Below are 47,307 nucleotides of genomic sequence, written 5' to 3' on the forward strand. Positions count from 1 at the left end.
GTCAATGGATCAGGAATAAGAGGAATACCATGCCTGCCATCAATGCGTATTTGGAACACCTGAACCCGCTCTCATCAAAGACGGTCTCTCAACGGGCGAAAGCAAACCCTGCGATCCTCAATCTCAGTATGGGAGAACCCGATTTTGGTCCGCCCGCCGCGTTGGTTGACGTGATCTGCCGAGAGGACCTCAACAAAGAACGGTTTCTGGATGCGGTCAAGCGCTATGAACACTCACGCGGCTCGCTGTCGCTGCGCAGAGCGATAGCGGCGTGGTATCGGCGTCGTTACGCTATCGATATCGATCCCGAAAGCGAAATCATGGTGACTCATGGGGGGATTGAAGCACTCAATCTGGCGTTGCAGGCGTTGACCAATCCTGGCGACGGCATCCTGCTGGCGGCACCGGCCTACACCCTTTATCAACGTGCCATTCACTTGTTGAACCGTAAAAGCCATCCGCTGCCCCGCCCTGAAGGCGAAAACGAATATGCGGCGGCGCTGGCGGCAAATACCCACGCTTCGGCGCGTGCCGTGCTGATCAACTCCCCGGAGAACCCTACCGGCTACGTCATGAGTGACGCGGATTGGCAAGCGCTCGCCGATGACTCTCACAAAGGCGATCGCTGGATCATCCATGATGAAGTCTACGACACCCTGGCTTTCACCCGCCCTCACCTTAACGCCTGGTGCATTCCGGCCCTTCGCGAACGTAGCGTGCTGATTAACAGTTGCTCAAAAAAGTTTGGCATTCCCGGCTTGCGCACAGGTTGGCTGATTGGGCCGGCCAAGGTGATTGAAGCCGCCAGCAGGGTCCACGAAAGCCTGTGTCTGGGCGTGAGTATTCTTGGCGAACCTATCGCCGAACGGCTGCTGAGCACCCCCGAGGTAGACGACTGGATGCAACAACAGCAGGACATTCTGGCGGCCCGCAACCGTTACGCGCTTTCGGCGTTGGGCGAGACGCAGGGCTTCCGTTGGTCACGCCGCCCCATGGGGGGAATGTTCCTGTTCCCTGACGTTTCCGCACTCTATCCGGCCTTACCCACCCGCTGGCGCGATTTTTCGCCTGATGCCGGCAGCGCAGTCGCGGAATATCTTCTGGTGGAACGGCAAGTCGCCACGGTGCCGGGAATCGTTTACGGCGTTGAAAGCCGACAACACTTGCGATTGACCAATTGCGCCAGCGAGCAGGTTTTCAATCAGGCCATCGCGCGTCTTTCATCATTGGAACTGGGAGGTAAGGGTGATTAAAAATACGCTTGATCAACAGGTTATGGACTTCTACTCCTCGCAGGGCAGCGCCGAGTCCGCTGACGCCTTTTCCCAGGCATTGCTCAAGGTACACCCCGGCGACTGGCGCGCCACCTTTCCGCCTGCGGTGTTCCCGCCCGGCCATCTGACAAGCATCGGTGCCGACGCCGCGCGGCTGCTGGCCATCGTTTTCAGCCTGCCGGAGCGCCTGTTCGGCGGGGATTATTCGCGCTTTCTGGCCGCGCAGTGCCTCACGCCGCAACAGCATGAAGACATACTGGCCTTCTGCACGCCGCACGTATTAGCGCGCGCACGGCTGTTTGCCAGGCCGGACGCACTGCTGACCCACGAAGGCTTCAAACTGGTTGAAATGAACGTGACGCCTTCACTCGGCGGGCTGGGCATCTGCGATCGTTATGTCACGACCTTGCAGGACCATGCGCTCAGCCATCGGCTGCAGGCAGCGGGAATTACCCTCCATGCGCCGGACATGGGGCGCCTCTGGGCCGAAACATTGCACCGCCACCGCACGCCGCTGGCGGACGAACGCACCCCGGTTATGTTGGAATTGCTGGACGATCCGGACGAGATCCCGGAGGACAATTTTGGCTGGCCCGACTTTGGCCATATCGCCCGCCGCGGCGGTTTTCGACTCTTGACCGGCAAACCGGCGGACGTCCGTTTCACCCCAACGGGCGTCTATGCTTTCGGCGTAAAAATCGACATCGTTTTTACCGATTTGGTGTACGCCGAACAGCTGCAATACAACATCGACAACGCGTTTATTGCAGCGCTGGTCGCGGCGGAAAATCAGGGCCAGATAGACCTGTTCAGCGTACCGGCCAGCTGTGCGGTTTACGACAACAAAGCAAACCTGGCCCTTCTCACCGATCCCGATTATGCCCACCTGTTCACTGAGCAAGAGCGCGCACTGATCGATGCCCACATTCCCCCCACCTTTATTTTAACGCCGGGCAATTTGGCCAGAGCGATACGCGAACAGAGCAATCTGGTTTTAAAACCGGGGCTGGGCCTGTGCGGTTACCAGGTGATGTTTGGCAGACAGATGTCGGCTCCGCAATGGCGTGCGCAGTTGGAACGGCAACTGACGGAAGGCGGTTCTTTTGTCCTGCAGGACATTGTTGACGACATATGGACGTACACCCTGCCGCATCAACAGAACAATCCAAGAATGGTATGCATTGGCCCGATCGTCATCGATGGTCGTTACACCGGCACCTTCTCGCGCGATGAGGCTTATCACGGTAAAGCGATCGTTGTTAACCATGCGCAAGGCGCAAGCTGGTCAACCGGTCTGGAACGCGCCGAGTAACCCCCGGCCTGCCACCCGGCGGCTGTTTTACACAAGGAGATTGAAAATGCGTCTTGCATGTTTAATGGCAGGTTCCAGCAGCAGACTACTGCCACTGACCACATCCCGGCATAAAGCCAGCCTGATGCTTGGAAAACGACGAATGGTGGATTACCAACTCGAATCCTTCGACCGCGCCGGCATCGGGCATAAAACCTTTGTTCTGGGGCACGGTGCCACGGAGGTCGCGCAGATTCTGTTTGAATCATTGGGGGGCAGCCATTTTATTGTCTCGCACAATCCACAGTTCAAATCCCGCAATCTGGACTGGAGCGCCTGGCTGGCCCTCAGTCAACACCCTGGGCCGGTGATTTACTATGAAGGCGACCTGCTTATCCCGCCATCGTTGCTCAAGCAGGTAATAGACAACCCGGCCGAAATTTGCATTGCGGTGGATTCCGACAGCAAAAATCCCAGTATCGATACGCTGGTTATCGCCCCCAATGGCAAGGTTGAACATTTGTTGTTTATTGAGCATGGGACGGCAAAAAGCCAACCGGGTGATGGTGCCATCGGCGAATTTATCTGCTTCGTCAAATTGGGCGAAGCGGCACGGCAGTTTATCGTCGATGCGCTGAGTACCTTGCCGTTTGAAGGGGAAATGCAGCTTTACAAAATTTTCGAACAGGCATTCTCCCGTTTTCCGACGGCCTACGTCGACGCCGGCGGCCGCCCCTGGATTGAAGTGGACAATCACAACGACCTGCAACGGGCTACCCATCTGGCCGAGGAGATCTTAACCTCATGAAAGAGCCTAACGCATTGGATCAAGTGAAACCGGCGCTGCTGAACAGCACGTTGTCCGACATCGGGGTTTACGTATCAAAAGCCATCTCGCAGGCCGCTCGTGACAATCCGGATATCATGAACATGAGCATCGGTGAACCGGCATTTGGCCCACCCGCGCATTTGCTGGCAGAGATTGCCCAGACTGATCTGACCCAGGAGGCGTTTCTTTCCTCGGCGAAACGTTATGGGCACTCGTTGGGATCCCTGGCGCTGCGTCAGGCGATCGCTGACTGGTATCTGCGCCGTTATAACCTCAAGATTAATCCTGAAACCGAGGTTTTAATCACCCACGGAGGCGTTGAAGCCGTCGCACTGGCGATTCTGTGCTGCTCGAATCCTGGGGATACGCTGGCGATCACCGATCCTTCCTATATGCTGTATGAACGCGCCCTGCTGGCTCTCGGCCGCCAGCCTCGGCGCTTTTCGCGCCCGGTCGGCGATGCCGAATTCACCGATTTGATCGACAGCGACCCGTCATTCCGAAGCCAACTCGGCGGGGCAAAAGCGGTGATTGTCAATTCCCCGGAAAACCCATCGGGGTATGTGCTGTCGGCCGAGGAATGGCAACAGCTCATGCGCTGCGCAGAACGCAGCGGCGCCTGGATTATTCACGATGAAGTCTATGACAGCATGGCATTTAACCGCCCGCATTACCCTGCACGCAGCTTTGATCCCTTGGCGAGCAGGACGGTTCTGGCCAACAGTTTTTCCAAAAAATTCGGCATTCCCGGCCTGCGCATTGGCTGGTTGGTCGGAAGCGCCGAATTTATCGCCACGGCCAGCAAAACCCACGACTACCTGGTGCTTGGCGTTAACCGCCAATATGAACAGATTGCCCTGCGCATACTCCAGGACGCACAGACCGACGATTGGCTGGCGGACCAGCAAAAAATGCTTCACTCGCGAATACGCCTGGCAAAACAGCGGTTAACGCCAACGCTGGGGTTCAGTTGGCCACGTTCGCCGATGGGGGGAATGTTTTTGTTTCCCTGCGTCAGAGGGCTCTATCAACGTTTGCCACCGGCACAACGGCAACGCTTCGCCACCGTGGGCGAGAGCGTCGCGGATTACTTATTGCAGGTTGCACGCGTCGCCACGGTCCCCGGCATTATTTACGGGCAAAGCTGCGCCGACCATATCAGGATCGTCTTGTGCTGTGATGAACCGACGTTCCACACCGCGCTTGAGCGATTGGCTAATTGCCACCACGCCACGCTCGCTCAAAAACTGGAACTGCCATGATGTCAAAACGACGCTACTGGCTGATGCCCGGTAAATATATAGATGGCGCGAATCTGGTAACCGCGATCAATGTTCTTGCGGGGATCGTAGCGCTGATGCTGGTTTTAGCCCACCGCGCGGAGTGGGCGATCCTGTTGGTGTTTATCGCTATTTTGCTCGATCATCTTGATGGATATCTGGCCCGGCGTTTTTATGCTCATCAGCAAGAGAAGCGGGCATTTGGCAAACAGTTCGATACATTGGCCGATATGCTGAATTTCAATGTGGTTACCGCCGTATTGCTGTTCCAGCAGTTTGCCTATACCCCCCTTCTGACCGGCGTTATTTCGGCCTCTATCGTCCTGTTTGGCTGCGTGCGCCTGTCGCACTTCACCCTGCAGACAGGATCGGGGGATGAGAGCGCTTATGGCCTGCAAACGCCTTATGCCGCTTTTATTATCATCAATATGCTGTTGCTGAACACGGCCGGTTATTTGCCCGGCGGCCTGGTGCTGCTCATTACGGCCATCATTTCCATTTTGCAAATAACCTGCGTTCCCATTCGTATGCCCAACGCCACTTTCTGCGTCACGGCTCTCAGCGTGCTGTTCTTTATCAATCTGTTGCTCTGTGGTTTCCCAAATTAGTTGCTATTTTATTCCAAGGAGAAATGCTTATGGCTCACGTTATCTTTATCGACAGCACCCCGACCGGTCTGAACGCCTTTCGCAGCGCTCAGCGGCTCGGCCACCAGGTCACCTTTATTCATCCGACCAAGTCTTCGAGTTTCGTCAGCATCATGTCGAAAGACCCGGCGAAACTGGCTAACCAGTTAGGCCATGTCGATCGTTATATCGAGGTAGATACATTGGAAAACGAGCATCTTTTCCCCGTACTCGAGGCCTTGGTGAAAGAGAATCCGTTCGACACGGTAATCAGCTCGGCCGAGACCGGCATCATGGCGGCCGCCTGTGCGGCTGAAAAATGGGGAACGCGCTATCCCAGCCCGCAAGATCTGGGCAATGCGATATTTAAAAATCGCTTGCGCACCACCCTTAAGAGCAACGGTATCCGCTCACCGGATTTTGAGGTGTTAAATGAAGAGGAACTGCTGCAAGGGCCAAAAAAAATCAAGCTGCCGTTTGTGGTAAAACCCATTCGCGGCTTTGCCAAACAATTTTCCGCTATTTGCCACACGCAGAGCGATTTCGATAATTATATCGATAACCTGAAGATCGATCGGGCCAACAGCGCCTTGATTGACAGTGTGGTGTCGCATGAATATATCATCGAAGAATACGTCACCGGCACCCTGCACTCCGCTGAGGTGATCGTGCGTGAAGGCGAGGTCATGTTTTACGCCACCACCACCCGTTACCGCGCGCATTATTACGATCTGCTGGAACTGGCGGCGGTCATGCCCTCCGGTTTACCGAAACAAACGCGTGACGAGATGAAAACCTATCTGCAAGCGGTGTTTACCGCCCTGAACATTCAGATTGGCCTGTATCACGTAGAATTGCTGTTAACCGACAGCGGCCCGGTGCTGGTGGAAATCAATGCCCGAATGATGGGCAGCGTGTCTCCGATCATGTATCAGATTCAGACAGGCCACGATCCTTTCGAGTATTTGATCCGTCTGCATCTGGGGGAGCCGGTCACTGTCAGCGACGATGAGTTTACCAATGCGGGGATTACTCTCGCGGTGGCGGCCAGACATGGAGGCACCATCTCCTCATCCTTCCGACCGGAACAACTCGATGAACTGCTGGCTCGCTACGAGATCCCGCACAATACGCTGAATATCTTTGCCGGTAAGGAGATTGGGCGCTACGGGGGCAATTTCAGCATTATGGGGCACGTCATTATTCTGGCCGAAACCCCGCAGGAAGTGGCTGAAAAAGGGCATCGCTTCCTGAACGAAATAGATGCGCTGATTGGATTGGAAACGGCAAAATACTTTGCGTAAGGTTTACTGCATGCACACTGGCGAGCTAAGGAAGCAGTTCAAATGACAACACGGGATTCGATTTTTCATTATCCGGCCTTCGTACGATTCTGTATGGGAGATATTGCCACTCAGCTCGGCACGGCGATAGTGATTATCGTTATCCCGCTCATCGCCATAACCTTTCTTGATGCGACACCCTTTGAGATAGGCCTTCTCGCCGCCAGCGAACGTTTGCCCTTTATCATCTTCAGCCTGATCGCCGGCGTGTCCGCTGATAAGTGGGAGCGTCGGTCGATTCTGTTTTGCGCCAATTTTCTGCGTGTCGTTTTGTTGCTGATAATCATGTTTATCGTTTGGACCGGCGCATTGTCGGTGATGACTCTGGCGGCGATGGTCTTTATCGTCGGCGCCGCCAATGTCTATTTTGAAGTGGCTTACTGGACTTATATCCCTGCGCTGGTTCCCGGACGGCTGATTGCCAAAGGCAACGGCGCTCTGGCGGCCATTGCCGGTGCGGCAGAGTTGGTCGGGCCTGCCGTGGGCGGCATGCTGTTAAAAATTGCCGGCATTCCAGGGGCCTTGTTATTGAACAGCCTGCTGTTTCTGATGGGCAGCAGCATGATCCTGACCGTGCCCAAGAATAAGCCTGCGCCTCCCGAGGGCGCCCGTCCGTCAAGCCTCAGTCAAATCAAGCTGGGCATTCACACCCTTTTCCATTCACCACCGTTACGCCGCCTGGTGATTATCGGCGCGGTGTGGAACATCTTCGCCTGTGCGGCGACCCCGCAAATCATGGTTTATCTCACCCGCACGCTGGGCCTTGCCACCACGCAAGTCGGCTTGATTCTGGGGCTGCAGGGGCTGGGGGGATTGATCGGCGCGCTCTGCGCCGGCAAGGCCAGCGAACGGCTGGGGCACGGGCGCAGCATCATGGTGGGCGGAGTGATCTACAGCCTTTTCACTTTGGCTATTTGCACCGTGACGCAAGCAGCATCGCAAGATCAGCTGCTACTCGGCGTCTTCCTGTTTTGCGCAGGCTGGGGGTCGTCCATTGGAGTGGTCAATATTATCAGCCTCCGGCAGTTGGTTAGCCCCGAATACCTTCTGGGTCGGATCAACGCCAGCTTTCGCTTCATCACCTGGGGGATCATGCCGCCGGCTGCCTTGTTGGGGGGTGCGCTTTCGCAGTTGATCAACAGCCGGTTTGTCATTGTTTCCGCTTGTCTGCTCGGGCTCGCCTTTATCTTGTGCTCATACCGTAAAAGCACGGCCATACTCGGCATAGACGCACCGCCCGAGCGCCTTAGTGAAAACGGCTAACCTGTAGGCCCGCGCCGATGCCGACAAGCCCGCCTGAGGAAAAACCGGCGGGCTTTTTCTCTTCAAAAACTTCTTCTGGCCACCAAAAAAGCACCCACAACCAACAAAACGGCGCCGAACAGCGCAGGCAGATTGTCGCGCAGCGCAGCAGGCCCGGCCTTGTAAATATCCACCCCCAACCCCGCCACCAGTTGGCTGGCGATCAGCACCGAAATGGTGGTCGCTGCCCCCAGCTTTTGGTAACCCAAAATGCCGGAAAAGACGAAGAACGAGCCCAGCAAGCCGGGCAACAGCATCCAGCCCCTGAAATTGCCGGTCACCTCCGCCAGGGCGCTGGCGCCGTTTTTGGCGAACAGCAGCGCCATCAACAGCAGCAGGCCGACGCTGGAGTTGATCACCAGAGCGATCAGGATCGTCGATGCGCTTTCGCTGATGCGCACCATCAGCAGGTTCTGGGCAACCAGGCTGACACCCGCCGCCACCAGCAGCAATAGCATGATATTCATAGGATTAGCGGACCGGCGGCGATTTTTCGTGATCAAGCTGCAACTGCAAAAAGGTCAAATCCAGCCATTTGCCGAATTTGGCGCCCACTTCGCTCATCCGCCCCACGTTCTGGAACCCCAGATTAAGGTGCAGCTGTATCGACGCGGTATTGCCGGATTCGATGCCCGCCACCATCACATGTTTACCTATCGCCCTCGCCTGTTCGATCAGGGCTGTCAGCAGGGTTTTCCCCACCCCGCCGCCGCGGCTGTCGCGCCGCACATACACCGAGTGCTCCACGGTGTGACGATAGCCGTCCCACGCCCGCCAGTCGCCGAACGAGGCATAGCCAATCACCTCGCCCGCCTCGTTGCTGGCCACCAGCACCGGATACCCCACCGCCTGGCGTTCCGCCATCCATGCCGCACGGTTCGCCGCATCGACGGTGAGTTCATTCCAGATCGCCGTGGTGTTAAGCACGGCGTCGTTATAGATAGCGGCAATGCCTTCGCTATCGGTTATAGTCGCGTTACGGATAAGCATGTTGACCCCCTGGTTGACTGTCCACTATCATACTACGATATGAACAATAAATTAGACAACCTAAATCAGCGCATCGGCGCACGCATCCGCATCGAACGCGAAGCCCGCCATTGGTCCTTGTCCGATCTGGCCGAGCGGGCCGGCGTTTCGCGGGCCATGGTGCATAAAATTGAACGCGGCGACAGCAGCCCCACCGCCATGCTGCTGGCCAGGCTCTCCGGCGCCTTCGGCCTGAGCATGTCCAAACTGATCGCGCGTGCGGAAACGCAGGAAGGCCGGCTGCTGCGCCGGGAGGATCAACCGGTCTGGGTCGATCCCGAGAGCGGTTACGTCCGCCGTCATGTGTCCCCGCGCTCAGACATTCCGCTCGATCTGGTGCGCGTTGAGCTGCCCGCCGGGGCGGAGATCCCGATGCCGGCCTCCGTCTACGCGTTCAAACGCCAATTAATCTGGTTACTGTCCGGCGAGCTGGTGTTCCTGGAAGGGGAAAATCGCCATGAAATGGCCGCAGGGGATTGCCTTGAACTTGGCCCACCGGCGGACTGCGTGTTCAAAAACGAGAGCGACGAGCCCTGCATTTATCTGGTTGTGGTGATGAGCAAGGCTTGAAGAAAGCAAAAAGCCCGCAAAGTTATCCTCTGCGGGCTTTTTCACGTCAGGCGAAACGATTACAGGGTGAAGTTCAGCCCTTCGACCACCGTCTGCTCCAGCGGCAACCGCCCTGAAGGGATCTCCTTTTGCTGCAGGAACTCCGGCAACTGGGATTTATCACCCGCTTTGCCGATCGCCACCATGCCGTGCACCACATAGTTATCCGGCAGGTTCAGCGCCGCCTTGATTTTGTCGTGGTGGACGCCGCCCATGCAGTGGGTCAGCCAGCCTTTCAAGTGCGCCTGCAACGCCAGGTTCGCCCAGGCGGCGCCGGCATCAAACGCATGGCTTGGGTTAGCGACTTCCTTATCGCCATTCAGGCTGGTGGTTTTGGAGATGACCACCACCAGCGCCGAGGCGTGTTGCGCCCAACCGCGGTTGAACTCAATCAGGAAATCCAGGTAGCTGTCCCAACTGGCCGAGCCGTGCTTGCTGTAAGCAAAACGCCAGGGCTGGATGTTATAGGCCGAAGGTGACCAGCGCGCCGCTTCAAAGAAGCTCAACAGGGTTTCGTCGTCGATAGGATCATTGGCCAGCGCACGCGGCGACCAGCGTTCAATAAACTGTGCATCAATCGGGTAATCAGAAGTTCTTGGCTGGCTCATGGACATCTCTCTCATGGGAATGGAATACCGAATTTACCCAATATTCCCATGCTCCACATCAGAAAAGTTTTTATTTTGTGCTGTATTCAATACCGCAATTCCTGCTGCAACCAGCCCAGAAACGCCCGCACCGGCGGGTGTCGTTCGCGCCCAGGCACGCAAAGCGCGGTATAAGCGGCGCCCGGTACGCCAATTTCCGGTCGGTAAGCCACCAGCAGGCCGTTACGCACCAGATCGGACACCATCACTGAACTGGCCAGCACCAGCCCCTGCCCGGCCACCGCCGCCTGCAAGGCATAATGCTCCTCATCGTAGGCACGCAGCGACCTGTGCCGCTGCCACCAGTCGACCTCGGCAGCCAGGCACCAGTCGCGCCAGCCGTTTTCATACAGCGTTGAATCGCGCCAGCGAACGGTGATCAGCGCAGGCGTTTGCAACTGTGTGGCAGACAGCCCCGGCGCGCCGTAAACGCCAAAACGTTCTTCCAACCGTGCGGCCTGATGCAATCGAGGATAATTGGCGCTGCTGTAGCGTATGGCAATGTCCACGCTGGCGTCCTGCTGCAGGTCGATCACCTCAGCGCAAGCCTCCAGACGAACCAGATAGTGCGGATAAGCCTGATAAAAACGCCCCAGGCGCGGCACCAGCCACAGGGCAGCGAAAGAATGGGTCACGGAAACGCACAGCGCGCCGGCGCTGGGCACCGGCCGCAGCGCATCCAGCGTATTTGCCACATCGAGCAGCGCGGTATGTACCCCTGCGAACAAACGCTCCCCTTTCTCCGTCAGCCGCACGCCGCGCGGCACCCTGTCGAACAGGGCAAAACCCAGTTGCCGCTCCAGCGCCTTGATCTGGTGCGAAACTGCGGTCGGCGTAACCGCCAGCTCCAGCGCAGCCTGTTTAAAACTGCGCAGGCGGGCGGCGGATTCAAAGGTGCGCAGTGCGGTAACCGGAAGCGTGGCGAACATAGTGGACAATCCATAGGGATGAATTGAATTCATCCTGGCAGAGAAAGCGTCATTTGTCGCCTGTTCCTTGTTCCCCATAGAGTGGCAATGACAATTTCACGCTCGGCAAACGGAGAATCACATGAATTCAACTCATCAACCCAAACGCCTTATCGTGCTGGTCGGCAGCCCGCGCCGCGACGGCAACAGCGCCGCTTTGGCGCAAGCCGTCATGGCGGGTGCCGCCGAGGCGGGAACCGGGGCCAGCCTGCATTTTCTGGATGATTATATCAGCGGATTTCTGACGGATGAGCGCCACAGCCCACCGCCGACCGACCGCTATGGCGAGCTGTTCCTGGAACATTTTCTGCCGGCCGATGCGGCGGTGTTTTGCACCCCCATTTACTGGTACGGCATGTCGGCGCAGACCAAAGCCTTTTTCGACCGCGCTTTCAGCTATTACGCCGACGCCTATCCGGATGCGAAGCAGGTGCATCAGCGCATGAGCGGCAAACGCATCGGGCTGGCGGTCGCCTCGGAAGAAACCTACCCCGGCGCGGCAATGGGCATCGCGCATCAAATCCAGGAGTTCAGCCGCTACTCGCACTCCGAGTTTGTCGGGGTAGTGCATGGCGCAGGCAACAGCCGGGGCGAAATCGGCCGCGATCCGCGTAACCCGCTGTTGGCCGCCCGCGATCTGGGGCGCGAGATCTTCACGCGGCCCTATTCGGATTACCGGATGGATACGCCGCGCAGTTCGCAGGTTTGGCCAAATTGATGCAACACAGGGGCAGCCCGCTGCCCTTTATTAAGGTTACGCAAACATATGTAGCAATATATTGCCGCCCATTGGCCCGTTGAGGTAAACATCATATGATGCACCTGTCCGAGCGGCGCGCCAATCAACTCAAAGTGAATCAAGATGTCGAAACAGTGGAAAATAACGGCGGCCAACGCTGGCCTGCAACTTTACACCCGGCTGGGAGGGCATTTCAAAGACAAGGCCACTTTTAAGCCGGACCTGGTTTTCGACAGTATCGTTATTTTTTCCACCACCGCCCTTGGCGATCTGATGTTCAATACGCCGGCCATTCGCGCGCTGCGCGAACGTTATCCGGCGGCCGGCATCACTCTCGTTTCCAGCCACAAAAACAAGCAACTGGTCGCGACCAGCCGTTACTTTGACCATGTCATCTATTGGGATCATAAAGCGAAAGACATGCTTGGCGTAATTTGCCAACTGCGAAAACGCCGGCCCCAGTTGGCCATCATCCTGCACTCAAAATCCCCTTATGACGTGATCACCGCGATTACCGCCGGCTGCCACTATGTGTTCAAAGACGCCTACGGCAATAAAGCCACCGGCATGGAGCGCTGGCTGAGTGGCGTAAGCCGCAGCACCGGCGGGCATTTAATTCAGCGCAAGCTGGATCTGGTGGCCCAATTGGGTTGCGAGACTCAAAACACCGAGATGTTTATTCCCATCGCCTTCCCGCCGAGAGACAAGGCCGTGGGGAAAACCGTTATCGGCTTTCAGATGGGCGCGTCTGAACCGTTGCGCTGCTGGCCCGTCGGCCAGTTTATCCGTCTGGCAAAGCTCTTGCTGGCGCAGTCGGCGCATAACCAAATTGAATTAATCGGCGCCCCTAAAGAGCGGGATATCGAGCAGGCGTTTATGGCGGGATTGACGGCAGCCGAACGGCAACGGGTGGTCAGCCATATCGGCAAAACCACGCTGCCGCAGTTGCTGGCGGTCATGGAAAACATGCAGGTTCTGGTGACCGGCGACACCGGCCCGTTACACCTGGCCATCGCCCTGAAAACGCCGACCGTCAGCCTGTTTGTCACGGCAAATCCGCAGCACACCGGCCCCTATCAAAATAGCGAACTGCATCAGGTGATGTACGTGCCGATCGATGCCGAAAAACTTAGCCTAGCGCAACGCCGCCAACCGCTAAGCATCATCACCGAGAACCAGGTGTTTGAAAAAGTGGCGAATGCCTTGGCACTATCCCCCCTTCACGGCTGATCAATTTTCGGCAGGCGGCGGCGACGTCAATACCATCGCCACCGGGAACCAGAACAGGTACCAAAACTCGGCCGGGTTGGCGATGACAAACATGCCCTGCGAGCAATAGAAGATCAGCATAAACAGGTATAAGGCGGCCTCCAGGCGGCGGCCGGCCCTGAGATGGCTCAGCGCAAGCCGTGCTCCAAACCCCAGCAACGCGGCGAATAAACAGAACCCGACCAATCCTCCCTTGAGCAACGCGCCCAGATACAGGCTGTGGGTCGTATGAATAAACTCACCGGTATAGTTGGTAAAGGTCAGTTCTTTATCAAAGCCATAGCCAAAAAACGGCGCCTGACCTATCAGCGACAGGCTGTGTCGCCAAATGCTCATGCGCACAAAACTCTGTTGGTACAGCTCTTCAAAGCGCGTAATCAGCATCTCGCCAATGTCAGAAAACAAAACGACGACGACGGCAAGTATCATCGTGGCCGCAATGCCCATAGCCGTTTTTTTATTGAGCGTAACGAATGAGGTCGTCAATGCCAGCGCTGCCAATAACGCAATCAACGGGCCACGGCTTTGCGTCAGCACCATAAAGGCAAACAGCGGCGGGATCGCCAGCAGCACTTTCTTTTGCCGGGTATCGCGCAATACCATCAAGCTTAAAATAATGCCCACGGCGGCATAGCCGGCGAGATCGATCACATTACGCGGGCCCGGATTGAGGACCGAGGTCTCCCTGAGGGTATAAATGGCCTGATAATCGCTTATAGCCAGATACGCGCACAGCAGCACAATGCCGGCAATCACCGCGCAGAGTAAGAAATTACGCCTGGGCCCAGCCAACAAGGTGACCAGCAGGGCAAGGTAGATCAGAATATAAGCGCTGTGGGTAAAGGCCGACCCCGTATCGTCCGGCGTTCCCCCCCAAAGATTGCTGGCGGAGTAATAGGCCAAAAAACACGCCGCCAACGCCAGCCCCTGTAGCGCCTTGCGCTGCTTTAGCCATGCCGAACGGAGCTCCGGGCGGGTGACCAATGCGATAAGGTAAAAAAAAGCGGCAATATGGAATAAATTATTGACCCGGGTATACCCGCAAAACACGGCGCTGAAAAATGAAAAGGCAAGGAATGGGTAAACATAGAAAGCCGTAGTGACATCAGCCTTTTTTGAAAAAATCATTATAATCAACCTTTTCAAAAATATTACTGTCAATGGCGCTGCTCAACGAAAAATTCTTGATGGCAATACTGTTGTTTTTCATTCTTTCACCGGCGTGGCTAAAGGCAGGCATGATGATATCGTCAATTTTTTCAGGTAAAAAAGTGGGCAGTTTATTTTCCTTCGTTTCATAAAAGCGCGGCAAATGGAAATTATTCATATCCAATCCGGCAATAAACAGCTGTTTGAACCCCAGAAATGAAATGATCTGGAAAGCCCAATAAACCACCGTGCCGGCATCGAAAATCCCGCGCCGAATATCGTGGGTGAAGGCAATGGTTTTATTGGCCGATGAAAAAGAGACGCTGTGGTCGTTTCGGTAATGCTCCCACAGCTCTGAGGGGGTTATTTTGGGGCTGTAGATTTTAAATGCCGCATCTTCTACCACGGCAAACCGGCACTTCACGCCCGCCAGCGTAAAGCGGTCGATTATTTTGGCAATGCCGTGCACCGTGGTAAAAAGAATTAAATCCGGCTTCAGGATAATGTTTTCTATAATATCCGGCCGTTGATCAATAAACCCCATGTCGACGATAACGTAAAAGTGAAAATCGACCCGCGGGTGCAGCGAATAAGCGCCATTAACCCCCATTGTCGGCATGGCGGGAATATGGTTAAAACAAATGTCGTTAACCGAAGGCCCGGTTGCGGTAAGCAGCAGCGGCCCCTGGCAACTGTCTTTCAACGCGGACAGCGCTACCAGTGGAACCGGCTTTTTTTTATAATGCAATACGGCAATTTCGCCGCTTTGGGCCCGCTCAATCCTCACATAGGGCCAGAGATTTTCATTGTGCCGATAAGGGCGAGAATGAGAATACCGATATACCTGCTTAAAAAAACTGCCCATCTGGCCCATTTCCCCTGGTAAATGCACTGGCATCTGAGCTGATTGCTCTTATTTTAATTACGCCAACTCAAAACCCGAGTATCTGAGCATTTATTACGGCGGGCAATTTTATCAATTTGAATTATTCGTCACGATATAGATAAGAGATGTGTACGTTTGTAACCCACGTTAAAAAAATGCAGGGAAACGTAATTATTCTCTTTTTGAAAGATAAAACTGCGGCAGAAAACGCTGCCGCAGAATGAGATTGGGTGCTTAACCCTGAGGGAGTTGGGGTATTGCGCACGCGGCCATCACGCCGCCTTGATCCTCAGGCTGGCCGTTTGTCGCCGCCGATGGTTTCCCCGAACGGGCCGGTATTCACCGTGCGCGCCGTCGGGTTCAACGGCTGCGCCAGCGGCAGCAGCGGCATCACCAGTTCGGCGAAGCGATGGGCCTCTTCGAGGTGCGGGTAGCCGGAAAGGATAAAGTTGTCGATGCCAAGCTGCCGATACTCGAGAATGCGCTCCGCCACCTGCTGCGGATTACCCACCAGCGCGGTGCCGGCGCCGCCGCGCACCAGGCCGACGCCGGCCCACAGGTTAGGGCCGATGCGCAGATCGTCCCGCGAGCCGCCGTGCAGTGCGCTCATGCGTTTTTGCCCGGTGGAATCCATGCGCGCAAAAATTTTCTGCGCGGCGGCAATGGTGCCTTCGTCCAGATGGCTTATCAACCGATCGGCGGCGGCCCAGGCCTCCTCTTCCGTCTCGCGCACGATGACGTGCAGGCGAATGCCGTAGTTGAGCTTGCGCCCCTGTTGTTCGGCGCGTTGGCGCACCACCGCCAGTTTCTCCGCCACCTGCTCCAGCGGCTCGCCCCAGGTGAGATAGGTGTCTATCTGGTTGGCGGCGATGCCGATAGCCTCTTCGGAGGAACCGCCGAAATAGAGCGGCGGGCCGTTTTCCTGCACCGGCGGGAACAACAGTTCCGCGCCTTCGACACGAATGTGCCTACCTGCAAAATCAACCTTTTCGCCCTTCATTAAGCGCTGGTAGACCTCGAGAAACTCCTGCGTCACCTCATAGCGCTCAGCGTGGTTAAGGAAAATGCCGTCTCCCTTGTTCTCTACCGGGTCGCCGCCGGTCACCACGTTGATCAACAGCCGCCCCTCGGACAGCCGGTCCAGCGTCGCCGCCATGCGCGCAGCCAGGCTCGGCGGCTGCAAACCCGGCCTTACCGCCACCAGATAGCGCAGACGGCGGGTGATCGGCGCCAGTGCCGCCGCCACCAGCCAGGAATCTTCACAGCTCTTGCCGGTGGGGATCAGCACGCCGTAATACCCCAGATTGTCGGCGGCCAGCGCCACTTGTTGCAGGTAGGGTAAATCCACCGGCCGCCCGCCTTGAGCGGTGCCGAGGTAACGGCCGTCGCCGTGGGTCGGCAGGAACCAGAAAACGTTAATATTCTCTTTCACGGACTCAGTCATTATGCCTTTCCCATATAACCATTCCTGGTTTTTATCGATAGAAAATTACCCTTTGGTTATAAATCTGTTAGCAGGATGCATGCCAGCGTCGTGGAATTTTTTAGTTGTTTAAAATCATCCGGTTGTAGATTTACAGCGCGGGCAAAACTGCTGCATTGGCAACAACCGTTGCTGATGAACTGCTGCTTTTGCAGCACCTCGCACTTTTGCTCCCCTCGCCGTTGGCGCCCTGCTGGGATAAGATTTTTTCTCCGTTAGCCTCGCCAAGCCTGGAGCCGCCCAATGCATAACCCACAACCCTATGCGCCAGACAAACCGGTGCTGATCGACCCGGCGTCGATCGCCTTTCAAAGCGTGCTGGACCGGCTGGCGCCGACCGAAGCCACCGTGCTGATCGTCGGTGAAACCGGCACAGGCAAGGAGGTGGTGGCGCGCTATCTGCACCACAACAGCCTGCGCCGTCATCAGCCGTTTTTGGCGGTGAACTGCGGCGCGCTGACCGAAAGCCTCGCCGAGGCCGAGCTGTTCGGCCATGAGAAAGGCGCCTTTACCGGTGCCACCAGCACCCATCAGGGGTGGTTCGAGGCGGCGGAAGGCGGCACCCTGCTGCTGGATGAAATAGGCGAGCTGAGCCTGCCATTACAGGTAAAGCTGTTGCGGGTATTGCAGGAACGGGAGATCACCCGCGTCGGTTCGCGCAAGGCGTTGAAGGTGAATGTCCGGGTGATTGCCGCCACCCATGTGGATTTGGCCAACGCGATCCGCGAGCGCTTGTTTCGCGAAGACCTCTATTATCGGCTCAACGTAGCCGCAGTTACGCTGCCGCCGCTGCGCCAACGGCCGGACGACATTCCGGTGTTGGCCCAGCATTTTCTTATGCTGTACGGCCACCGGTTGGGGCGGCCACGACTGCGGTTGGCACCGGAAACCCTGCAGGCGCTGCTGGATTACCACTGGCCGGGCAACGTGCGTGAACTGGAAAATACCCTGCACAACGCCGTACTGCTGAGCAAAGATGCGCTGATCGCCCCCCACCAGTTGCGGCTGAATCAAAACCTGCAAGATGCCGGCATCGCCGGTGATGACGCAATCGGGCACTTTATGCGCCGCCAGTTGCAAGGGGACACCACGCAGCTCTATCAACGGGTGCTGAACTCGCTGGTGCGCAGCGCCTTCGAGGCCAGCGACGGCAACCAGTTGCAAACCGCCATGCTGCTTGGCATCAGCCGCAACACGCTGCGCACCCACCTGGCGCATCTCGGGTTGATCAAGCCACGCCGCCGCGCCACCTCTACTGCCGTTTCGCCTGCCGCCACCTGGCCGCAGCAGGAACAACAGTTGCGTATCGGCTATCAGAAATTCGGCAATCTCGGGGTGCTCAAAGCGCGGCAAAGTCTGGAGCAGCGCTTCGCCGACCGGCACATCAGCATCCTGTGGAGCGAGTTCCCCGCCGGGCCGCAGCTGTTGCATGCGCTGAACAACGATGAGATCGATTTCGGCACCACCGGCGAGGTGCCGCCGATTTTCGCCCAGGCTCAAGGGCATGGCATGGTCTATGTGGCCTATGAACCGCCGGCGCCGCAAAGCGTGGCGATGGTAGTCCCGAACGACAGCCCGATCCGCAGCGCCGCCGATCTGCGCGGCAAGCGCATCGCGGTCAACAAAGGCTCCAACGTCCACTATTTACTGGTGCAGATGCTCGACGAGCAAGGGCTGGCGCTAAGCGACGTGCGCATAGTCTACGCACCGCCGAAGTATCCGCTGTCGGCGACCGACTATCAGGCGGTAGACGCCTGGATGATGTGGGATCCGTTGCTCAGCGACGCGCAGCGTTCGGGGGAATTGCGGGTGATCGCCGACGGCACGCAGCGGGTGCTGAATCAGCAGTTCTATCTGGCGAGACGTCGCTTTGCCGAGCAGTCGGGCGATCTGCTCCAGCAGGTGATGCTGGCGCTGCAAAATACCGGCCGCTACATTGCCGAGCAGCCGGTTGAAGCGGCGCGTTATCTCTCCAGCGAACTGGGATTGCCACCGGCCTCGCTCGAGCTGGCGTTGTCGCGCCGCAGCCATGAAACCCGCGCCATGAATGTCCAGGTTATCCGCGAACAACAAAGCATTGCCGACCGGTTTTACGCCCTGGGCCTGCTGCCCAGAGCGATCACCGTGCGCGATGCGGTGTGGCCGATGTAAAGCGACCGTCCGCCTTAGTCGTCGAAGGGTTCGCCGAGGGTTAGCATCAGCCGGTTAGCCCAGGCAAAGAACGCCGTTGATTGCACCAGATCCAACAGCGCCAGTTCGTCCAGCCCCTGCTCGCGCAGCGCTGCCAGATGCCGGGCGTCAGCCTGCGGCGGCGTGGCGGACAGCGCGGCGGCAAAATCAATCTGCGCCCGCCAGCGATCCCCTTGCCCCTCACTCAGTACGCCGCCCGGCGCTACGTCCAGCAGACGCTGCACCTCTTCCGTTTGTTTCGACAGTTGCGCCGCCTTGCGCGCATGTACCGAAGCGCAATAGATGCAACCGTTGACCTTGCTGGCCACCGTCGCCGCCAGTTCGCGATCTTTACGCTCCAGCCCGCCAGGGGTGTAGAAAATCGCCCTGTCCGCCAGCGTGCGCTGTTCCAGCACCGGATGATTGCGCGCCAGCAGGCGGAAGTAATCCGAATCGCTATGGCCGAAACGCGTCAACAACGCCTGGCCCGGCTCATCGAACTCCGCCAGCGGCTTGGCGGCGATCCAGGGTTCCCACCCCAGTTCCTGGCGAGTAAACACCGGCGGCGCATGGCGGCCGCTCAACGTGACGGGGTCGGTACGCCAACCGCCTGCCCTGACCGGGGTGCCGGTCACCTCAACCGGTTTGCCGCCCAGCAACCGGTAACCGGTCAGCAGGCGGCTTTGGAAGCTGACAAACGCGATCAGTTGCGACAGCGTGACGATGTCGTCCAGCGACCAACCGGCCTGTTGCAACCCCTGCAAATGCTGCGCGTCGGCGCTGGCGGGCTTGAACGCCAGCCGTTCGGCATGATCCAGCGCCGCCTGCCAACGCGGGCCGGCCGGTGCGCCGCCCTGCTGTTCCAGCAACGCCGCGTAGTGTGCGGCCAATGGCTGGTCGGCCTGCCATTCGCTGATGCGCTGCGCGATCAGCAGCCGCTGCACCGGCGGGAAATCCCCGGCGTCGGCGGGAGCAAACAGCGCCTGATAGCTGGCCTGAATGGCGTCTGTCGCCGCCTGACGCGTCGCTCTGGCCTGCGCCAATGCCGAACCGGGCGCGATCTCCGCCAGCGTCGCCAGCAGATCCTCAGTGTTCAATGTGGTTGTCATACCTTTTCCTCAGCGGGATGTTCGTGGGAGACGGAAGCGGGATTGCGGCGTTGCCAGCCCAGCTCCGGAGCAACATGGCGGGCGATCAGCTCGATCGAACGCAGCACATGGGCGTGCGGCGGGTCGATCGAATGCACCTGAAACGCCAGATCGGTCACCCGTGCCAGCGCGCTGTCTTTTTGCAGCGAGGCAATAACCTGATCCGGCGTGCCCAGATGCACGTCAAAGGCGCGAATCAATCCGTCGAGCGATTCATCGGACGGCCGGTGGCCGCTGGCGCGCAGGCGTTCCAGCCCCCGCACAAGCCCCTGCGTGGCGAAGTCCCGCGCCAGTTGGCTATGGTCGGTGACAAACGCCGTGCGTGAGCCCATGATGCGCGGCGCTATGCCGGGCGGCAGCGCCGCCAGATAGGCATCGATAATCGGGTTTTGCAACGCGTCCAGCGGCAAATCCGGCGCATCCGCCGGGCGGGGTTGAGTGCGCGACAGCATCAGGCCATCACCGGCCCGCCCTGCGCGCTCGCCGCCTTCCACCGAGAAAGTGGCTTGCCAGACGCGCTGCGCCAACTGCGGCGCTGCCGGATACAAGCGGTTATCCTCGCCGCCCAACGCCTCGCCGCGCCAGGCCCGCAGCAGGGTATCGAAGTTCTCGGCAAACACCGCATTGCGCTGTTGGGCATCGAACCCGAAGGCGCTGAACGAGGACGGGGTGCCGCCGGCGGCAATGCCAACCTCCAGCCGGCCGTCGGACAGCAGATCCAGCACCGCAGTGTCTTCCGCCACGCGAATTGCCGATTCCATCGGCAGCGTGATTACCCCGGTGCCCAACCGAATATGGCGGGTACGCGCCGCCACCTGCGCCAGAAACACCAGCGGCGAAGGCAGGCCGCCTTCATCCTCATGGAAATGGTGCTGCGCCACCCAGGCGGTATCAAACCCGGCCCGTTCGGCATGCACAATCTGTTCGGTCGCCAGCCGGTAACGCTGTTGCGCGCTGCCCTGATCCAACAACCGGGTGAAAAAACCAAGTCTCTTACTGCTCATGGAACGCGTCCTCACTCTTTGGCTGTGCGGCATACCCTTGGCGGCCGGGAATGGCCTCAATCAGCTGACGGGTGTAATCGCTGCCCGGCATGGCGAACAGGTCGCGGGTCGCGCCACCGTCCACCTGCTGCCCACGGTGCAACACCGATACGCTGTGCGAAATCTGCCGCACCGTCGCCAGGTCATGCGAGATAAACAAATAGGTCAGCCCCAACGCTTGCTGCAAATCCTGCAGCAAGCGCAGGATCTGCGCCTGCACCGTCACGTCCAGCGCCGAAGTGGCTTCGTCCAGCACCAGGACCCTTGGCTGCAACACCAGTGCGCGGGCGATAGCCACCCGCTGGCGTTGGCCGCCGGACAACTCGCGCGGCTTGCGGCCAAGCAGATCGTCCGGCAGCGCCACCCGTTCAAACAGCTCGCGCACCCGGCGATAGCGCTCGGCTTTGCCCAAGGGTTCGAAGTTCAGCAACGGCTCTTCGATGACCTGATACAGCGTCTGCGAAGGATCGAGCGAACCGAAGGGGTTTTGGTACACCAACTGAATGCGGCGGCGGAACTGGCGCAGCGCTTCCCCCTTCAGCCGGGTGAAATCGGTGCCGTCGATAATGATTTGCCCGGCGTCCGGCCGCTGAAAACCGAGCAGGCAGCGCGCCAGCGTGGTCTTGCCGGAGCCGGATTCCCCCACCAACGCATGAGTAGTGCCGCTCTGCACGCTGAAAAAAACCCGATCCAGCGCGCGGTAGCTTTTACCGCCGGAGCCCGCCAGACGAAAATCTTTCACCAACCCGTTAACCTGGATCGCCGGCTCCTGCGTGCCAAGGTTTAGCTGCGGCGCGGCGCCGCCGGCCAACGAAGGCACATCGGCAAACAGCCGGCGGGTATAGTCGCTGGCGGGAGCACGCAGCACCTCGGCGGTTACGCCCTGCTCCTGCACCCGGCCGTGGCGGAACACCAGCAGCCTATCGGCGCGCTCCGCCGCCACCGCCAGATCGTGGGTCACCAGTAATACCGCGGTGCCGAATTCCTGCCGCAGTTCGTCGATCAGATCAAGAATGCGTTTCTGCACCGTGACGTCCAGCGCGCTGGTGGGTTCATCGGCGATGATCAGCGCCGGCTGCAACGCAATGGCGATAGCGATCAATACCCGCTGTTTCATGCCGCCGGAAAGCTCGTGCGGATACTGTCGCACCCGCAGCTCCGGGTGCGTCAGGCCAACCCGGGTCAACAGTTCCACCACCCGCTGCTGCACCTGCTTGCGCGGCAAGCGGCGGTGAATGTTGACGATCTCCGCCACCTGCTCGCCGATGGTTTTTACCGGGTTAAGCGAGCTGGAAGGGTCCTGCGGGATCAGGCTGATTTGCGCGCCGCGCACCGCATCCAGTCGGCGTGACGACCAGTGGGCAATGTCGGTGCCGTTGAGGCGGATTGCCCCCTGCTCCAGACGGCCGTTTTCCGTCAGCAAGCCAATGATCGCCTGCGCGGTGGTGGTTTTGCCCGAACCGGACTCGCCGACCAGCGCCACCACTTCACCCGGTTGGATCGAGAAAGAGACGTCGTGCACTACCCGGCGGCTGCCGGCCGCCTCTTGATAGGCGATGGAAACCTTGTCCAGCTCCAGCACCGGCGTGGCGGCGGCCCGTTGCAATGCGGTTTGAATGCTCATCAATGCGTCCTCGCCAGCGCGCGGCTGATGCGGTTAGCCGCCAGCACCACCGCCACCACCGCCAAACCGGGGAAAGTGGTCAGCCACCAGGCGGTGGAAATGTAGTTGCGCCCTTCGGCGATCAACAGTCCCCATTCCGGCGTTGGCGGCGGCGTGCCGTAACCGAGGAAGCTCAGGGTGGCGATCGCCAGAATGGCGCTGCCGAATTGCAGCGCCGAGAAGGCAATCACCGAGGTCAGCGAGTTCGGCAGAATGTGCCGCCACAGCACCGCCCAAAAGGTGCCGCCACTGCCATAGGCCGCCTCGACGTAATCGCTGTGCCGCACCCGCACCACTTCCGCACGCGCCAGGCGGGCGAAATTGGCGACCGAGGTGATGCCGACGGCGATGGCGGCGTTCACCGTGCCAAACCCCAGCAGGATAATGATGCTTAGCGACAGCAGCAGGCCGGGAATCGACAGCAGCACATCGACCAGGCGCATGACCGCATCGTCCGCCACGCCGCCCACCGCACCGGCAATCAGCCCGAGCGCGGTGCCCAGCAGCAAGCCCAGCGCCACCGCCACCAGCGCGGCGGACAGCGTTTGCGAAGCGCCATAAACAATGCGCGCGTAAAGATCGCGCCCCAGTTGATCGGTGCCCAGCCAGTGCGCCCCGCCCGGCGCCAGCCGCTGCGCGCCGGCAATGCCCTCGGTGCCGCTGTAGGCGGTAAACAGCTGCGGAGCCAACGCCCACAGCACCGCAATGGCGATCACCGCCCAGGCCAGCAGCAGCGTCACCGGCACGCGCCTGCGGCGGCGCGGGCGGCTGGCCGGCAAGGTGCCTTCGCTTTCCAGCCCGGCCAGATCGCGTTCCGGCACGGTCGCTTTTTCAAAGGAGATACTGCTCATACGGCGGCTCCTGTTTGCGTTTTCAATCGGGGATCCAGCAGCGGGAACAGCAGATCCACCAGCAGGTTGATGGTGACGAAGGCGGCGGCGGAAATCACCACAATCGCCTGCAACACCGCCACGTCTTGATTAAGCACCGCCTGCAGGGTCAGTTGCCCCAGCCCGCTGCGGCCAAACACGGTTTCGGTGATCAGCGCCCCGGCGATCAGCTCGCCGAACAAAATGCCGGCGATGGTCAGCGCGGGCAGCATGGCGTTGCGCGCCACATGCCGCCACAACACCCCGCTGCGACTGGCGCCTTTGGCGCGCGCCACGGCGACAAACGGCTGCGTCTGGACCTGATCGATGCTGCGGATCAATATCTGCGCCAGCGGGGCGGAGATGGGTACCGCCAGCGTCACGATCGGCAGAATCAACCCTTCCCACTCGCCCGGGTTGATCACCGGGATCAACTTGAGCTGGAATGAAAAGACCTGGATCAGCACGATGCCCAGCCAGAAGGTAGGCACCGAGACAAACAACGAGGGCAGCGATTGCAACGCCGATCTCAGCCCGCCGAAACCGCTCAAATTGGAGAGAAAGGCCATCGCCAGCGCCAGGATCAACGCCAGCGAGAAGCCCAGTACCGCCAGTTGCAGCGTGGCGGGCAGGTTGGTGGCCAGCAGATCGGTGACCGGCACGCCGGCCTGCATCGAGTAACCCAGATCGCCACGCAGCACGTTGCCCAGCGTGTGCAAATACTGCTGCCACAGCGAGACGTTGGCCCCATAAGCGGCGCGCATATCAGCGATTTGCGCCGGGCTTAGCCCCATGTCCGGGTTCTGGAACTTGATCAGAATCGCATCGCCGGGCAGCACCTGCAGCAGGATAAACGACAGGGTGAAGGTCGCCCACAGCACCAGCGCCGCCTGCCCAATGCGCCTCGCCAGATATCGGGTCATCGTGGCCTCCTTAATGTTTCTCTAACCAGGCGCCATAGAAACTCGGGCGGCCGACAGCTTCAAAACTGACGCCCTTCAGATAAGGCGCGCCGGCAAACACCTGCGGCTCCTCAAAGAACGGGATCACATAGGCCTGATCGAGCAGGTAGTTTTGCGCCTCGCCGGCGATTTGCAGGCGTTTTTGCGCATCGACTTCGGAAGCGATGCCCAGCAGCAGCGCGTTCAGCTTGTCATCGCTGAATTGGCTGTTCTTGCCGCTGCCGCCTTTTTGCAACAACGCATCGCGGTTGGTCGGGTAAAACTGGCTTTTAATCACGTCGGGATCGGCACGGCCCACTTCCACCACCGTCGCCGGGGTTTTCTGCGGATCGAGGTTATCCGCCACCCGGCTGCCGGCGTCGCCGGCCAGGATGTTCAGCCGCGCCCCCACCTTGCCCCACTGCTGCGAAACCAGCTGTAACACCGCCTTGTTCTGTGGCTGCGGCAGGGATTCATACACATTCAGCAGCAGTTTTTTACCCTCTTTCTCGCGCAGGCCGTCGCTGCCCTTTTTCCAGCCGGCTTCATCCAGCAGGCGGTTGGCCAACTGCGGATCGAACTTCAGCTTGTCGGACAGATCGACAAAACCGGCGGCGGACGAGGCGATGACCGATTTGGCCTGCGGATAATTGGCGGAGAACAGCGTCTCGACGATTTGCTTGCTGTCGGTGGCATGCAGCAGCGCCTGGCGCACCCGCAGGTCGCTCACCAGCGGGTTGTCCGGCCGGAAGGCGACGCTGTCGTTAACGCCACGCGTCGGAGCGGCGTAAATCGTGAACCCCTGATCCTGCGTCTGCTTCTCGTCATAAGCCTGGATTTGGCGAATAAAGTCCGCCTGGCCGGCCTGCAACGCGCCAATGCGCACGCTGTCTTCGCCGGTGACGATCACCTTGATGCCATCGAGATTGGCGCGCCCCTGCTGCGCCAGTTTGGCCGGCCCCCAGGCGTAATCCTTGCGTACGCCGAGATCCACTTCGCGCCCCAGCGTTTCGCCGCTGACCACGAACGGGCCGGAGCCGATGATATGGCGTGCGTCGCCGAGTTCGTCGTAACTGCGGTTCAGGGTGCTGAGGGACACCAGCCCCGAACCTATGGTGGCGGTGCCCTGCAGGAAGCCCGGCGATGAACGTTTGAAGTAAAATTTGACGGTCAGCGGGTCGATCACTTCGCTGCGGTCATAGTTGTTGATCACCTCCGACACCGGCAGGCGTTTGTCTTTATTGCCCAGGCCGTAGGTATCAAAATTCTTCGCCACCGCGTTGGCATCCAGCGGCGTGCCATCGGAGAAGGTGACGCCCGGGCGCAGCTTGAAGGTGTATTCGGTTTTATCGGCGTTGCTGCTCCAGGATTCGGCGATCCACGGCTCAATCTCCAGCGTTTTCGGGTTCTGATAGGTCAGTTTGTCGGTGATCTGGTTGAGGATGCCGCCGTTGGGGTAGAAACCACCGGAAGGCGGGTAGAGGTTGGTGTGCGCCTGCTGTTCCAGGTAGACCAGCGTGCCGCCCTGCACCGCCGCCAGCGCCGGATGAACGCTCGCCGCAAGGCCCAATGCCACTGTTATCCCGCCGGTTAATGTGTTGAAAGAGAACTTAAACATAGATTTGCCACGCCTTCTTTATTTCGGAACGTTATGGGTGAGATAACAAACCAAATCGGCGGGGAGTTGAACGAACTAATTTCGCTAACCAAGGGTGGAAAACGCACAAGGCGCTCTGGCTTGGCAGAATCGAGGTAATGTTATAGTGTATCAAAAACCAAAATCAGGAGAGCCAGGATGAAAATTCAACTCTCGCTGCTGTTCCTTGGCCTGCTGGCCGGGCGGGCTGCCGCGTTTCAGTCGAAGGTGCCGGAACCACAGCCAGAACAGGCGCGTGCGGCGGAAACTACCCTCGAGACTATGTTCTATGGTTTTCACGCGATGGATGCGCAGGCGGTCAACATCGGCACCTGCGCAGCATTGCCGCAGGCCGGATGCCAGTGCGCTTTCTGCACCCAGTTGCGACAGGCCGGGCCGGCGAAATGACCGCCCGGCCTGACCTTATCGGCAGGCCGCGGCGTCAGGCGCGCCAATCCGCGGCGCCGGGTTGGAGAAACGGGTCAGCGCCGTCAGCGCCACCGCGATTATCAGCGACGTGCCCATAAAGACGTAAGACGCCTGCGGCCCCTGCGTAATGCCATTGAGATAGCCGACAATCCAGGCGCCAACAAATGATCCCAATGCGCCGAAACTGACGATGAATGCCATCGCCCCCGCCATCACGTTCCGCGGCAGCAACTCCGGGATCGCCGCAAAGAACGGGCCATACGGCGTATACATCGCGCCGCCGGCTATCACCAGCAGCACATAAGACAGCCAGAAATGATGGGCACCGAGCGTGAAGGAGGCGCAAAAACATACCGCGCCCAATCCCAGGAACAACAGCACTACCGGTTTGCGTTGCTGATATTTATCAGAGAAGTAGGATGCACTGAGCATGAGCGGCACCGCCAGCAGATAGGGCGCGGCGGACAACCAGCCGGTAGCGACGATGCCCATGCCGGAGGCCGTTTTCAACATCGACGGCAGCCACATGATGAAACCGTACATGCCGATATTCCAGAAGAAATGAATAAACGACAGCGCCAAAACCTTGCGGGAACGGAATGCCTCACCGTAATTTTTAATCGGTTGCATGCCAGTCTGTTCAGCGACCAGCGCAGCCTCGAGGTCGGCTTTCTCCTGCTTGCTGAGCCAAGTGGCATCTTTTGGCCGATCGACAAATATTACCCACCAGATTGCCGCCCAGATAATCGCCGGCACCCCTTCAATGATGAACATGCCGCGCCAGCCGAAGGCATCGACCAAATAACCGGACAGGATCGACATCCACAGCACGGTGATTGGATTCCCCAGGAACAGGAAGGTATTGGCTTTCGACCTCTCCTGCTTGGTGAACCAATGGCTGAGGAATACCAACATCGCCGGCATCACGACACTCTCCGCCACCCCGAGCAGGAAGCGGATAACGGCCAAGGTCGCCACATTGCTGACCAAGCCGGTGGCCGTGGCCAAAATCCCCCACAGCACCAGACTCCAAAAAATCAGCGCCTTAGCGCTGCGTTTCTCAGCGTAAATGCCGCCGGGCACCTGGAAAAAGAAATAACCGAGGAAGAACAAGGCTCCCAGCAGTGACGACATGCCGGGCGTAATATTGAGATCCTGTGCCAGCCCTGCCGCTGCGCCAAAACCGTAGTTGGCGCGATCGAGGTAGGCCAGGCTATAGGTGATAAAAGCCAGTGGGATAAGCTTTCGCCAGCGGATTGGCGCCAGTTTGACGGGTAAATTGATGTTCATGTGAGTTTTCCCAAGGGAGGTTTAATGAATACCGGTCCATACGGCAGACAGGGTTTTTCTGTTTATCATTTTAAAAAACCACATGTCATACCATTACTTGTATGACATCCTTCAAGATCAAAAATGAATCACTATTGCGCCGCAATCAATCGCCAGCGCTGTAAATTGAAATGGCGATCACAAAATAAATTTATGACGCCTTGGCGGGGTCCAGCCACGCAAAAATGCGGTGAAAAACTTCACACCTGTAGCGCGGCGTGCTATACCACAGGCATGTTGTAGGACAACTTATGCGACGGATATCATGAGTCTTCAATCAATCCAAAAACACAACGTGGTCAACGCGGTTTACGAACAAATTAAAGAAAAACTGTTGGACGGCAGTTGGCCGCCGGGGAGCAAACTGCCTTCAGAAGCCGAACTGACCGCCTCTTTCAACGTCAGCCGGGTCAGCATTCGCAGCGCGGTGCAGCGGCTGCGCGATTTGGGCATTGTGGTGACCCATCAGGGCAAAGGCAGCTTCGTCGCCAAACACCTCAATCCGCAAAACCTGTTCAACGAACAGCAACCCATCATGCACCTCAGCCGTGAAGAGTTTCACGACATGATGGTGTTCCGCCAAACGGTGGAGTTCAAATGCATGGAGCTGGCGGTATTAAACGCCACACCGAAAGACATCACCGCGCTGGAACAGGCGCTGAACCGCATGCTGGTCAACAAGGACGATTACAAGAAGTACTCCCAGGCCGATTTCGAGTTTCATCTCGCGATCGCCAAAGCGTCGCAGAACAAAGTGTTCTACAACGTGATGCACTCGATCAAAGACACCTATTACTACTATCTGGAAGAACTGAACCGGGCACTGGGCATCTCGCTGGAAAGCGTCGAGGCGCACATCAAGGTGTTTATGGCGATTAAAAACCGCGACTCTTCTACCGCCGTTGCGGTACTCAATGAAGCGATGGCGGAGAACGTCATCGCCATCGAAAAACTCAAGAAGACAGCATCGGGCAACGAGTGATTCGCTTGAGGGCGCAATAAATGCGCCCTCAAGCGATGTTAAGGCCGGGATGCCGTGCCGTCCGGCGTGCGCGCCAGCGTCCAGGACGGGATCCCGCCGATGCACGGATACTGCGCCGCTTTTTTCTCATCGATATCGATGCCCAACCCTGGGCGATCGCTCAGGTAGGCGTAACCCCGCTCAATGTCCGGGCAACCGGTGAACACCTCGCGCAGCGCGTCATTCATCGGCGTGTACTCTTGAATACCGAAATTGGTGAGGCTCATGTCCAGGTGCAGGTTAGCCGCTACGCCGACCGGCGAAATATCCCCCGGCCCGTGCCATGCGGTGCGTACCCCGTGGATTTCACTCAGCGTCGCCAGTTTTTTCGCCGGGGTTATGCCGCCGATGGTGCTGACGTGACAGCGGATGTAATCGATCAGATTGTGGGTAATCAGCGTTCTCCAGTCATTGACGTTGGTAAACAACTCCCCCATTGAGATCGGCGTAGAGGACTGTTGGCGCAGCATTTTCAACCAATCGATATTTTCCGGCGCCACCGGATCTTCCAGATAAAACAGCTGGTACTGTTCCAGCGTTTTAGCCAATTGAATGGCCGCGATCGGCGTCACCCGCTCATGCACATCGTGGATAAACTCGATGCCGAACCCCAGCTTGTCGCGCAAGTGTTCAAACAGACGCGGCACACTTCGCACGTAGGCGTCCGGATCAAAATAAATGCCCGGCGTGCTGCTGCGCGGCGAACGTTTGGGTTGAATGTTTTTTGCCCGCGCCAACTGAGTGGCGATCAGCTTCAGGTCATCCGTCCCCGCCCCGCCGTACATCCCCATCTGGCAACGCACGTATTGGTAACCCTCTTCCATACGCGCACGAATGTTGTCCTCCACCTCGAATTCATCGCTGCCGTCGGTGTGGCAATACAGCGGAATGCCATCGCGACACTGGCCCCCCAGCAGTTCATACACCGGCAAACCGGCGACCTTGCCTTTGATATCCCACAGCGCCATATCGACGCCGGACAGCGCATTGTTCATGATCGGCCCGCTGCGCCAGTAACCGCTTACGCAGGCGGATTGCCAGATATCCTCGATCCGCGCCGGATCCTTACCGATTAAAAACGGCGCCATGTAATCGTCAATTGCCGTTTTCACCGCATGTATGCGTTGAGTGAAGGTCGCGCACCCCAGCCCATACAGCCCAGGTTGGTTGGTCTCTACCTTCACTACCGCCAGATCGATGCCGCCCGGGGCGGTGAGAATGGTTTTCACGCCGGTGATTTTTAGATTGCCCACTGGAAACTCCTTTGATCGCAAACTTATAAGTTGTCCTACAAGATAAAGAAATTTATATCACCGATGACGCAAGCCCTAAAGCGCCAATTAAAAATTATGTGCGCTGCGTCATACTGTAAAACACAGACAAAATAACTAATTGTTTTATATACAATTTTAAAGCCCTCCTTCCCACAATGAAATTTTCTTTTGTGATCGAAGTTTCAAAAACCGTTTAACCGCATTGATTTCCATCAAGGCTTACCGCAATTTTAATATGAATGATGTCATACAAGCTGTTGGCGCAACATTTCGCATAATGCCCCAACGGCCCGGCAGGCATCAGGATCATTTAACCAACCATAAGGGGTTGATATGTCTGCTCTGTTTGATTTAACGGGGAAAACGGCGCTGGTGACCGGTTCCACCCGCGGATTAGGTTTTTCCTACGCTGAGGGGCTGGCGGCAGCCGGTGCCGCCGTTATCCTTAACGGCACCCAACCCGCGACGGTACAGGCAGCGGTCGAACGCTTGCAATCGCAAGGCCACCGGGCACGCGGTTTTGCTTTTGACGTGACCGATGAACAAGCCATTGAAGCGGTATTCAGCCAGCTCGATCGGGAGCACGTCGAAGTCGACATCGTGATCAACAACGCCGGCATTCAATATCGCAAACCGCTGGTCGATCTGGAGTTGGCGCAGTGGCAACGCGTGCTCGATACCAACCTGACCAGCGCCTTTATCGTTGCCCGTTCCGCCGCAAAGCGGATGATCGCCCGCGGCAAGGGCGGAAAAATCATCAATATCGGCTCGCTGACCAGCCAGGCGGCCCGCGCGACGGTAGCGCCTTATACCGCCGCCAAGGGCGGCATCAAGATGCTGACCTGCTCAATGGCGGCCGAATGGGCCGAATTTAACATTCAGTCCAATGCCATTGGCCCAGGTTATATTCTGACCGATATGAATGCCGCGCTGGTTGACAACCCAGCCTTCGACAGCTGGGTGAAAGCCAGCAATCCCTCAAAGCGCTGGGGCAAACCGGAGGAGTTGATCGGCACCGCCGTCTATCTGGCTTCCGACGCGTCCAATTACGTTAACGGGCAAATCATTTACGTCGATGGCGGTTGGCTTGCCGTGTTGTAATTTTCCCACAGCCTCCGAATGCGTATTTGCCCACGGCGGGCATACCGCCCCTGTACCCAAAAAACCTATAAAAACAAGTCACTCACCAGGACAAAAAAATGAAAGCAACAAAGTCGCGATTCTTTATTCTGTCGCTGTTGTTTATCGTCACGGCAATAAATTATATGGACCGGGCCAACCTGTCCGTCGCCGGCAGCAAGATTCAGTCCGAATTCGATCTCAGCGCCACCCAGTTGGGATTGCTGTTTTCCATGTTTACCTGGTTTTACGCCGCCAGCCAGATCCCGGTCGGTTACGTGCTGGATCGCATCGGCTCGCGCATTCTGTACGGCAGCGCCATTATTTTATGGAGCCTGTTTACCTTCATGATGGGGTTTGCCTCGCACCATTTATTCGCCACCGCGACCGCGTCATTCCTGATGCTGCTGGCCTGCCGGGCGCTGATTGGCGTTGCCGAAGCCCCTTCCTTCCCATCCAACACCAAGATCATCGCCAGTTGGTTTCCCGACCATGAGCGTGCGCGCGCCACGGCCATTTACTCCAGTGCGCAGTATATCGGTCTGGCGCTGTTAACCCCGGCGCTCTCCTACATAGTGGCGGAATACGGTTGGGAGATGTCGTTCTATCTGTCTGGCGGCGTCGGCATTCTGTTCGGCATCTATTGGTTGATCGCCTACCGCGATCCGCAGCACAGCCGCAAAACCAATCAGCGGGAGCTGGATTATATTCGCGAAGGTGGCGGTTACGGCTCCAAAAACCAGGCTAACGTCAGCGAAAAAGTGCGCTGGAGCGATATCGCCTTTTTCCTCAGGCAGCGCACCGTTTGGGGATTGTTCATCGCCCAGTTCGCCTGTTCCTCCACGCTCTATTTCTTCCTGACCTGGTTTATCGTTTACCTGGAAAAAGGGTTGCACCTGCCGATAGCCAAAGCCGGGCTGGGCGCGTCCTTCCCCTACCTGATGGCGATGGCCGGCGTGCTGTGCGGCGGCACGCTGAGCGATATGCTGCTGAAAAAGGGCAAGTCCCGCACCTTTGCCCGCAAACTGCCGGTCATGTCGGGCCTGTTCCTGACCATGATTATCTGCCTGGTCAACTTTTTCGAAGACCAACCGGTGATCGCCATCGCCATTTTGTCCATCGCCTTCTTCGCCAACGCCTTCTCCAATTTGGGCTGGGTGGTCTGGAGCGATGTGATCCCGCGCAATTTCATCGGCACCATGGGCGGCTGCCTGAACATCTGCGGCAACCTTTCCGGCATCGTCAGCCCGATCGTCATTGGCGTCATTTTGCAACGCACCAATAACTTCCACTATGCGATGTGGTATATCGCCGCCGTCGCGCTAATGGGCCTGCTGGCGTATACCTTCCTGGTCGGCAAGATTGAGGTGCTCGTTCCCCCGAAACCGGAAAAACCCTTACCGCCGCACGCCAACGCGGACCTCCACAACATTGAGGCAAAATAATGAGCAAAAAAACCCTAAGCTGCAAAGCCTGCTTCGCCTACGGTGAAAAAGACGTGCGCGTTGAGCTGCGCGAGCTGGAATACGATGAGAATGACGTGTTGGTGAAGGTGGAACGCGGCGGCATCTGCGGCTCCGATATCCATTATTACCAGCACGGCCGCGCCGGCATGTCGGTCCTCAAACACCCGATGGTGGTCGGGCATGAATTCGTCGGTACCGTCAGCCAGGCCCCCGCCGGATCGGCACTGCGGGTGGGGCAGCGGGTGGCGGTCAACCCATCGCAACCCTGCAATCATTGCCAATACTGTCTGGCGGGCAAACAAAACCTGTGCGCCACCATGCGCTTTATGGGCAGCGCGCAGTTTAATCCGCACGTTAACGGCGGTTTTTCCGAATACGTGGTGGCAACGGAACAACAATGCATTCCTTACCGCGATAACGTCGCGCCACAGATGATGGCCTTTGCCGAACCGCTGGCGGTTGCCATTCATGCAGTCAACGTTGCCGGTACGCTGGTGGGGAAACGCGTGCTGGTGATAGGCGCAGGCCCCATCGGCTGCCTGATCCTCGCCGCTGCACGCAGCGCCGGCGCGTCCGAACTGGTCGCCTCCGATGTCAGTGACCGTTGCCTGACGCTGGCCCGGCAAATGGGCGCCACCGCCACCTTCAACCCGCTGAACGAGGGCAGTGCTGCGCCTTATCAGGAAAACAAAGGCTATTTCGACGTGGTGTTTGAAGCTTCCGGCAGCCCGGCGGCCATAGCCTCAACCGTGGCCCTGGCCCGCCCCGCCGGCACCGTGGTGCAAGTGGGCATGGGCGCCAACAGCGTCGATTATCCGGTCATGCCCATGCTGGTGAAGGAAATCCGTTGGATCGGTTCGTTCCGCTTCGTCGACGAATTTGCTACCGCCGTTAAATGGTTGCAGGACGGCCGCATCGACCCGTTGCCTCTGCTCAGTGGCGAATACCCGCCGGAAGCGATTGAAAATGCGCTGATCGCCGCCGCCGACAAAAACCTGTCTTCCAAGGTGCAAATTCGATTCTGACCGACTCATCGCCAGGGCTGAGCCTGCTCAGCCCATTTCATACTGCACAATCAACTGCCCTTTTTTCATCTTCACCGCCGTGATGGTCACCGCGCCCAGCTCGCTCAGCGAGGCCACGTGGGTGCCGCCGCAGCCGTAAACGGGCAGATCGCCGAAACCTACCTGACGCACGCCATCGACGTCCAACTGCCTGCGCGGCAAATTGGCCGCAATCAGCCGTTGCAGTTCCGCCTGCAGGGCACCTTGCTCCAGCGTTTGCGGGTCTGCGCCCGGCGCAAAGGTGATGCGCCCTTCACCTGGCCAATGATGCGCCTTCATCGGTTGCCAGCCGTGGTTTTCCCCTACCCAGCCAATCAGATGGCCGGCGGAATGCCAACGGGCATGCAACCGGCGCCGCTCGCCATCCACCTGTTGGTTCACCGGCCCGGCGCTCACGGGTTCGGCGGTGAAATGCAGCACCTTCTCGCCCTGCTGCGCCACGCGCAGTACCGGGATGGCGCCGAGAGCACCGGTATCGGCCTGTTGCCCGCCGCCCTGCGGGTGGAACAGCGTCGCGCTCAGCTCCACGGCATATCCGCCGTCTTCGACCGGGGTGCAGGCCAACACCTGCGCTTCGCCCTGTAGCTCGTCGCTGTAATAATAAAGTCGTTCAGTCATGGCTTTCTCCTGGTTACGGAACTCCGCCTAGTATATTCATGCCATAATCAAAGGATAATCCGTCTTCTTTACAATGGACCTTTGCGCCGTGAGCACAAATCTATCCCATTCTCTGCTGGCCGAAATGGCCGTTTTCGTTCAGGTGGTGGAAAGCGGCAGCTTCTCCGCCGCCGCCCGCCTGCTGGGCACCTCGCCCTCGGCCACCAGCCGCAGCGTGGCGAAACTCGAACAGGCACTGGCGCTGCAACTGCTGCATCGCACTACCCGCAAGCTGCGCCTGAGCGAACAGGGCGAAGAAGCCTTCCTGCGCTGCCGCAACATGCTGGAGGCCGCGCATTCGGTGATGGAAATCAGCGGCCAGGGCGCCGTAGAACCGGAAGGCTTGATCAGCGTCAGCGTCCCCAAAGCGGTAGGCCGCTTCGTGCTGCACCCGCATATCCCGGCATTTTTGCGCCGCTACCCCAAGGTGGACGTGCATCTGCGGCTGGAAGACCGCTATATGGACCTGATTGACGATCGGGTCGATCTGGCGTTACGCATTACCGATCGCCCATCGCCCGGGCTGATCGGCCGCCAGCTGATGACGATAGAACACCTGTTGTGCGCCACGCCGGAGTATCTGGCGCAGCACGGCACGCCACAACAGCCGCAGGATTTGGCACAGCACAGCTGCATTTATCTGGGGGAAACGCCCAACGACGCCCGCTGGAAATTCCGTCGCGCCGGCAAAACGATCGCGGTGAACGTGCGCGGCCGCTATGCCGCCAACCATACCGGCGTGCGGCTGGATGCGGTGAAACAGCACCTCGGCATCGGCAGCCTGCCCTATTTTACCGCCCGGCAGGCGCTGGACAGCGGTGAAGTGGTGCAGGTGCTGCCGGAGTGGGATTTCCTCAGCAGCTACCACGGCGGCCTGTGGCTGCTGTATGCACCCAACCAGCATCTGCCGCCCAAACTGCGGGTGTTTATCGATTATCTGGTCGCCTGCCTGGCCAAAGAGCCGCAGCTAAAGCGCCTTGCGTAAGGTGATGTTGATCCTGTGCGGCCCCACCAGCGAATGGTAGCCCTCTTTGATCGGCATAATGCCGTGAAAGCACAGCCGCGACGGCCCGCCCCACACGACGACGTCGCCGTGCGCCAGGGGAATGCGCTGGGCCCGGTCACTGCGCTGCATGCCGCCGAACTGGAACACCGCCGGTAATCCCAGTGAGACCGACACTATCGGTGAGCCAAAATCGTGTTCGTCTTTATCCTGATGCAGCGACAGCTTGCTGCCGGGATCGTAGCGGTTAATCAGGCACGAATCCGGCACGAACGGCGCAAAGCCCGCCTGCTGCGCCGCTTCGTCCGCCAGCGCCATAAAAATAGCCGGGATGGGCGGCCAACGTTTGCCGCTGCGCGAATCGCGCTCGGAGTAACGGTAGCCGCGGCTGTCGCTGCTCCAACCATTGCCGCACCAGCTCATCGCCACCGACATCACATGGCCGCCCGGCGTGGTCATGTGCCGCCACGGCACCTGCGCGATCACCCCCTTCACCGCCGCCAACAGTTCCGGCCCGTGGTCGCGCACAAAACCGTGCATCACCACCGCGCCCGGAGCGATCTGCTCGCGCCACGGCGGCGGCACGGCGTCTTCGAAAAGATCGAGAGTCATGAATTAAAAGCCTGTATGAATACCCAGTACTTATTTTAACTTGCCGCCGAGGATTGTCCAGTGTGATGCGCACCATTGTTGTCGGCGCCAAACTTCTCTAGAGTACCTGCAATAAAATCAATAACCTTTCAGGATCGCACGTGATTAAAGGGATCGTTCTTTCGGTTGTCGCCTCGGTATTGTTCGCCGTGATGTATTACTACACCTCCACGCTGGCCCCGCTCGACGGCGAACAGGTCTTCGGCTGGCGCACCCTGCTGACGGTGCCGTTCCTGACGCTGTTTATGATTTTTTCCGCCGACTGGCGCCGGGTCAGCGAGACGCTGCGCTGGATCAAACAGCGGCCGCGCCGCCTGCTGTTTCTGCCGCTCAGTTCCGCGCTGTTGGGGGTTCAACTGTGGTTGTTCCTGTGGGCGCCACTGCACGGCAAGGCGCTGGAGGTGTCGCTCGGTTATTTCCTGCTGCCGCTGACCATGGTGCTGGCAGGGCGAGTGATTTTCCGCGATCGTCTTTCACTGCTGCAAAAGCTGGCGGTGGGTTGCGCCATTATCGGCGTCGGCAACGAGCTGTATCAGGTCGGCGGCGTCTCCTGGGCGACGCTGGTGGTAGCGCTGGGTTATCCGGTTTACTTTATTCTGCGTCGGCATTTCGGCACCGATAACCTTGGCGGGCTGTGGTGCGAACTGGCGCTGATGCTGCCGGTCGCCGGCTGGTTCGCCTTTGGCGGAAACGGGCCGCAGGCCGCATTGGCCACTCATCCGCTGCTGTATGTGCAGATCCCGCTGTTGGGTATTCTCAGTGCCTCCGCGCTGGTGTGTTATATCCTGGCCAGCCGCCTGCTGCCCTTCAGCCTGTTTGGTCTGCTGAGCTACGTGGAGCCGGTGCTGTTGGTGGTGGTGGCGCTGTTGCTGGGCGAGAGTATCGGCCGCGACGAATGGCTGACCTATATTCCGATCTGGCTGGCGGTGCTGTTGTTGGTGGCGGAAGGTACGCGTCATCTGTTGCGCCGCCGACAGAGACCGTGACGGCGTCACGTGAATTATTTAATTGATTTATAAATAGATAAACGTAGTTACATCGTCACTTTCATGCCAGTAACGCCCGCTAAAACGGCGGCCGGCGTGGCAATGCGCCGTGAGTGGCTTAAGCAGTTCCAGTTCAAAGGTCCGCTGTCGCGTATCTATCGCCACCATACGCGCATCGAGAAAATCAAAGTAGCAACCCACCTGCGGGTAAAGGGTTTTGAACAGGCTCTCCTTGGCGGAGAACGCCAGCGTCAGCAGTTGGTTAAACGCCTGCGGGCGCCGGCGCAGCGTTGCGCACTCTTCTTCGCCGACGATGGCGGTCCACAGTTCTTCGGCTCGTTCAGCCGGGATCAGCGTTTCAACGTCCAGCCCCACGCCACCCAGCCCGCTTTCCCGATGTATCGCGCACAGCGCGGTATCCGCATTATGGCTGAGCGCACCGGCAATTCCCTGCGGCCACTGCGGCGCGCGGTCTTCGCCCCGCTGCAGGGTAAAATCCGCAAACCCCAACGGTGCCAGCAATGCCCGCGCCAGATAACGCCCGGCCAGATACTCCGCCCGCCGCTTCGGCACCGCACGCGCCAGATGATCGGGGAGAGCCATACCGACGTCGCCGAAACAGCTGTCCTGATAGGCCGCCAGGGAAAAGCGGCAACGGGCAACCTGCCCCGGATAACCGTCCAGGTTCAGCCATTCGATGGTGGGGATAAAAGAAGAGAACACTTGTCGTCCAGGGTGAGTGTGCAGGCCGCTAATTTTAGACGCCAGATGGGCCGGCAACAACGATTATTCCTCTCCCCCCAACCGGAGGGAGAGGAACGGAAGGGTTACAGAATATCTTTCATGGTTTTTTCGAAATCGCTCCAGGCACAGAAGCCCTGTTTATCCACCGGGCAACCTTCCAGCGCCAGCGTCACGCGCTGCGGCGGCGTTTTCAGCGTCAGCGGGTTGGCATTGCGCAACTGGTCCGCAGACTGGTAGACGTACTCAATCTTCAGCAGGTCGCGATCGTTTTTCTTATCGTGCCAGCGCTGGAACACCAGTTTGCCGCCAATCGGCGTTTTCTCATACTGGTGCGGCAGCTGATAAGGCTTGAAGCGCATCGCCGACAGCAGCGAAGCGATGTTGGAGTCATGGCCCACCAGCACCGTCACCTTAGGCGCATCCGGTTTGCGTTCGCCAATCAAGGCGCCGTTGATGTAGGTCAGCAGCGGTTTGGCGACGTTCTGCGCCACCACTGACGAAGTGAACAGCGAATCCTGGTAACCGTCTTTCAACTGTGCCAGCTGTTTCCACTGCTGCGGCGTGGTTATCTTGCCCCAGGCCACGTCCTTCATCGGGAAGCCTTCGTAATATTGCAGCATGAAGGCATCCACCAGCGAGTTCCCCACCCGCAGCGGGCCGGCGACGCCCGGCTCTTTGCCCGGCACCGCGCTCATCTTGCTGGCTTCTTTGGTCAGATCGCAGTGCTTGTCGGTTTTACAGGCGCTGGACGCTTTGTAATCGATGATTTTCGCCAGTTGTTTGTAGGCGGCATCCAGCTTCAGCGAGGCCAGCTCGGTGTTCATCGCCCCCAGAGCCTGTTGATTGAAGGCTTCGCTGTTGTCGGTGATGATCGGGTTGAAGGTAGGATCCATCTCCCCCATTTTTTCCTGGTGGTGCACGCTGATGTCGCAGCCGGGGAATGCGCCGTTGGTAAAGAACTGCGCGGTCGCGACCGTGCGTTGCAGGCTGTTGGCGTAAACGTAAACGCTGCCGGCGGTCGGGCAGCCTTCCTGCGGCAATACGCCGGTCTGCTTGAGCCACTCGTTGAAATAGTGCCCCATATACACTTCCAGCACCCCGCCCTTGGTGGTCAACAAGCCACCCGGCGTATCCCAGGCCGGCCAGGCTTTGGGGGTAGATTGCGCCAGCACGCTGCCGTTATTGGCCAGCGGCGCACGCAGGTTGTGGCGGCTCATCAGCAGCACCTGTTCCAGCTGATAGTCGTTGGTGTCCGCCAGGGCATTCCCGGTCAACAATAAGGGCAAGCACAGCAATAACGTTTTTCTTCTCATCCGCAGAGGCTCCAGGAAAGTGATTATTTTGAATATGTTAGCTTTCGCCTCGCTATGATGGAGAGGTTATCCGGTGAAGTGTGTGACGAGTATCACGGGAGGAAGATCCGGCAAGCGGCCATCGGGAGATGGCCGCAGGCAACTCAATACCACAAACGCAGGATAGGCCAGCCGATCAACAGCAGCGCGGCGATATACACCACGCCGAGAATGCCGCCCATCCGCCAGTAATCTTTCGATTTCACGTAGCCGCAGCCGTAGATAATCACCCCCGGCCCGGTGGCGTACGGCGTCAGTACGCCCATGATGCCGATCGACAACACCAGCAGCATCGAAAGTTGCTCTAACGGCACGCCAGGCAGCCCTTTGCCGACCGCCAGGATCACCGGCAGCAGGGTGGCGGTATGCGCCGACAGGCTGGCGAACAGGTAGTGGGCGAAGTAGAACACCAGCACCAGCGCCACCACCGTCATGTTCGGCGAAAAGCCGTTCAGGTGGGTGCTCATGGTCTGGGCGAACCAGTCGATAAAGCCGGAGCGCGTCAGGCCGTTGGCCATCACCACCAACGTCGCCAGGTTAACCAGCGTGTTCCAGGCGCTGGAGTATTTGGTGATATCCTTCCACGACACCACGTGCAGCGCCAGCATCAGCGAGACCGCCAGCAGGCAGACCGTGGTGGCGTCCAGCCACTTGCCGCCGAACACCCACAGGCTCAGGCTGAACAGCACCAGGCCAATCAGGGTGCGCTCCTTGCGCGTCAGTTGGCCCATTTCACCCAGCGCGGTGTTGGCCCAGGCAGCCACTTCGCTGCTGTGGGTCACGCCCGGTTTGTACAGGTAATAGGAAATCAACGGCGCGACAATCAGCAGCAACAGCCCGACCGGCAGGAAGGCCAGGAACCACTGCATCCAGCTGATGTGCACCCCGGCAATTTTGCCGACAAACTCAATCCCCAACACGTTGGGTGCCGCGCCGGTGACGAACATCGACGAACTGATGCTGGTACCGACCACCATCATCCACATCAGGTAGCCGCCAATACGCCGCGACGAAGGGTCGTTGGGGAAGGAGTCAAACAGCGGCGGCAGGTTTTTCACCACCGGAAACACCGTGCCGCCGGTGCGTGCGGTGTTGGACGGGGTAAACGGCGCCAGCAGGATATCGATGATCACCACCGCGTAGCCGAGCGTCAGGGTACGCTTGCCCATAAACTTCACCAGGAACAGCGCGATACGCCGCCCAAGCCCGGTGGCCTCGTAGCCCAGCGCAAAGATGAACGCGCCGAATACCAGCCAGACGGTGGTGCTGGAGAAGCCCGCCAGCCCCCATTTCAACGCCTCTTTACCGGCCTTGAAACCCGGTTCCGCCAGTTCCTGCGCGCCAAACAGCACCCAGTTGGCGCTGAGCACGCTGAGAGTCACGGCGATAAAGCTGATGGCGGTAGCCGGGATCGGCTCCAGGATCATGCCGACAATCATCGCCACAAAGATGGCGAAATAGCGCCAGGCCTGCGGCGGCATGCCGTCGGGCGTGGGTATCAACAGCAGGATCGCGAGCACCAGCAACGGCACTATCGCTTTCCAGATTTTTTCCTGGGTTTGAGACATAAGACTCTCCTGATGAAGGGTTATTGTTTTTAGTTCGGTAATTGCGCCAGCAGCCAGGTGACGATCAACAGATCGGCGCTGCCGCCAGGGCTGAGGTGGCGAAGGATGCAATCGGCGTCGAACTGCCGCAGGCGTTGCCTGCCCCGTGCGCCCTGCGCCCCGCCCTGCGCCAACAGCCCATCGGCACGCCGCTGCAACCAGCACAACCCGGCCAGGCCGCCGCGCGAGGCGACGTTGGTGTCCTGATTGTGGGCCATCAGCCACAGCAGGCTGTCCATCAGCGCCGTCTGCTCATCGCAGCCCGCCTTCAGCCGTTGTCGGTAGAACGGCAGCGCGCCGTTGATCACTCGCTCAAAGCCGGACTCCGCCTCGCCGCGTGCGCCGCTCAGGCCATGTTCGGCAAACAACCTCTGGCCGGCGGTCTGCAATGCGTTTCGGGTTTGCAGCTCGCCGGCCACCAGCCCACGACACATGGCCGCCACCTCGGCGCACAGCGTTGCGGCATCGATCTTCTTTTGCTGCTGATAACGGCGGCCAAAAGCGGCGCACAACAGGCCGAGGGAAAACACGCTGCCTTTATGGGTGTTGACGCCGCCGGTGGCCCGGAACATATGGTTTTCGCAGGCCAGGCCCAGCGGGCGCAGCCGCAACAGCTGTTCGTCAGCCGGGCGCGCCGCATCGTCGCACCCCTGTTGGATAAAACGCGGCAGCCAGATGCCGATGGCGCGGGCGCTGCGATAAAAGTGACCGAGGTTCATATCGCGGTGAGCGCCGTTGTTATGGCGATCCACCAGCCCCGGTTTGGGCGTGAGGTTCACTTCCACCAACAGTGCGCGGTAGGCGGTGCGGGCGAAATCCTGTACCGCCGTTTGCGGCGCACGCCTGGCAGGGTTAACGGGCTGAGAGCGCATCGTTGAGCATCCTTTCCATTTGCTGCAGCAGCTGTTCGCTGCCGTGTCGCCGTTGGCGGGCGCACACTTTGGCCGGCTGGCCGCACAACAGGCAGCGACGTTCCGCCAGCCCCAGATCGCGCCGCGACAAAATACGCCCCTGGGCGTCCAGCACGTCGATATCCCACAGCCGGCCAATCGGCTGTTGCACCTCTAACTGCATGGCGCAGTCCTTCACCCGCCGGGCATCGGCCTGCAACGCCAGAAAGCCTTCGCAGCCGGTGGCGAGCGCCAGCGTTTCGGCCTGCAGACAGCGCCAACCTTGCTCGCGCCATAGTTGTTGCAGCGCCTGCCAACCGAGGTTGAAGATGTTGCGCGTCAACGCGCTGTCTTTTCGCGCACCGGGCACCACCAGCGTCAACACCAACAGCGTGGATTGATGGCGCGCCAGCCATGCCTGTTGGCGCGCCTGACGGCAATCGCGACTGGTGAGCAGTTCCGGCAGGCTTACGGCGCGGTTGGCGGCCAGTTCGGGGGCAACGTAAGCCATAGGATTACTCCGCCACCTGATGCACCACGTCGATCACCGAACCGTCGCGGTAACGCACCACCGCCACCACCTTATCGGTAAAGGCGATCGGCTCAGGCTCGCCGGTCAGCAGCAAAGCGCGGCGGCGCAGCCAGTCGATACCGACCACCGGCAAACCGGCCTCCTGCAACCGCTGCGCCAGCTCCGGGCGTGTCGGGTTGACGGCAATACCGTGATCGGTAACCAAAATGTCGATGCTGAAACCCGGGGTCACGCAGGTGGTCACCTGCTCCACCAACGTCGGAATGCGCCCGCGTACCAGCGGCGCCACGATGATCGCCAGCCGCGCCGCCGCCGCAGTGTCGCAGTGGCCGCCGGAAGCGCCCCGCAGCACGCCATCGGAGCCGGTCAGTACGTTGACGTTAAAATCGGTGTCGATCTCCAGCGCGCTCAGCACCACCACGTCGAGCCTGTCGACCGTGGCCCCCTTCGAGCTGAAGTTGGCGTACTGGTTGGCGCTGATCTCAATGTGGTGGGGATTGCGCGCCAAAGACATCGCCGCCACGCGGTCAAAGCTCTGCACGTCCATCAGCCGGCCGATCAGCCCTTTTTCATGCAGATCCACCATGGTCGAGGTGATGCCGCCGAGGGCGAAACCGGCGCGAATGCCGCGTGCCCGCATTTTGTCTTCCAGAAAACGCGTCACCGCCAACGAAGCGCCGCCGGTGCCGGTTTGCAGCGAGAAACCTTCGGTAAAATAGCCGGACCCGGCAATCACCTCGGCGGCGCGGCGGGCAATCAGCAGCTCACGCGGGTTGGAGGTCATGCGCGTGGCGTCGGCGCCAATCTTGTCGGCGTCCCCCACCCGCGGCAGTTGTACGATCAGATCCACCCGATCCTGCGCCAGGCTGGCCGGATGGTGCGGATAAGGCACTATCGATTCGGTTAACAACACCACGGTGCCCGCCGCGTCGGCATCCACTTTGGCATAGCCGAGCGAGCCGCAGCAGGCTTCGCCGCTGTAACCGTTGGCATTGCCGAAATCATCGCAGGCCGGTACGCCGAGGAAGGCAACGTCAATCTTCAACTCGCCGGACTCGATCAGGTTGACCCGGCCACCGTGGGAATGGATTTGTACCGGTTCGGCCAGCAGGCCGCGCGAGATCGCTTCCGCCAACGGACCGCGCAGGCCCGACGTGTAGAGGCGGCTCACGACCCCGTGACGAATGTGGTCGACCAGCGGCGCATGGCATTCGCTTAGCGAGCTTGAAGCCAGCGTCAGGTTGCGGAACCCCATCGCCGCCAGCGTCTCCATTACCTGATTCAGCGCCAGGTCACCGCCGCGAAACGCATGGTGGAAGGAGATGGTCATGCCGTCCTGTAACCCACTGCGGTGCACCGCCTGTTCCAGCGAGTCACAGCGTTTAGCATCACGCGATTTGCGGGCCTGTTGATTGGCCTTGGAGGCATCCTGATAGCAACGCAGGTCCGCCAGGATGTTCAAGGGCATCAGTCGTTGTTGACGTTTCATTGTGCTTCTTCTCCCTGCTGAACCGGCTCTTCGCGGATGCCGGAAAGCGCTGCGCGTTGCAAGACCAGCCGGGCGCGTTCAATCACCGGGCTGTCGACCATTTTGCCGTTGAGCGACACCACCCCACGCCCTTCCTGCTCTGCCGCTGCGGCGGCGTCCACCACGCGCTGGGCATGGGCCACCTCTTTGGCGGTCGGCGCATACAGGTTGTGCAGCAGTTCGATCTGCCGGGGATTGATCAGGGATTTGCCGTCGAAACCGAGCTGTTTGATCAGCGCCGCTTCCTGGAGGAATCCGGCTTCGTTGTTGGCGTCGGAATACACGGTATCGAACGCCTGAATGCCGGCGGCCCGCGCCGCCTGCAACAGCGAGCAGCGTGCAAACAGCAGTTCGATGCCCTCCGGCGAACGCTCGGTGCGCAGGTTGCGCACGTAGTCCTCCGCGCCCAGAGCAATGCCGATCAGGCGAGGCGAGGCATGGGCAATCGCCACCGCGTGGGTGATGCCCGCCGCCGATTCAATCGCCGCCAGCAGGCCGGTGCTGCCGACCGGGCGGCCGCAGTCGGCTTCGATGGCGGCTATCTCGCGTTCCATCTCCACCACGTCCTGTGCGCTGTCGGTTTTCGGCAGGCGCACGATATCCGCCCCGCCGCGCACCACCGCCTGGAGATCCGCCAACCCGTAGGCGGAATCCAGCGCGTTGACCCGCACTATGGTTTCCACTTCCCGGTACAAAGGATGTTGCAGCGCGTGGTACACCAACCGCCGCGCCGCGTCTTTTTCACGCAGGATCACCGAGTCTTCCAGATCGAACATCAGTGCATCGGCCTGATAGATAAAGGCGTTGCTCACCATGGCCGCATTGGCACCGGGAACGAACAGCATGCTGCGGCGCACGCGGTGTTTATTCAGCGTTTTCATCGCAGGCCCCCCACGGCAGTTGGCCATTGTCGCTGGCGCGCATCAGTGCGGTTTCCAGCCGGGCGCGCAGCACGCAGTCGAGCGCGCCTTTGTCGTCCACCATCACCTGCACCGGCTCCACCTGATAACGCTGCAGCACCTCGAGCAGCGTGTGGCGGATGGCTTGGCCGAACTGTTTTTCCACGCTGCTGGCGATCAGCAGATCGTGCTCCGGCCCCTCGGCGGGTGCGATGCGCACCATGACATCGCTGGATTCCAGCGTGCCGGCCATTGCTTCTCGGATAATTTTCATCGTTCACCTGATTGTGCGGATACAAAGGGTTTGGCCGCCGGTTTGGCCCGGCGCTGCGTTTGCAAATCTTGCAGGTAATAAAGGGTGTCTGGCGGTACCAACGGCGCGGCGGCGTGGAAATCCCCCGCCGCCAGCAGCTTGCGCACCCAGGAGGCGGAGATCGCCGTGCCCTGATATTGCAAACGCTCAATTTCCACCAGGGCGATCGGCGGGCTGGGCAGTTCCGGCGTTTCCAGCCAATAGCGCATATCGCGGTTGTACTTGGCCGTGACCGCGCAGAACGGCTCGTTGCCGACAAAACGGTGGGTGATGCCCAGCGCGGGCGCCAGGTACTGCCGAAAGATCTTCAGATCGATTTCGGTATAACAGTCATCGGCAATACCCTGATCTTTAATGAAATAACAAGGGAAAGTGGCGCGGGATATGACGTATTGCGATCCTTCGTGTACCTTCAGGTTGGCGATATCGGCAGTGCCCGCCAGCACCAGCCGCCGCCGATCCTCATAGCTGAAACGCGAGGTGTCTTCTTTCACCAGAAACAGGTGCAGCCAGTCGCATTTCGCCGCCGCCTGGCGCACCAGATATTGATGGCCGCGGGTAAAAGGATTGGCATTCATCACGATGCTGCCGATGCGCTTGCCTGGCCGCCGCTGGCCCGCCAACTGGGCCGCGTAGCGTTTCAGGCGGCATGGGCTGTTTTCCATCAGCACCACGATGCCCGGCACGCGGGCTATCGGATAGAAACCGCACTGGCGGAACAACGGCTCATTTTGCAGTTTGGTGTAGATAAACAGTTGGGTGTAATGACGTTCATAGGCCAGGTTCACCAGTTCGGTCGCCAGCGTCAGCGCCAACCCTTCGCCACGCATTTGCGGGCTGATGGCGACGCATTTGATAATATTCTCTGCAATGCCGCCGCAGGCGACCAACTTATCGTCCTGGGTCACGGTAATAAAAACCTCTACCGTAGTATCAATATTCAGATCGTTACTGCGCAGAAAAGCATTAATCTGCGCAATGTCTTTATGATCTGATCTTTTCACCCGATTAAATACGGCGCCGCCCAACATAATTGTCTCTCTGGAATAACCAATAAATAACAAAAAACCATTTTAATTAACATTAACAGGCAGAGATAAAACCTTTAAAACCATAAAGTTGAAATTAAAAATGGCGATAAATTAATTTAATGAAGCTATGGTAAACAGAAAAAAAACGCGAATTATTGACCTATTTCACAAACACTCACCCGGGAATAATTTATTTAATGTTTTTTATTTACTTAATTATTTTTATGGTGTTTATTCATAAGGCGACGTTTATTTTAAGTCACGATTAACTTACATTGATTTTGCATCTTTATTGCAAGTATGGGTTTATTTATGGAATGGCTAAATATTCTTATCGTCGAAGATGAAACGCCGCTGGCGGAGATGCATGCGGAGTTCATCAAGCAGAACGGCGGCGGCCGGCAAATCTGGTTGGCCGGCACGCTGGGGCAGGCGCGCATGATGGTGGAGCGGTTCAGACCGGATCTGATCCTGCTGGACAACTTCCTGCCCGACGGCCAGGGCATTGAACTGTTGCGCGAGTTGACCCTGAGCGGCTACACGGGCGGTATCGTGTTTATCACCGCCGCCAGCGATAGGGATACGGTAGCCGAAGCGCTACGTTGCGGGGTGTTCGATTACCTGATCAAACCCCTGGCCTACGATAGGTTGGCCGCTACCCTGCAGCGCTTCAGCCAGCGGCGCCAGGCGCTGAAAGATGACGCGCGCCTTAACCAGCGCCGTATTGACGAGATGTTCAATGCCTATTCGCGCGGTGAACAACAGGCGGCCTTGCCGGCGGGTATCGATGAACTCACGCTGGAAAAAGTACACGCCCTGTTCGCCCAACCTTTGGCCAGCCACACCGCCGAAAGCGTGGCGAAAATCATGGGGCTAAGCCGCACTACCGCGCGCCGTTATCTGGAGTTTTCCACCGCCGCCCGGCAGCTCCGCGCCGAGATCCTTTACGGCAAGGTGGGCCGCCCACAGCGGGTTTACCGCGCCAAAACCGAGGATTAAGCGGTTATTCGGCTCATCGTGCAAGATTGAAGGCAACCCATTCATTTCTCTGCGCCCGCCATCGATTCGGGGCATGAACGCAGAGGCAGCCTGAGGTATGACCGGATAAATCTGCCAAAAGCTCAACGGGTTGCGCATTCTGTAAGCAAACAGTCACAGAATGTGTAATCCGCCTTTGACATGCCGCCGACACCCCGTTAAGATTGCGGCCGTTCACACA

46 protein-coding genes (1 of these 46 cut by a window edge) are annotated in these 47,307 nt (G+C 58.9%); 20 read left to right on the forward strand and 26 right to left on the reverse strand.

Annotation, left to right across the window (positions count from 1 at the left end; translation table 11 throughout):
• From ACUTQW_RS23640 to ACUTQW_RS23675, 8 genes are all read left to right on the forward strand, one after another.
• Positions 1–19 carry the final stretch of a DUF3810 domain-containing protein gene (locus ACUTQW_RS23640; protein WP_166728702.1) on the forward strand. The gene continues 902 nt to the left of window position 1, outside the view, so the window shows 19 of its 921 coding nt (coding positions 903–921); its start codon lies off the left edge, out of view; its stop codon occupies positions 17–19.
• A gap of 10 nt (positions 20–29) precedes the next feature.
• Entirely contained in the window at positions 30–1,253 is a 1,224-nt protein-coding gene (locus ACUTQW_RS23645; protein WP_006326457.1) for a pyridoxal phosphate-dependent aminotransferase, read from the forward strand.
• Positions 1,246–2,586: a hypothetical protein gene (locus tag ACUTQW_RS23650; RefSeq protein ID WP_006326458.1), complete on the forward strand. Its 1,341-nt coding sequence runs from the start codon at positions 1,246–1,248 to the stop codon at positions 2,584–2,586. Before ACUTQW_RS23645 ends, ACUTQW_RS23650 begins: the two co-directional genes overlap by 8 nt.
• A gap of 64 nt (positions 2,587–2,650) precedes the next feature.
• The gene (locus ACUTQW_RS23655) at positions 2,651–3,373 is read left to right on the forward strand and encodes a phosphocholine cytidylyltransferase family protein (protein ID WP_235196215.1); all 723 of its coding nucleotides are present in this window, start codon (positions 2,651–2,653) and stop codon (positions 3,371–3,373) included.
• Positions 3,370–4,656 (forward strand): pyridoxal phosphate-dependent aminotransferase, encoded by a 1,287-nt coding sequence (locus ACUTQW_RS23660; RefSeq protein WP_006326462.1) that lies wholly within the window; start codon positions 3,370–3,372, stop codon positions 4,654–4,656. Before ACUTQW_RS23655 ends, ACUTQW_RS23660 begins: the two co-directional genes overlap by 4 nt.
• A complete protein-coding gene (locus ACUTQW_RS23665; RefSeq protein ID WP_004946704.1) occupies positions 4,653–5,282 on the forward strand; it encodes a CDP-alcohol phosphatidyltransferase family protein in 630 nt (209 codons plus the stop codon). The genes ACUTQW_RS23660 and ACUTQW_RS23665 overlap by 4 nt, the downstream gene beginning before the upstream one ends.
• A 29-nt stretch (positions 5,283–5,311) precedes the next feature.
• The gene (locus ACUTQW_RS23670) at positions 5,312–6,604 is read left to right on the forward strand and encodes an ATP-grasp domain-containing protein (protein ID WP_006326463.1); all 1,293 of its coding nucleotides are present in this window, start codon (positions 5,312–5,314) and stop codon (positions 6,602–6,604) included.
• A gap of 42 nt (positions 6,605–6,646) precedes the next feature.
• The gene (locus ACUTQW_RS23675; RefSeq protein WP_020439389.1) at positions 6,647–7,906 is read left to right on the forward strand and encodes an MFS transporter; all 1,260 of its coding nucleotides are present in this window, start codon (positions 6,647–6,649) and stop codon (positions 7,904–7,906) included.
• Positions 7,907–7,968: 62 nt separating this feature from the next.
• On the opposite strand, the gene ACUTQW_RS23680 is transcribed toward ACUTQW_RS23675, so the two are convergent.
• Both ACUTQW_RS23680 and ACUTQW_RS23685 read right to left on the reverse strand, forming a co-directional pair.
• Positions 7,969–8,412 carry a DMT family transporter gene (locus ACUTQW_RS23680; RefSeq protein WP_445654984.1) on the reverse strand — a complete coding sequence of 148 codons (444 nt, stop codon included), beginning with the start codon at positions 8,410–8,412 and terminating at the stop codon, positions 7,969–7,971.
• 4 nt (positions 8,413–8,416) lie between these two features.
• The gene (locus tag ACUTQW_RS23685) at positions 8,417–8,935 is read right to left on the reverse strand and encodes a GNAT family N-acetyltransferase (protein ID WP_037433213.1); all 519 of its coding nucleotides are present in this window, start codon (positions 8,933–8,935) and stop codon (positions 8,417–8,419) included.
• A 39-nt stretch (positions 8,936–8,974) separates the two neighbouring features.
• Here ACUTQW_RS23685 and ACUTQW_RS23690 point away from each other — a divergent pair, with 39 nt between their 5' ends.
• Positions 8,975–9,544 (forward strand): helix-turn-helix domain-containing protein, encoded by a 570-nt coding sequence (locus tag ACUTQW_RS23690; protein WP_006326475.1) that lies wholly within the window; start codon positions 8,975–8,977, stop codon positions 9,542–9,544.
• Between the two features lie 59 nt (positions 9,545–9,603).
• Here the strand turns inward: ACUTQW_RS23690 and ACUTQW_RS23695 are convergent, their stop codons facing one another.
• Both ACUTQW_RS23695 and ACUTQW_RS23700 read right to left on the reverse strand, forming a co-directional pair.
• Positions 9,604–10,191, reverse strand: coding sequence for a nitroreductase family protein (locus ACUTQW_RS23695; protein WP_013813687.1), 588 nt, complete (start codon positions 10,189–10,191; stop codon positions 9,604–9,606).
• 86 nt (positions 10,192–10,277) lie between these two features.
• Positions 10,278–11,159, reverse strand: a complete 882-nt coding sequence (locus tag ACUTQW_RS23700; protein WP_004946717.1) for a LysR substrate-binding domain-containing protein — start codon at positions 11,157–11,159, stop codon at positions 10,278–10,280.
• 121 nt (positions 11,160–11,280) lie between these two features.
• On the opposite strand from ACUTQW_RS23700, the gene ACUTQW_RS23705 reads away from it, so the two are divergent.
• Together ACUTQW_RS23705 and ACUTQW_RS23710 are read left to right on the forward strand one after the other, a co-directional pair.
• A complete protein-coding gene (locus ACUTQW_RS23705) occupies positions 11,281–11,916 on the forward strand; it encodes a flavodoxin family protein (RefSeq protein WP_004946718.1) in 636 nt (211 codons plus the stop codon).
• Between the two features lie 144 nt (positions 11,917–12,060).
• Positions 12,061–13,167 (forward strand): glycosyltransferase family 9 protein, encoded by a 1,107-nt coding sequence (locus tag ACUTQW_RS23710; protein ID WP_064799014.1) that lies wholly within the window; start codon positions 12,061–12,063, stop codon positions 13,165–13,167.
• Here ACUTQW_RS23710 and ACUTQW_RS23715 read toward each other — a convergent pair whose 3' ends face one another.
• The 3 genes from ACUTQW_RS23715 to ssuD form a co-directional block, all read right to left on the reverse strand.
• A complete protein-coding gene (locus ACUTQW_RS23715) occupies positions 13,168–14,334 on the reverse strand; it encodes an O-antigen ligase family protein (RefSeq protein WP_064799015.1) in 1,167 nt (388 codons plus the stop codon).
• The gene (locus ACUTQW_RS23720) at positions 14,312–15,220 is read right to left on the reverse strand and encodes a sugar glycosyltransferase (protein WP_037433982.1); all 909 of its coding nucleotides are present in this window, start codon (positions 15,218–15,220) and stop codon (positions 14,312–14,314) included. The genes ACUTQW_RS23715 and ACUTQW_RS23720 overlap by 23 nt, the downstream gene beginning before the upstream one ends.
• Positions 15,221–15,530: 310 nt before the next feature.
• Positions 15,531–16,685, reverse strand: coding sequence for an FMNH2-dependent alkanesulfonate monooxygenase (gene ssuD, locus ACUTQW_RS23725; protein WP_445654985.1), 1,155 nt, complete (start codon positions 16,683–16,685; stop codon positions 15,531–15,533).
• 282 nt (positions 16,686–16,967) lie between these two features.
• Between ssuD and ACUTQW_RS23730 the strand changes: the two genes are divergently transcribed.
• Positions 16,968–18,875 carry a sigma-54-dependent Fis family transcriptional regulator gene (locus tag ACUTQW_RS23730; protein WP_004946732.1) on the forward strand — a complete coding sequence of 636 codons (1,908 nt, stop codon included), beginning with the start codon at positions 16,968–16,970 and terminating at the stop codon, positions 18,873–18,875.
• 14 nt (positions 18,876–18,889) lie between these two features.
• Here ACUTQW_RS23730 and ACUTQW_RS23735 read toward each other — a convergent pair whose 3' ends face one another.
• The 6 genes from ACUTQW_RS23735 to ACUTQW_RS23760 are packed head-to-tail and all read right to left on the reverse strand — an operon-like array spanning position 18,890 to position 26,175.
• A complete protein-coding gene (locus ACUTQW_RS23735) occupies positions 18,890–20,002 on the reverse strand; it encodes an alkylhydroperoxidase domain protein (RefSeq protein WP_445654986.1) in 1,113 nt (370 codons plus the stop codon).
• Positions 19,999–21,045 (reverse strand): putative FMN-dependent luciferase-like monooxygenase, encoded by a 1,047-nt coding sequence (locus tag ACUTQW_RS23740; protein ID WP_445654987.1) that lies wholly within the window; start codon positions 21,043–21,045, stop codon positions 19,999–20,001. Before ACUTQW_RS23740 ends, ACUTQW_RS23735 begins: the two co-directional genes overlap by 4 nt.
• Positions 21,035–22,708: a dipeptide ABC transporter ATP-binding protein gene (locus ACUTQW_RS23745; protein WP_445654988.1), complete on the reverse strand. Its 1,674-nt coding sequence runs from the start codon at positions 22,706–22,708 to the stop codon at positions 21,035–21,037. The genes ACUTQW_RS23740 and ACUTQW_RS23745 overlap by 11 nt, the downstream gene beginning before the upstream one ends.
• Positions 22,708–23,598 (reverse strand): ABC transporter permease, encoded by an 891-nt coding sequence (locus ACUTQW_RS23750; protein ID WP_004946744.1) that lies wholly within the window; start codon positions 23,596–23,598, stop codon positions 22,708–22,710. Before ACUTQW_RS23750 ends, ACUTQW_RS23745 begins: the two co-directional genes overlap by 1 nt.
• Positions 23,595–24,539, reverse strand: coding sequence for an ABC transporter permease (locus tag ACUTQW_RS23755; protein ID WP_006326500.1), 945 nt, complete (start codon positions 24,537–24,539; stop codon positions 23,595–23,597). The genes ACUTQW_RS23750 and ACUTQW_RS23755 overlap by 4 nt, the downstream gene beginning before the upstream one ends.
• 10 nt (positions 24,540–24,549) lie before the next feature.
• Positions 24,550–26,175 (reverse strand): TIGR04028 family ABC transporter substrate-binding protein, encoded by a 1,626-nt coding sequence (locus ACUTQW_RS23760; protein WP_020439403.1) that lies wholly within the window; start codon positions 26,173–26,175, stop codon positions 24,550–24,552.
• A gap of 177 nt (positions 26,176–26,352) precedes the next feature.
• Here ACUTQW_RS23760 and ACUTQW_RS23765 point away from each other — a divergent pair, with 177 nt between their 5' ends.
• Positions 26,353–26,601, forward strand: coding sequence for a hypothetical protein (locus ACUTQW_RS23765; protein ID WP_006326502.1), 249 nt, complete (start codon positions 26,353–26,355; stop codon positions 26,599–26,601).
• Between the two features lie 15 nt (positions 26,602–26,616).
• Here the strand turns inward: ACUTQW_RS23765 and ACUTQW_RS23770 are convergent, their stop codons facing one another.
• Complete coding sequence (locus tag ACUTQW_RS23770; protein ID WP_445654989.1) at positions 26,617–27,912, reverse strand: MFS transporter; 1,296 nt, start codon at positions 27,910–27,912, stop codon at positions 26,617–26,619.
• A gap of 304 nt (positions 27,913–28,216) precedes the next feature.
• Between ACUTQW_RS23770 and ACUTQW_RS23775 the strand changes: the two genes are divergently transcribed.
• Positions 28,217–28,933, forward strand: a complete 717-nt coding sequence (locus ACUTQW_RS23775) for a FadR/GntR family transcriptional regulator (protein WP_020439404.1) — start codon at positions 28,217–28,219, stop codon at positions 28,931–28,933.
• Positions 28,934–28,971: 38 nt separating this feature from the next.
• Here ACUTQW_RS23775 and ACUTQW_RS23780 read toward each other — a convergent pair whose 3' ends face one another.
• The gene (locus ACUTQW_RS23780) at positions 28,972–30,225 is read right to left on the reverse strand and encodes an enolase C-terminal domain-like protein (protein ID WP_004946762.1); all 1,254 of its coding nucleotides are present in this window, start codon (positions 30,223–30,225) and stop codon (positions 28,972–28,974) included.
• A gap of 354 nt (positions 30,226–30,579) precedes the next feature.
• On the opposite strand from ACUTQW_RS23780, the gene ACUTQW_RS23785 reads away from it, so the two are divergent.
• The 3 genes from ACUTQW_RS23785 (at position 30,580) to idnD (ending at position 33,856) form a co-directional block, all read left to right on the forward strand.
• Positions 30,580–31,347, forward strand: a complete 768-nt coding sequence (locus tag ACUTQW_RS23785) for an SDR family oxidoreductase (protein WP_020439405.1) — start codon at positions 30,580–30,582, stop codon at positions 31,345–31,347.
• A gap of 98 nt (positions 31,348–31,445) precedes the next feature.
• Positions 31,446–32,810, forward strand: coding sequence for an MFS transporter (locus ACUTQW_RS23790; protein WP_020439406.1), 1,365 nt, complete (start codon positions 31,446–31,448; stop codon positions 32,808–32,810).
• Complete coding sequence (gene idnD, locus ACUTQW_RS23795; protein WP_445654990.1) at positions 32,810–33,856, forward strand: L-idonate 5-dehydrogenase; 1,047 nt, start codon at positions 32,810–32,812, stop codon at positions 33,854–33,856. The genes ACUTQW_RS23790 and idnD overlap by 1 nt, the downstream gene beginning before the upstream one ends.
• Positions 33,857–33,883: 27 nt before the next feature.
• On the opposite strand, the gene ACUTQW_RS23800 is transcribed toward idnD, so the two are convergent.
• Positions 33,884–34,513 carry a serine-tRNA(Ala) deacylase AlaX gene (locus ACUTQW_RS23800; protein WP_020439407.1) on the reverse strand — a complete coding sequence of 210 codons (630 nt, stop codon included), beginning with the start codon at positions 34,511–34,513 and terminating at the stop codon, positions 33,884–33,886.
• A gap of 88 nt (positions 34,514–34,601) precedes the next feature.
• Between ACUTQW_RS23800 and ACUTQW_RS23805 the strand changes: the two genes are divergently transcribed.
• Complete coding sequence (locus ACUTQW_RS23805) at positions 34,602–35,537, forward strand: LysR family transcriptional regulator (RefSeq protein WP_196758399.1); 936 nt, start codon at positions 34,602–34,604, stop codon at positions 35,535–35,537.
• On the opposite strand, the gene alkB is transcribed toward ACUTQW_RS23805, so the two are convergent.
• The gene (alkB, locus tag ACUTQW_RS23810) at positions 35,520–36,167 is read right to left on the reverse strand and encodes a DNA oxidative demethylase AlkB (RefSeq protein ID WP_004946782.1); all 648 of its coding nucleotides are present in this window, start codon (positions 36,165–36,167) and stop codon (positions 35,520–35,522) included. The genes ACUTQW_RS23805 and alkB overlap by 18 nt on opposite strands.
• 140 nt (positions 36,168–36,307) lie before the next feature.
• Between alkB and rarD the strand changes: the two genes are divergently transcribed.
• Positions 36,308–37,192, forward strand: a complete 885-nt coding sequence (gene rarD, locus ACUTQW_RS23815; RefSeq protein ID WP_020439409.1) for an EamA family transporter RarD — start codon at positions 36,308–36,310, stop codon at positions 37,190–37,192.
• Positions 37,193–37,219: 27 nt separating this feature from the next.
• Here the strand turns inward: rarD and ACUTQW_RS23820 are convergent, their stop codons facing one another.
• The 9 genes from ACUTQW_RS23820 to citC all read right to left on the reverse strand — a co-directional run bounded on the left by ACUTQW_RS23820 (position 37,220) and on the right by citC (position 46,088).
• A complete protein-coding gene (locus ACUTQW_RS23820; protein WP_020439410.1) occupies positions 37,220–37,975 on the reverse strand; it encodes a 4'-phosphopantetheinyl transferase family protein in 756 nt (251 codons plus the stop codon).
• Positions 37,976–38,019: 44 nt separating this feature from the next.
• A complete protein-coding gene (gene agp, locus ACUTQW_RS23825) occupies positions 38,020–39,249 on the reverse strand; it encodes a bifunctional glucose-1-phosphatase/inositol phosphatase (protein WP_445654991.1) in 1,230 nt (409 codons plus the stop codon).
• Positions 39,250–39,392: 143 nt separating this feature from the next.
• On the reverse strand, positions 39,393–40,856 hold the full coding sequence (locus ACUTQW_RS23830; RefSeq protein ID WP_006326512.1) for an anion permease: 1,464 nt from the start codon (positions 40,854–40,856) through the stop codon (positions 39,393–39,395).
• Between the two features lie 29 nt (positions 40,857–40,885).
• The gene (citG, locus tag ACUTQW_RS23835; RefSeq protein ID WP_006326513.1) at positions 40,886–41,767 is read right to left on the reverse strand and encodes a triphosphoribosyl-dephospho-CoA synthase CitG; all 882 of its coding nucleotides are present in this window, start codon (positions 41,765–41,767) and stop codon (positions 40,886–40,888) included.
• Positions 41,748–42,296, reverse strand: a complete 549-nt coding sequence (gene citX, locus ACUTQW_RS23840; protein WP_006326514.1) for a citrate lyase holo-[acyl-carrier protein] synthase — start codon at positions 42,294–42,296, stop codon at positions 41,748–41,750. The genes citG and citX overlap by 20 nt, the downstream gene beginning before the upstream one ends.
• A 4-nt stretch (positions 42,297–42,300) precedes the next feature.
• Positions 42,301–43,806 carry a citrate lyase subunit alpha gene (gene citF / locus ACUTQW_RS23845; RefSeq protein WP_037433239.1) on the reverse strand — a complete coding sequence of 502 codons (1,506 nt, stop codon included), beginning with the start codon at positions 43,804–43,806 and terminating at the stop codon, positions 42,301–42,303.
• Positions 43,803–44,726, reverse strand: coding sequence for a citrate (pro-3S)-lyase subunit beta (gene citE / locus ACUTQW_RS23850; RefSeq protein ID WP_006326516.1), 924 nt, complete (start codon positions 44,724–44,726; stop codon positions 43,803–43,805). The genes citF and citE overlap by 4 nt, the downstream gene beginning before the upstream one ends.
• A complete protein-coding gene (gene citD / locus ACUTQW_RS23855; protein ID WP_004946813.1) occupies positions 44,710–45,018 on the reverse strand; it encodes a citrate lyase acyl carrier protein in 309 nt (102 codons plus the stop codon). The genes citE and citD overlap by 17 nt, the downstream gene beginning before the upstream one ends.
• Positions 45,015–46,088: a [citrate (pro-3S)-lyase] ligase gene (gene citC / locus ACUTQW_RS23860; RefSeq protein WP_004946815.1), complete on the reverse strand. Its 1,074-nt coding sequence runs from the start codon at positions 46,086–46,088 to the stop codon at positions 45,015–45,017. The genes citD and citC overlap by 4 nt, the downstream gene beginning before the upstream one ends.
• A 312-nt stretch (positions 46,089–46,400) precedes the next feature.
• On the opposite strand from citC, the gene dpiA reads away from it, so the two are divergent.
• Positions 46,401–47,087, forward strand: a complete 687-nt coding sequence (gene dpiA, locus ACUTQW_RS23865) for a two-component response regulator DpiA (RefSeq protein ID WP_006326519.1) — start codon at positions 46,401–46,403, stop codon at positions 47,085–47,087.
• Positions 47,088–47,307: the final 220 nt, after the last annotated feature.

The organism is Serratia sp. TSA_7 (assembly GCF_052692135.1).

Bases quoted from the DNA above. Each gene is read 5' to 3' on its own strand.
- ACUTQW_RS23830 (WP_006326512.1), bottom strand. From the start codon at position 40,856: ATGTCTCAAACCCAGGAAAAAATCTGGAAAGCGATAGTGCCGTTGCTG.
- ACUTQW_RS23655 (WP_235196215.1), top strand. From the start codon at position 2,651: ATGGCAGGTTCCAGCAGCAGACTACTGCCACTGACCACATCCCGGCAT.
- idnD (WP_445654990.1), top strand. From the start codon at position 32,810: ATGAGCAAAAAAACCCTAAGCTGCAAAGCCTGCTTCGCCTACGGTGAA.
- dpiA (WP_006326519.1), top strand. From the start codon at position 46,401: ATGGAATGGCTAAATATTCTTATCGTCGAAGATGAAACGCCGCTGGCG.
- ACUTQW_RS23665 (WP_004946704.1), top strand. From the start codon at position 4,653: ATGATGTCAAAACGACGCTACTGGCTGATGCCCGGTAAATATATAGAT.
- ACUTQW_RS23735 (WP_445654986.1), bottom strand. From the start codon at position 20,002: ATGACAACCACATTGAACACTGAGGATCTGCTGGCGACGCTGGCGGAG.
- citX (WP_006326514.1), bottom strand. From the start codon at position 42,296: ATGGCTTACGTTGCCCCCGAACTGGCCGCCAACCGCGCCGTAAGCCTG.
- ACUTQW_RS23790 (WP_020439406.1), top strand. From the start codon at position 31,446: ATGAAAGCAACAAAGTCGCGATTCTTTATTCTGTCGCTGTTGTTTATC.
- citG (WP_006326513.1), bottom strand. From the start codon at position 41,767: ATGCGCTCTCAGCCCGTTAACCCTGCCAGGCGTGCGCCGCAAACGGCG.
- agp (WP_445654991.1), bottom strand. From the start codon at position 39,249: ATGAGAAGAAAAACGTTATTGCTGTGCTTGCCCTTATTGTTGACCGGG.
- ACUTQW_RS23695 (WP_013813687.1), bottom strand. From the start codon at position 10,191: ATGAGCCAGCCAAGAACTTCTGATTACCCGATTGATGCACAGTTTATT.
- ACUTQW_RS23765 (WP_006326502.1), top strand. From the start codon at position 26,353: ATGAAAATTCAACTCTCGCTGCTGTTCCTTGGCCTGCTGGCCGGGCGG.
- ACUTQW_RS23715 (WP_064799015.1), bottom strand. From the start codon at position 14,334: ATGATTTTTTCAAAAAAGGCTGATGTCACTACGGCTTTCTATGTTTAC.
- ACUTQW_RS23680 (WP_445654984.1), bottom strand. From the start codon at position 8,412: ATGAATATCATGCTATTGCTGCTGGTGGCGGCGGGTGTCAGCCTGGTT.
- ACUTQW_RS23755 (WP_006326500.1), bottom strand. From the start codon at position 24,539: ATGACCCGATATCTGGCGAGGCGCATTGGGCAGGCGGCGCTGGTGCTG.
- ACUTQW_RS23710 (WP_064799014.1), top strand. From the start codon at position 12,061: ATGTCGAAACAGTGGAAAATAACGGCGGCCAACGCTGGCCTGCAACTT.
- ACUTQW_RS23750 (WP_004946744.1), bottom strand. From the start codon at position 23,598: ATGAGCAGTATCTCCTTTGAAAAAGCGACCGTGCCGGAACGCGATCTG.
- citD (WP_004946813.1), bottom strand. From the start codon at position 45,018: ATGAAAATTATCCGAGAAGCAATGGCCGGCACGCTGGAATCCAGCGAT.
- ACUTQW_RS23660 (WP_006326462.1), top strand. From the start codon at position 3,370: ATGAAAGAGCCTAACGCATTGGATCAAGTGAAACCGGCGCTGCTGAAC.
- ACUTQW_RS23730 (WP_004946732.1), top strand. From the start codon at position 16,968: ATGCATAACCCACAACCCTATGCGCCAGACAAACCGGTGCTGATCGAC.
- ACUTQW_RS23645 (WP_006326457.1), top strand. From the start codon at position 30: ATGCCTGCCATCAATGCGTATTTGGAACACCTGAACCCGCTCTCATCA.
- ACUTQW_RS23670 (WP_006326463.1), top strand. From the start codon at position 5,312: ATGGCTCACGTTATCTTTATCGACAGCACCCCGACCGGTCTGAACGCC.
- citF (WP_037433239.1), bottom strand. From the start codon at position 43,806: ATGAAACGTCAACAACGACTGATGCCCTTGAACATCCTGGCGGACCTG.
- ssuD (WP_445654985.1), bottom strand. From the start codon at position 16,685: ATGACTGAGTCCGTGAAAGAGAATATTAACGTTTTCTGGTTCCTGCCG.
- ACUTQW_RS23720 (WP_037433982.1), bottom strand. From the start codon at position 15,220: ATGGGCAGTTTTTTTAAGCAGGTATATCGGTATTCTCATTCTCGCCCT.
- ACUTQW_RS23700 (WP_004946717.1), bottom strand. From the start codon at position 11,159: ATGTTCGCCACGCTTCCGGTTACCGCACTGCGCACCTTTGAATCCGCC.
- ACUTQW_RS23800 (WP_020439407.1), bottom strand. From the start codon at position 34,513: ATGACTGAACGACTTTATTATTACAGCGACGAGCTACAGGGCGAAGCG.
- citC (WP_004946815.1), bottom strand. From the start codon at position 46,088: ATGTTGGGCGGCGCCGTATTTAATCGGGTGAAAAGATCAGATCATAAA.
- ACUTQW_RS23745 (WP_445654988.1), bottom strand. From the start codon at position 22,708: ATGAGCATTCAAACCGCATTGCAACGGGCCGCCGCCACGCCGGTGCTG.
- ACUTQW_RS23740 (WP_445654987.1), bottom strand. From the start codon at position 21,045: ATGAGCAGTAAGAGACTTGGTTTTTTCACCCGGTTGTTGGATCAGGGC.
- ACUTQW_RS23705 (WP_004946718.1), top strand. From the start codon at position 11,281: ATGAATTCAACTCATCAACCCAAACGCCTTATCGTGCTGGTCGGCAGC.
- ACUTQW_RS23760 (WP_020439403.1), bottom strand. From the start codon at position 26,175: ATGTTTAAGTTCTCTTTCAACACATTAACCGGCGGGATAACAGTGGCA.
- ACUTQW_RS23785 (WP_020439405.1), top strand. From the start codon at position 30,580: ATGTCTGCTCTGTTTGATTTAACGGGGAAAACGGCGCTGGTGACCGGT.
- ACUTQW_RS23685 (WP_037433213.1), bottom strand. From the start codon at position 8,935: ATGCTTATCCGTAACGCGACTATAACCGATAGCGAAGGCATTGCCGCT.
- ACUTQW_RS23675 (WP_020439389.1), top strand. From the start codon at position 6,647: ATGACAACACGGGATTCGATTTTTCATTATCCGGCCTTCGTACGATTC.
- ACUTQW_RS23775 (WP_020439404.1), top strand. From the start codon at position 28,217: ATGAGTCTTCAATCAATCCAAAAACACAACGTGGTCAACGCGGTTTAC.
- ACUTQW_RS23770 (WP_445654989.1), bottom strand. From the start codon at position 27,912: ATGAACATCAATTTACCCGTCAAACTGGCGCCAATCCGCTGGCGAAAG.
- alkB (WP_004946782.1), bottom strand. From the start codon at position 36,167: ATGACTCTCGATCTTTTCGAAGACGCCGTGCCGCCGCCGTGGCGCGAG.
- ACUTQW_RS23690 (WP_006326475.1), top strand. From the start codon at position 8,975: ATGAACAATAAATTAGACAACCTAAATCAGCGCATCGGCGCACGCATC.
- citE (WP_006326516.1), bottom strand. From the start codon at position 44,726: ATGAAAACGCTGAATAAACACCGCGTGCGCCGCAGCATGCTGTTCGTT.